Raw genomic sequence first — 56,840 nt, 5'->3', positions numbered from 1 at the left:
CAGCAATTTCTATCGTTTCATGCCAAACTCGTACGGCCTGAACGGCACCTATGACCTGTTCAATGTCGAAAACGTGGTGGGCACAACCAATGCGGATTCGATCACCGGCGATACCGGTGCCAATGACCTGAATGATGGCGGGATCGGCGGAAATGATACACTGACCGGCCTGCAGGGTGATGATACCTACCGCCTCTACAACAGCGGTGCGATCCTCGTGGAGGCCGCAGGTCAGGGGTATGACCGGGTGCATTCGGCCGTCAGCTTTACCCTTGCGGGCGATGACAGCATCGAATTGCTGACCACCAACTCAGGGGCAGGTCTGGCCGCCATCAACCTCACCGGTAACGGCTTTGCCCAGCGGATCACCGGCAATGATGCCGCCAACACGCTGAGCGATGGCGGGGGTGCCGGCGTCGACACCTTGGAAGGCCGCAGCGGTGACGATATCTACCGCGTCAACCATGCCGGGGCGATCATTCTGGAAGCGGCGGGCCAGGGCAATGACCGCCTGCATTCCTCGGTCAGCTTCACCTTGGCCGGCGATGACAGCATCGAATGGCTGACCACCAATTCGGGGGCGGGTCTGGCTGCCATCAACCTCACCGGCAACGGTTTTGCCCAGCGGATCACCGGCAATGACGGTGCCAACACGCTGACCGATGGCGGTGGTGCCGGGGCAGATACGCTGGAAGGCCGCAGCGGTGACGATATCTACCGCGTCAACCATGCCGGGGCGATCATTCTGGAAGCAGCAGGCCAGGGCAATGACCGCCTGCATTCCTCGGTCAGCTTCACCCTTGCGGGCGATGACAGCATCGAATGGCTGACCACGTCCTCGGGCGCAGGGGTGACACCGCTGAACCTCACCGGCAATGGTTTCGCCCAGCGGATCACCGGAAATGACGGTGCCAACACGCTGAGCGATGGCGGCGGTGCCGGTGCCGACACCTTGGAAGGTCGCAGCGGTGACGATATCTACCGCATCAGCAACTTCTCCGCGATCATTCTGGAGAACGCTGGTCAGGGGTATGACCGGGTCCTGACCTCGGCCAGCTTCGCCCTCGCCGTGGATGACAACATCGAATACATGGCAACGACCTCAGGAGCCGGCGTGGCGGCCATCAACCTCAGAGGCAATGCTCTAGCTCAGATCATCAACGGCAATGCCGGAAACAACCGCCTGGATGGTCAGGGCGGGAACGACACGATCACCGGTGGCAATGGGGCGGATACTTTCGTCTTCAACTCCACCCTCGGGGCCACCAACGTGGACCGCATCCTCGACTTCAACGTGGCGGCGGATACGATCGAGCTGGAAAACACGTTCTTCGCCGGTCTGGCCAACGGAGCTCTGGCGGCAGCGGCCTTTACGGCCAACCTCACGGGGGCGGCCACGGATGCGCTGGACCGGATCATCTATGAAACCGACACCGGCAATCTGTTCTTCGATGCCGATGGCACCGGCGCGGGGGCGGCCATCCGCTTTGCCCAGCTGAATGCCGGGCTCGGGGTGACCAACGCCGACTTCTTCGTGGTGTGATCCGTCCACCCGAACACAGATTCTGAACGGGCGCCGGATTGTCTCCGGCGCCCGTTTTGCGGCAGTGTGTCGCGGGGCATCGGCATTGGTTCTTCAGCCGGGCGGTCAGCCCGCCGCCATCAGCGCCTGATGCACCTCGATCGCCTCGTCGAGATCCTCGAAATAATAGAGCTGGCCTTTTTCCAGGATCAGCCCGGCATCGCAGAATTCGCGCACCTGGCCCATTTCATGGGTGACCAGGATCGCGCCCGAATCCTTCATGCGTTCGCGGAACACCGCGCGGCTTTTGCGGCGGAAGGTGGCATCGCCCACCGCGGTCACCTCATCCACCAGATAGGTGTCGAACTTGATCCCCATCGAGGCGCCAAAGGCCAGACGCGACCGCATCCCTGACGAATAGCTGCGGATCGGCATGTGGTAATGTTTGCCCAGTTCGGCAAAATCCTCGACAAAAGCGCTCAGGCTGGCGGTGTCCACGCCGTAAACCCGCGCGATGAAGCGGATGTTCTGCGCGCCGGTCAGATCGCGGTGCAACGAGCCGCCAAAGCCCACCGGCCAACTGATCGTGCCATCCGACACGATACGCCCGCGGTCGGGCTGCATCGTGCCCGATACCATTTGCAGCAGCGTCGATTTGCCCGCGCCGTTGCGCCCCAGCAGGGCCAGCGCCTTGCCCGAAGGCAGGGTCAGAGACAGATTGTCGACCACCACCTTTCGGCTGTCGCCCACCCGGAAGCTTTTCGACAGGTTCTCGAAGCGGATCACGCCGCGGCCTCCCCGTTCAGCGCCGGTCGCGGATGCTGTAATAGACCAGGGTCATGATCGCCCAGGCCATGCCAAGGAACAGGGCAATCAGCCCTGCCAGCACGAAGCGCTGCGGAAATTCTGCCGTCTGCGGCAAGGTCGGGTTGATATAGGGCGCCAGATAGAGGGTCTGACGCGAGGCCTTGGCGCGCGCCACATCCACCCCGGCCAGCGCGGCGCGATAGGTTTCTTCGGCAAACTGCATGTCGACCGTCAGGCTTTCGAACTCGGCGATCAGCGTCGGATAGTTTTCACCGGCGATGCCGACATCATCCGAAGTGGCGAAGGTCTGGCGTTCGGCGGCGATGCGGTCGCGGATCACCTCAATGCGGCGGGCCGATTGCACGCGGCGCGGGTCGCCCTCATTGGTGGTGCCCAGCACGATGTCATATTCGATCAGCGCCTCGGCCAGCTGCTGTTGCAGATTGTTCAGCACGCCCATGCGGCCCTGGATATCCGCCGCCGGATCGACGATCTGCGTGCGGGTGCGGAACCGGCTCAGCGCCTCGCGCGCGGCCTTCAGCCGGGCCACCGCCGCATCCAGATCCTCATTGGCATAACGCATCACGTCTTCGCGCGCCTGGGTGTTCAGATCGTTGATCATGCGCTGGCTGGAGGCCACGATCTCGCCCGCGATGCGCTGCGCATCCTCGGCCTCGAAGGCCAGCACGCGCAATTCGATCAGATGCGAGCTTTGGTCATAGGAAATGCGCACCATGCGTTTCCAGTACCATTGCAGATCCTCGATCGAGGCATCCGGCCAGAGCGAGAACAGCGGATCGCCCGGCCAGTGTTCGGCATAAAGATCGGTCAGGCCGATGCGTTCGTCGATCGAGGCGACGATTTCCTGGCTCTGGATGAATTCATAGAGGATATCCGTCTCGGACGAGCCGGTGCTGCCCGCGAATTGCGCAAGCCCGCCCAGCAATTCCGCCGAAGCAGAGCCACCCTCTTCGCGCCGCACGGTAAAGCCCACGGTCGAGGCATATTGATCGGCGCTGACCGTCCAGAGGTAAACCATCGCCAGGATCACCGGCACCAGCACCATGAGCGCGAAACTGATCATCAGCCCGTGATGGCGCGGATGCATCTCGGCGGTCACGGCCAGCGGGCGGATCTCCACCACGGGGGGCGGCGCGCGTTCGGCCCGCTTGCGTCGCTTGCTGCCGGTCTCTTCCTCGGGTTCGGGGTCGGCGGGCGGGGCTGTTTTCGGATCGGCCAGCGCCTCTTCCAAAGCAGCGGCCTCGCGGGCCGCCTGTGCGGCGCGGGCGCGCGGACCTGCGGGTTTGCCGGGGCCGCGTTTGCCTGCACCGGCCAGACGGCGCAGGCCGCTGGCCTCGCCGCTTTCGCCCGGATGGCGGGCGGCGGTTTTCAGCGCAGCCCGGGGGCCTGCGGCAGCCAGGGCGCGCGGACGGGGCTCTTGCGGCATGTCGCCAGCTCCGCCCTGTGCCACAGCATCAGGGCCGGCCTCGGCATCCGGCGTGAGGTTCTCATTTTCCTTCAAAGCCTTGCCTCGGCATGAACCGGTTTGATCTCTGCCCTTTCCTTCTACATAATAGCAGCCGGAAACGCCAGTGCGGTGATATGGCCCCAATGTCAGCCCAGGATACAATGCCCCCCGAGGCCCTGCTGCCCCCCGCCTTTGGCACGGCTGCCGAAGCGCCTGCCGTGCCACCGCCGGTCGGGGCCGCACCCAAGCGCGTGCAGACCCGGCCCTTTGCCACCGGTCGCACCATCATCGCCTTGATCCTGCGGGAAATGTCGACGCGCTATGGCCGCTCGCCGGGCGGTTATCTCTGGGCGCTGCTGGAGCCTCTGGGCGCGGTGGCGCTGATGGCGCTGGCCTTTTCGCTGCTGATGCGCCACCCCGCACTCGGCACCAGCTTCCTGCTGTTCTATGCCACCGGGCACCTGCCCTTCACACTCTATCAAAGTGTGATGAATGTGGTGGCGCGCAGTCTCAATTATTCGCGGCCGCTGCTGATGTATCCGGCGGTGACCTGGCTCGATGCGGTGATTGCGCGGTTTCTGCTCAATACCCTCACCGGCATGATGGTCAGTTATATCCTGCTGACCGCGATCATCAGCCTGACCGATACCGGGGCGGTGTTGCAGATCGGGCCGATCCTGATGGCGGCGCTGATGGCGGCGGCGCTGGGACTGGGCGTGGGCTGCCTGAACTGCGTGCTGAACGGGCTGTTTCCCACCTGGGAGATGATCTGGTCCATCGCCACACGACCGCTGTTTCTCGCCTCGGGCGTGCTGATCCTCTATGAGGATATGCCCCGCGTCCTGCAGGACATCCTGTGGTACAACCCGCTGCTGCATGTCACCGGCGAGATGCGGCGCGGCTTCTATCCGATGTACAGCGCCGATTATGTCAGCCCAGTCTATGTCTTCCTGATCGCGCTGACCTGTATCGCGGCGGGGCTGGTGTTTCTGAGCCGGTATCACCGCACCATTCTGAACGACGGCTGAGGCCGGGGACAGGCAGGCGGGTTTGCCCCGCTCTGGCCATGGCAGCGTCATATCGCTGCCGCCTCGCTCCGGCAGACAGGCGGGAACGGGGCAGACACAGCAGGCCTGTCAACACGGGCCTGTCAACACGGGGGGGCGGATGCAGATCGAACAGACAGCCTTGCCGGGGGTGGTGATCCTGACCCCGGCGCGGTTTGGCGATGCGCGCGGCTTCTTCAGCGAAAGCTGGAGCCGCAAACGGCTGGCCGAGGCCGGGATCGACCTTGATTTCGTGCAGGACAATCATTCGGTTTCGGCCCGGGCCGGCACGGTGCGCGGGCTGCATTTCCAGTCGCCGCCACATGCGCAGGCCAAGCTGGTGCGCTGCGGGCGCGGCGTGCTGTGGGATGTGGCAGTGGATATCCGCCGCGGCTCGCCCAGCTTCGGGCAGTGGGTGGGGGTGGAACTGTCGGCCGAAAACGGACGGCAATTGCTGATCCCCGCCGGCTTCCTGCATGGGTTCGTGACGCGGGTGGATGACACCGAAATCGTCTATAAATGCACCGATTACTACGCGCCCGATTGCGATGGCGCGCTGCGCTGGGATGACCCGCAGATCGGCATTGATTGGGGGCTGGAACCCGGCCACGCGATCCTGTCCGACAAGGATGCTAGGGCGCCGCTGCTGGCCGCCTTCGAGACCCCTTTCACCTGGGAGGCCGCATGAAGATTCTGGTGACGGGTGGTGCGGGTTTCATCGGCTCGGCGGTGGTGCGGCTGGCGGTGGCGCGCGGCCATGCGGTGGTCAATCTGGATTGCCTGACCTATGCCGCCTGTCTGGAGAATGTGAAAAGCGTCTCTGACAATGCCCTTTATGCGTTTGAACAGGCCGATATCCGCGACCGCGCCAGCCTGGACCGGATCTTTGCGCAACACGCCCCCGATGCGGTGATGCATCTGGCCGCCGAAAGCCATGTCGACCGGTCGATCGACGGGCCTGCGGCCTTCATCGACACCAATGTCGCCGGCACCTTCAACCTGCTGGAGGCGGCCCGGGCCTGGTGGAGCGCGCAGGGCAAACCCGCCGACTTCCGCTTTCACCACATTTCCACCGACGAGGTGTTCGGCAGTCTGGGGGCCAGCGGACTGTTCACCGAAGACACGCCCTATGATCCGCGCAGTCCCTATTCCGCCTCGAAAGCTGCCTCCGACCATCTGGTGCGCGCCTGGGGCGAGACCTATGGCCTGCCGGTGGTGCTGACCAATTGTTCCAACAATTACGGCCCCTATCACTTTCCCGAAAAGCTGATCCCGGTGGTGATCCTGAATGCGCTGGCGGGCAAGCCGATCCCGGTCTACGGCGCGGGCGAGAATGTGCGCGACTGGCTCTATGTCGAGGATCATGCCGAGGCGCTGCTTCTGGTGCTGACGCGCGGCGCGGTGGGGCGCAGCTACAATATCGGCGGCGGCAATGAACGGCGCAACATCGACCTCGTGCGCAGCATCTGCGCGATCCTCGATGCCAAACGCCCCAAGGCCACGCCCTATGCCGATCAGATCCGCTTTGTGACCGACCGGCCCGGCCATGACGCCCGTTATGCCATCGACGCCCGCCGCATCCGCGACGAGCTGGGCTGGCGCGCCTCGGTCAGCGTGGAAGAGGGGCTGAACCGCACGGTGCAATGGTATCTCGACAATGCCGACTGGTGGCAGCCCCTGCAGGCGCGCGCCGGGGTGGGCGACAGGCTGGGAACGCGGGCATGAGCCTTCTGGTATTCGGCCAAAGCGGACAGGTGGCGCGGGAACTGGCCGCCCTGGCGCCCGAGGCCGCTTTTCTGGGCCGCGACCGCGCCGATCTGACCGACCCCGCCGCCTGTGTCGCCGCCCTGCGGGCCAGCGGTGCCCGCGCGGTGATCAATGCCGCCGCCTATACGGCGGTGGACCGCGCCGAAAGCGAGCCCGACATCGCCGGGCTGGTGAATGGCCAGACCCCCGGCGCACTGGCCCGGGCCTGCGCCGATCTGGGCATCCCCTTTGTGCATATCTCCACCGATTATGTCTTTGACGGATCGGGCAGCACGCCCTGGCGGCCCGGCGATCCGGTGGCCCCGCTGGGGGTTTACGGTCGCAGCAAGGCGGCGGGCGAGGCGGCGGTGCGGGCGGCGGGCGGGCAGCATGTGATCCTGCGCACCTCCTGGGTGTTTTCGGCCCATGGCACGAATTTCGTGAAGACCATGCTGCGGCTCGGGGCCGAACGGTCGCATCTGCGCGTGGTGGCCGATCAGACCGGCGGGCCGACCCCGGCCACAGAGATCGCCGCTGCCCTGCTCCGGATCACCGAAGCGCTGCGCGCAGGCGCGGCGGGCGGCACCTATCATTATGCCGGGGCACCGGCGACCAGCTGGGCCTGTTTCGCGCGCGAAACATTCCGGCAGGCCGGGCTTTCGGTGACGGTCGAGGATATCGCCTCGGAGGCCTATCCGACCCCGGCGCGCCGCCCGCTGAATTCACGGCTGGATATGGCCAGCACAGAGACGGATTTCGGCCTGACCGCCCCCGATTGGCGGCAGGGGCTGGCCCGGGTTCTGGCTGCATTGAAAGGGATCTGACATGACGGCACGCAAGGGCATCATCCTCGCCGGCGGCTCTGGCACGCGGCTTTATCCGATCACCATCGGCATCTCCAAACAGCTGCTGCCGATCTATGACAAGCCGATGATCTATTATCCGCTGTCCGTGCTGATGCTGACCGGCATCCGCGAGATTGCCATCATCACCACGCCGCAGGATCAGGATCAGTTTCAGCGCAGTCTGGGCGATGGCAGCCAATGGGGGGTGCAGCTGCACTATATCGTGCAGCCCACACCCGACGGTCTGGCGCAGGCCTATCTGCTGGCAGAAGCGTTCCTCGATGGGGCGCCCTCGGCCATGGTGTTGGGCGACAATATCTTTTTCGGCCATGGCCTGCCGGAGCAACTGGCGCGGGCGGATGCGAAAACCAGTGGCGGCACCGTGTTCGGGTATCGGGTGGCCGATCCCGAACGCTATGGCGTGGTGGCCTTCGATGCGGAGGGTAATGTCAGCGCCATCATCGAAAAGCCGGCCCGCCCGCCCTCGCCCTATGCGGTGACCGGGCTCTATTTCCTTGATGGCAGCGCGCCGGAACGCGCGCGCGCCGTCACCCCGTCAGAGCGGGGTGAGCTGGAGATCACCTCGCTTCTGGAGATGTATCTGGCCGACGGGCTGCTGTCGGTCGAGCAGATGGGCCGGGGCTATGCCTGGCTGGATACCGGCACCCATGCCAGCCTGCTGGATGCCGGAAACTTCGTGCGCACCCTGACCGAGCGGCAGGGGCAGCAGGTGGGCAGCCCGGAAGAGATCGCCTTTGCCAAGGGCTGGATCAGTGCCGATCAGCTGCGGGCGCGGGCGGCAGGTTTTGCCAAGAATGCCTATGGCAGCTATCTGCTGTCGCTGCTCGATCCCGCACGGCGCTGATCAGGGCCAGCCTGCCGCAAGATCCGGGGTGCCGCCTACCGCCAGATCGGCGAGGATTGCCGCCTCGCGGTCAAAACAGGCCTGCACATGGGCGCGCACCGCCTTGGCCAGCGCGAGGATCTGCGGCGCGGTCAGCGGCACCATGCGGCCATCGGCGGTCTTCCAGCCCAGCACCAGATCCGGGTCGATCACCGCCGACAGGGCGGCGCCCAGAATGCGGCTTTGCGACAGATCGTCCGTGGCGATGGCCAGCCCCTCCTGCACCAGCCCCGCAGCAATTGCCCGGTCGCGCCGGGCCGTCACCGCGGCCCGCAGCGCCGCGCGGGCCTGTTCGGCGCGGGCGGCGGGCAGCACAAGCTGGCTCAGATCCACCGCGCTCATGCCCCAGCCTCCACGCCCGGCAGCGGCACCGGCCCATCGGCCAGCAACAGCAGCGGGGCCGGGTGCAGGCAGGCCTGCGGCGCATCCGCGCCATGCGGCAGGATCAGCGTCAGATGCAGCCTACCCGCCGCGCGGCAGACATCCGAGGCCAGCGCATCGCAGGCCACCGCCGCACGCGGCAGCACCGCCCCTTCGGGGATCGCGGAAAAATCCAGCACCACATCATTGACGGTCAACACATCGCCCGCACGATGCAGGGTCAGGCGCGCATCGCTGCGCATCGGGGTCAGTCGGATCTGCATGAGGCCTCCTCGGGTAGGGGCGCGCGGCTGCGGCCCCTGCCCGGCACTGTTCCGAACCGGCATGAAAACCGCCTGAACCCGGCGCGCGCGGCCTTAAGATCCGGGTTACGCCCCCAGCGCGCCGCGCCCGCGCAGCCAGCCCAGAAACGCCCGATCGGGTGCGGTCAGCCGTGGCCGGCCCGAGGCCACCCAGAACGCCCGCCACTCCGCCTCCAGCGCATAGACATCGGCCCCTGGCACCAGCGCGCGCGCAGCGTCCAGCACATCGGGGTCGAACGGCGGCAGCAGGCCGCTTGCGCTGTCATCCTCGATCAGGCCCTGGCGGCTGACCCGGATCACATCGCCCGGCTCTTCGCTCAGCGTGTAATCGGGCAGCTGCGCCTCCTCGATCATCTTGCGGATCGCGGCGCGGAACACCCGCACCGGCGCGGTGGAACCCGATTTCTTGTGCAGCACCGCAAGGCTGACCCGCCATTCCGGCTGACGGCCGCAATGTTTGCGCGCCAGCTCATAGACCCGCCGCTCCAGCGGTTTGCGCAGCCCGAAATAATCGCGGCTCAGCGTCAGCACCGACCGGCCCAGCACGGCGCGAAACAACCAGTCCGACAGCGTGACCGTGACCGAGATCATCCGACCGCCCCGGGTGCGGCGCAGGATCTCCCAGCTTTCGATCAGCCCGAACCCCGAGGTGACCTCGACGCCATTGGTGGCCAGATTGGTGGTGATGCGGGTGCCCGCCAGCCGCTCGAACGCCTCGCGCAGCCGCAGGTAACTGTCGCCGCCGGTATCGCGCTGGGTGGCGATCAGCAGGTCATGCGCCTTGAGCTGGAGCGTGCGGCCGATCTCGCGCCCGGCATTCAGCGCCGCCATCAGCTGGCTGATGCAGAAGATCAGGATGTCCTTGTCATGGATCGTCGCACGACCACGCACCGAAGGCGTGACCTCGATGCTGACGCCGTTATGTTCGTAACTCAGGATGCGGCGGTCGGGTTTAGTGGACAGCGAAAAGATCGGATGTTCCATCGTGCCCAGATCATCCTTGGGGCTGGCCGCAAAGACATCGCAGATGAACAGATCGCAGATCGCAGGCGGTTCAACCGGCCTACGCGCCATGAGGGGGCCACGCCCCCCGGCTGTCAATTGTCCTGCCATATTGCCTGCCTCGGCCTTCGCTGCCCCCGTTTTCTATCGGGGTTTCAGTGACACCCACCCTAGAGTTATCCACAGTCCGCGTCCAGCATCGGCTTTGTCGGATCAGAGTCACCTGCTCGGGGGATCAGAGTCGCCTCAGCGTGGTTTCAGAGTCGCAACGCCCCAAGACTTGGGTATTTTCTTGTTTTATATCAGATCATTACAGAAAGGCTTCTGTCTCTGTAACACTTAAGATAACATCCCATAACTGAAAAAAATCTGCGCAGCCCCCGCCGATCCCCAGGCACAAGCCGCGAAATTGCCGAGACAGGCAGAGCCAAGCCTCAGAATCAGTTATAAAATTCCTGCCGTGTGCGGTCTTTTCTTCCATATGCCGTGTTTTTGCGTATACTGACGAAAACGCAGCATATGAGGCCGCGAGCATGAAAGCAGATCCGCTGGGCAGCCTGCCCCCCTATTTCGCCATCGACCCCGATCTCGCACTGGCCGGGCTGGGTCGCCCGACCACCACCGAGGGCTTCGGCAGCATCGCCAAGGCCTGCGAGGCGGGGCGGCAGGATCTGGCCGGGCGTGGCCTCGATGCCAGCGGCAGCCGCAGCCTGCGGCTGTTCTCCACCTGGGAAATCACCCGCTACCTGATCCCGGTGGCCCAGGCCCATTTTCGCCGGGTGCTGAAGCTGAACCCCGATCTGCCGCAGGGGCTTTCGGAAACCGAGGGCGGCGCCAAATGGTTCACCCTCGACGAGGTGCTGCGGCTGCGCGCGCATTTCGGCGCCGAAGGCTCCAAGGCCAAACCCTATCTGCCCTACCGGCCCAAGGGCCTGCCCGCCAAGATGCTCGCGGTGGCGAATTTCAAGGGCGGCGTCGGCAAGACCTCCACCTGCGCGCATCTGGCGATGTCGGCAGCGCTGGATGGCTACCGCGTGCTGGTGATCGACCTCGACAGCCAGGGCTCGATGACCTCGATCTTCGGCGGGCGCGTGGCCGATGAATGGCAAACGGTCTTCCCGCTGCTGGCCCGCCATTACGCCAGCCATCTGCGCATCGAGAACCAGCGTCGTCTGGACCGGGGCGATTCACCGATCCCGCTGGATGACACGCTGAGCGAGGCGCTGCCGATCAAAGCGCAGGATCTGGTGCAGAAAACCCATTGGCCGAATATCGACCTGATCGGGGCGCAGCTGAACCTCTATTGGGCCGAGTTCCAGATTCCGGTCTGGCGCATGCAGGGGCGCGGCTGGAAGTTGTGGGATGCGCTGACCGAGACGCTGGCCGCTGATGGCATCCTCGATCAATATGATCTGATCTTCCTCGATACGCCGCCCGCCCTTGGCTATCTGACCATCAACGGGCTGGCCGCCGCCGATATCCTGCTGGTACCGATGGGCGCCTCGTTTCTGGAGTTCGATTCCACCGGGCGGTTCTTCGACATGCTGCATTCCACCTTCCGCTCGATCGAGGAGGGCGAGAACATGGCTGCGCGGGCGCTGGGGCGGCCGGAGCTGAGTTTCGAATGGGATGCGGTGCGTGCCATCGTCACCCGCTTTGACGGATCGCAGCAGGCCGAACTGGCTGCGCTGATGCAGGGCTGGCTGGGGCAGACCCTGTCGCCACACCGGCAGGATTTCACCGCGCTGATCGGGCAGGCGGGCGAACAGGTGCGCGGCATCTATGAGGCCGATTACCGCGACTTCAACCGCGAGACCTATGCCCGCGGTCGGGAAACCTTCGATGAGACCTGGGCAGCGGTGAAAGCGCTGATCCTGGGAAGCTGGCGGCGCGAAGAGCTGGCTGTGGCACAAGAGGCCGCACAGTGACGTATTCGGCCCCCGCTGTTTCGCGTGCGAAACCGGATCGGGCGCTGCCTTCGCCCCGTTTTAACCCCGCCGCCGTCCTTCTGACGGCCCCCTGAGCGGAGACTGCCATGGCCAAACGCAAACGTCTTTCCCCCCTTGGTGCCGAGCCGGACGAGGTGCCGGTGCTGGAGACCAAGGCCTTTTTCCCCAGCTATCCCTCCGGCTATGCCGGGGGGCATACCCGGTCGGCACCGATTGCCGATATGGCGGGTGCGGCGGCAGCCACGGCCGCCATGCAGGAAATGGCCGAAACCCTGCGGGCGGCGCGCGAAGGCGGACGGCTGGTGATCGCGCTGCCGCTGGATCAGGTCGAGGCCGGGCATCTGGTGCGCGACCGGCTGGCCGCCGATCCCGAGGAGATGACGGCGCTGATCGAAAGCCTGCGCCTGCGCGGCCAGCAGACGCCGATCGAGGTGGTGGCGCTGGACGGCGGGCGTTATGGCCTGATCTCGGGCTGGCGGCGGCTGCGGGCGCTGAGCATCCTGCGCGACGAGGCCGGGGATACGGCGCAGTTCGCCACGGTCCTGGCGCTGCTGCGCAAACCGGATCAGGCCTCGGAAGCTTATCTGGCGATGGTCGAAGAAAACGAGATCCGGGTCGGGCTGTCGTTCTATGAACGCGCGCGCATCGTGGCCAAGGCGGTAGAAATCGGTGTCTATGCCAGCGAAAAGGACGCGCTGCGCGATCTGTTCCGCAGTGCCTCGCGGGCGAAGCGGTCCAAGATCGGCTCGTTCCTGGGCATCGTGCAGGCACTGGACGGGGTGCTGCGCTTTCCCGAAGCGATGAGCGAGCGGTTCGGCTTGCAGCTTGCCAAGGCGTTGGAGGCCGATCCGCAGCTGGGCCCGCGTCTGCGCGCGGCGCTGGCGGCAGAGCCTGCGGCGGATGCAGCGACCGAGTTGGCGCGGCTGAGCGGGGACGCGGCCAAAAAAGCGGCTCTAACCGCCGTCACAGAGACTATTCTGGTGGAGGAGCCCCTGCCCGGTTTGCGGCTGTCGACCCATGCTTCGGGGCGACTGGTGCTGGAGGGCGTCAAGGCCGATGCGGCGCTGCGCGCCCGGCTGCTGGACTGGCTGAAAACGCAGGAATGGTGACGCATCGGCTGTGTTTCGCGTGCGAAACACAGCCGGCATCCGGGCCGGTTCAGCCCTCGGTCAACAGGGCCTGAAGGGCGGCCACCCGGCTGGCCAGTGCGGCGGCATCGCCCCGGCTTTCAGCATTCAGGCGCACCACGGGTTCGGTGTTGGAACTGCGCAGATTGAACCGCCAATCGGCAAAGGCAAAGCTCAGCCCATCGGTCTCATCTACAGATGTGGCCAGCGGCTCATAGGCCGCGCGCACCCTTGCAATGGCGGCCTGCGGATCGTGCGGGTGAAAGTTGATCTCGCCCGAGGATGGAAAGGCCGCCTGCCGCGCCGCCACCAGATCGGCCAGTGCCGCGCGCTTGCGGCTCATCAACTCGATTACCAGCAGGAAGGGGATCATGCCGCTGTCACAGTGACAGAAATCGCGGAAGTAGTGATGCGCCGACATCTCGCCGCCATAGACAGCACCTTCATCGCGCATCACCTGTTTGATGAAGGCATGGCCGGTGCGCGCCTGCACCGCGATGCCGCCCGCCCGGGCCACGACATCCTGAGTATTCCAGATCACACGCGGGTCATGCACGATGCGCGCGCCCGGCTCCTTGGCCAGAAACACCTCTGCCAGCAGGCCGACGATATATTCGCCGTCGATGAAGCGGCCTTCGGCATCGAAAAAGAAACAGCGATCAAAATCGCCATCCCAGGCGAGGCCAAGATCGGCCCCGGCGGCGCGCACTGCCTCGGCGGTGACGGGGCGGTTTTCGGGCAGAAGCGGGTTGGGGATTCCATTGGGGAAGCTGCCATCCGGCGTGTGATGCAGGCGGATGATCTCCAGCGGCGCGCCCTGGGCGGCGAGCGCCGCAGCGATGGCGTCAAAGCTGGGGCCTGCCGCGCCATTGCCGGCATTGACCACGATTTTCAGCGACAAAAGCGCAGGCACAGAGACGAAAGACATCACCGTTTGCACATAGGCGGCGCGGGCCTCGACGGCGACATCGCGGCGGGCACCGCCGGGGCGGGCCGGGCCAAAATCATCCGCCTCGGCCAGCGCGCGGATGCGGGCCAGGCCGGTTGCGGCATCCAGCGGCGCCGATCCGGCGCGCACCATCTTCATGCCGTTGTAATCCATCGGATTGTGCGAGGCCGTGACCTCGATTCCGCCATCGGCGGCGAAATGCGTGGTGGCGTGATACATTTCTTCGGTGCCGCAAAGCCCGAGGTCCAGCACTTCGGCCCCTTCGGCGATCAGGGCGGCCATCACCGCTTCGGCCAGCGCGTCAGACGAGGCGCGGCAATCGCGGCCCACCACCACCAGGCGCGCGTCCAGCGCCCGGGCAAAGCCCCGGCCGATGCGGTGGGCAATGCCCTCGTCAAGATCAAGGCCCAGCCGGCCGCGGATGTCATAGGCTTTGAAGCAGGTCAGCGGCATGTGAGGGTTCCTTTACGGGGGCTAGCTGAGCAACCGGCGGAATTCGGCAACCAAGGCCGTGGTCAGGCGGTCCAGTTCCGTCTCTGTTGCGGCGGGATCCTGAAACAGCGTGGCAAGACGGGCCTGGACTGCCGCATAAGCGGCGGCCTCGGGGGCCGTCACCCGGCGGCGGGGATCGAAGGCCGTGGCTTTCGGCGGCGGCGCATAGAAGTTCAGCCAGCCCGCAGGTCCCACCAGCCGATGCACGGCATGGGTCTTGCCTGCCACATAGAGCGGCACCGCCCCCACTGCGAAAGCGTCATAGATCTTTTCCGACAGGTAATCTGCCTGATGGGTGTTCTCGAACCCCGCCACATAACGGCAGCGCAGATCGAGCAGGGCAAGCTTGTCGGCGTGCCAGTCGGGCAGTTCCTGCCGGGGCGGCCCGTCCGACCAGCCCTTGCCCGCCCGCAGCACCCGGCCCGCCGTGCAGAGATGGGTGAAGCGGCTGCGAAACACGCTCAACCCCCAGACATCCTGCGCCGGGAAGGCGGGGTTGTGGCGGTCATGGCTGCGCTTTTCGCCTATGAACCCCGCATCGAGCGGCACATCGCGGAAATGCGCCAGCCATTCGGCGGCGCTGCGCCCGGCGTTGCGGTCAAACAGCGGCCGGTAATGGGCGATGTACCGCGGATCGGTGAGCAGGAAATACGGGATGCGCTGCGCCCGGTAGATCGCCGAGGTATGATGGTTCAGCACCGCATAGGGCAGCACGCCTTCCGGCGTGGCAAAGCCCTGATACCGGCTGAACGGATCGGGGGCCCAGCAACTGTCCCAGAACGGCTCTTCTGACAGCAGCACCACCCGCAGCGCCGGGCGCGCCGCCAGCAGGCGCAGCAGGCGCGTGCCATAAAGCTCCAGATCCTTGTGATGGCTGATCAGCAGGATCTGCGCCTCTGACGGCGTGTCGACCAGTTCCACCGGCCCCGCCAGCCGCGCCCGGATCGGCGCATAGGCAAGCGGCTGGCGGTTGTGGAATGCCCCGAAGGGCAGGATGCGGATCATGCGGTGCCGGTGCCCGTCTGCGCCGGTGCTGTCTGCGTCGGGGCGGGCCGCGGGGCCGGGGCTGCGGGCAGCGCCACGCCGAGGCTGGTCAGCCGGGTTGCCAGCCGTTCCATCTGGCGTTTCGCGCGCGAAACACCGGCGGCATCGCCGGTCAGGGCGGCCAGCTTGCCTTCGGCCAGATGCCGCCGCCAGGTTTCCAGCGCCACGTCGCCGGCAAAGCGGCGCACCATATGGCCCAGTTGCGCCTCGAACACACAGGGCGCATCAACCAGATGCAGATTGCCCTCGGGCGCATAGGCGGACCAATCGGGGGTCAGATCTTCCAGCGTGATGTCGGAGCGGCGGGCCGCCAGCGCGGCATTGCTGGCGGTGAAACGGGCCTGCACCTCTTGCGCCAGTGCCAGACCAGGCTGGATCCGCTCGGTGCCGGGCATGGAGTCCAGATGGAAATCGGGCAGGGGGGCCACGTCGGCGGCCTGCAGGCTGCGGTTCACCACATTGGCCAGCGCGATGGCGCGCCAGTCCAGCCCGGTGTTCTCGCGGGCGGCGGCGGGCAGGGTGCTGGTGTCGATGCCCAGCTCGGCCTGCAGGAAGCGGGTCATGTCGGGCGTGCGGCGGAACGGCACCAGGCGGATGTTGCGTGCGCCGAACACCGCTTCCCAATTGGTCAGAAAGCGGTCGTAGCCAAAGAAGTAGTTTTCGGGGCTGATGCCCGGCCGGGTCATTTCCACGCGCGACATCTGCCGCCCGATGCGGGCCAGTTGCGAGGCATTGGACATCATCAGATCCAGCTGTGGCCGCAGATGCAGATAGACAGTAATCTCGCTGAAATGCGGGGTCAGCAGGTCTTTCAGCCGCCGTGCCATCGGGCGGGTGATGACCTTGCTGAAGATATGCTCGTTCGACATCACCCAGACACGGGCACCGGGATGGGCGGCCACCTCCTGCGCCAGCGCGGTTTCCAGCCCGGCGCGGAAGGCTGCGTGATCTTCGGGCCCATGGATACCGAAGCCGGCAAAACTGCCATCGGGCTTGTCGGTGTCGCGGGCATAGGCCATCAGCTTGCGGTGGTTTTCGGCCCCCGGTGCTTGGGCATAGATCACCCCCTGTGCCTGCAAGGCCGTGCGGTTCTGCGCGAACCAGCGTTGCAGCGTGGTGGTGCCGGTTTTTGGGGTGCCGATATGCAGGGCGAGTTTCATGCGGGGGTCTCCGTCTGGTCATCGGGGGCGAAGCCCCGGGCAAGCGCTTTCAGGGCGCTGAATTCCGCGATCTGGCGCAGCCCGTCGAGCCGCGCAGCCTGGGTCTTGTCGTCATCTTGCAATGTGGTGACGCTGGCCTGCAGCGTGCTGAGCCGGTTGCCCAGATCGCTGATCTGGCGGCGCAGGTGATCGCTGTTCCAGGCCGAGACCACGGCGGCAATCTCGCCCCGGCGCAGCGCCTCGGCCATGCCGCCGATCGAGGTGGTCAGGAACCGCTGCCGCGCCCCGGCCCAGAGATCGGCGGGGCAGCTGGCCAGAACCTCGGCGGCGCGATTGGCATAGGGCCAGCGCGCCTCGGGGTGCAGCCGGGTCACATGCCAAGCCATGTTGTTGATCAGCCAGTCGAGGGCTGCGCCCTGTAAGCCGGCATCGCCTGCGGGCAGGCGGCTGCGGATCGTCTCGTAATGGGTGAAAAAGGCGCCCAGCTCCTGCCCGGTCGAGGCCATGGTCTGACCGGGGCGGTTGATCCGGTGCTGGCACAGGATGCGGTCCAGAAAGGCGATGGAGCCCGCCTTCTGGCAGACCTCCCAATGGAAGGGATTGTCTTCAAAGAAGAAATTGCCTTCAGGGAATTTCAGCCGATGTTCCTGCAGAAAGCTGCGCCGGTAGAATTTGCGCCAGGGCACGGCAATCAGCGCCAGCGCAAACCGCTGCCGCGCGGTGGCATCCTGCGCCGCGGCCAGCCCCGACCAGCGCCGGGCATCGGCGGGCGGGCGCGATTGACCGGCCTGTTCGTCATATTCCATGTAATTGCCGAGCAGGATATCGGCACCCGAGCTTTCAAAGGCGCGGCGGCAGGCCAGAAACCCGTCGGGTTCCAGCCAGTCATCGCCATCGACGAAAAACACCGCCTCGCCCTCAGCCGCGCTCATGCCGATATTGCCGGGAATCCCCACGCCGCCGATGGTATTGGCCCCGAGCAGGATCGGGCGCAGCGTCACCTCGGGGCCGAAGCCGCCGGCCGCCAGCAGCGCCTCCACCCGTTCGGCGGTGCCGTCGGTCGAGCCATCATCCACCACGATGATCTCGTCGCCGGGACGGGTGCAGGGGCGCAGGCTGTCCAGGCAGCGGGTGATATAGCTGTCGATATTATAGGTGGTGACAATGAAGGAATGTCTCATGCCGGACGCTCCGTCAGCAGGCGGGTGATGCGGGCCGCGACATCGGGCCTGCGCAGCGCGATCAGCGTGAACAGCGGCTCGGGCAGGTGATCCAGCAGGAACTGCCGACTGCGCGCGGTGAAGGCGGCGCGCAGATCCGGCTCCAGCGTGTCGGTGATCCAGCCGAACAGCCGGGTGTAGAATTCGATGAAGGGTTCGGCATAGTCGGGCAGATGGCGGTTGCGCAGCAATTCGTGCTGCAAGGCCTCCAGCGCGCGGAACACCTCGAACCGCTCGCGCCCGCTGCGGTTGGTCAGGCGCTGACCCGCATCGACGACAAAATGTTCGCAGCAAATCAGGCTGGAGATCAGCATGCGCCGCGCCTTGAAAAAGCTCATCCAATGCAGCTCGACATCGTTATGCACCGGAATTTCGGTGCAGCGGATGCCATTGTCGCGCAGAAAGGCGGTGCGATAGATCTTGTTCCATGGATAGGCGGCGATGCGGCACATCTGGGTCGCGGCGGCGGTTCCCAGCGGGGCCGGGGCCTCGGTGGCCCCGGCGGCATCCCAATAGCGTTCATCGCCGGCCAGCGGACCATAACCGCCCGCCGCGCGCACCCGGCTGTCGACATGGCGGAACAGGCAGAAATCATAATCGCGCAGATCCGGCGGCAGCTGGTCCAGGTGCTGCACCAGATCGGTGATCTCGGCGGTGAACAGATCATCGGAATCGAAGAACAGCACATGGCTGCCCTGCACTCGGTCCAGCGCGATGTTGCGGGCATGGCCCGCGCCGCGCTGGCTGTCGCTGCGCAGCCAGATCAGCCGCGGATCGGCGGCAACCGCGGCGGGCAGGCCCGGCATCTGCGGCCCGCAGGGCGGATCGGAGGCATCGTCGGAAATCAGGATCTCGTGGAAACAGGCCATCCCCTGCACCTGCACCAGCAGGCGGCACAGCCCTTCGGGGTCGTTCCAGACCGGGATGACAAGCGAGAGGGTCATACGATGAAGATCCGCAGATCCTGCAGGGTGATCTTGCTGGTTTCCGGGCGGAAGAACAGCACCAGTTCGCGCCAGGGTGCCTCGGGGGGCAGGCCCGGTTCGGCATCCAGCATCAGCGCATCCAGATGGGTGCTGGTTTCGGCATAGGCGACCACGGTCTTGCGGAAGAAGGTATCGGTGAAGCCGCCCTCGCGCCCCGAGCGCAGGCAGAGCCGGAAGGTGGTGGCAGCGGGGCTGTGCGATTTGCACACCACGCCCAGCACCTGCCGCCCGCGCAGGTCGGCCTCGCTCAGATTGATATGCAGCGCCATCCAGCGGCCGGGGCGGGCCACGGTGAATTCGGCCTCCACCATCATGCCGGGGGTGCTGTGGCAGCGCAGCTGGGTGCTGCTCTCGGGATCGAGCGAGAAGAACAGGCCGGGCAGCAGTGGGCTGTCCGAGGCGACAGGTCCGGAAAAGCTCAGCCCGCGCAGCAGGGCCAGAAGGTGATTGGCCCCGGCATCGGGGCCCAGGTCGAGATTATGGGTCATTGCGGTCCTTTCCCTGCTGTATGGCCGGGAGATGTCTGTCGGTTACGGGGGGCCTGATGCGGACATGGCACAGGATCTGATGGCATATCTGACGGCAGGGGCCGTCAGGCTTCAGGCGGTTTGGGGCGGATCGCACGATGGGCGCTGCGCAGGGGCCGCGTCACCCGCCAGGAGCGCGAGGCGAGCATCCGGTCGCGCTCTTCGGTCAGCATGGCCAGTTGGGCCGAGCTGGCCGCCAGATCCTGCACCAATGCGGCTTCGCGCGCCTGCAGTTGGGCCAGTGCGGCGGTTCCGCTGGCCAGCGCCTCCAGCAGGCCAGCGCTGTCGCCGGTCAGCTGGCGGATGGTGTCCTGCGCGGCGATCAGATCCTGATCCTGCCGGTGCAGCGCCTGCAGGCTCGCAGTGCTGCGCGCCAGATCCGCTTCCAGACGGGCGCGGCGTTCGGCTTCGGCCCGGGCCTCGGCCAGAGCGCGCGACACGGCCTTTTCCGACTGCATCAGCGCCTCGCGCAGCCGGTCGCCCTCTTGCGCCAGGCTGCGCAGGTCGGCGGTATCCGGGGCTGTGGTGGTCAGATGGCGGTCGGCCTCGGCCTGAAGCTGTTCGATCTGGGCGCGCAGCAGGGGCAGCTCGCTATCCTGTGCGGCCAGCCGCTGCCGCTGCTGCGCGATCTCGGTCTGCGTCGCGGTCTGGGCCTTTACCGCCTCGCTGGTGCGGGCCTTTTCGGCCTTGGCGGCGGCCTGTGCCGCAGCCTGCGTGGCCGCCTGCACCTTGGTCAGTTCGGCGCGGGCGGCATCGCGTTCGGCGGTCAGGCTGGTTGCGCGGGCTTTTTCGGCCTGCGTGGCCGCCTGCGCCTTGGTCAGCTCGGCGCGGGCCGTATCGCGTTCGGCAGTCAGGGCGGCGGCGCGGGTCTTTTCGGCTTGGGTGGCCGTCTGGGCCTTGGCCAGCTCGGCACGGGCCGCATCACGTTCGGCAGTCAGGTGCAGGCTGCGCTGCGTCTCGGCTGCCAGCTGCGCGCCGATGGCGGCAAATTCGGTGGTCAGCCGGGCGGTTTCGGCGGTGAAGCCCTGCTTATGCACGACCTCGGCCAGCAGGCTTTGCACATTGCCGTCTAGGTGCTGCAACTGCGCCTGATGCAGCGCCAGAATCTCGTCCTGATCCTGCAGGGTCTGCGCGGCGCGGTCCAGCGCCTCGGGGGCAAGATCGGCGGGCAGCGGTGCCAGGCTGGAGGCCTGAAGTTCGGTCAGCACCTGGCGCAGTCGGCCGCCCAGCCGGGGCACGGCCAGATCGGCCAGCAGCCGGGGCAGCGGATCGGGGCCGGGGGCGGGCGCTGCGGGCAGGGCGGCGGTCAGCCCCAGCTGCGTGCGCAGCCCGTCCAGATCGGCGGGGCTACCCTCGGTCAGCAGGTCGGCACAGACCAGCAGCAGCCCGCGCCGGTTGCGGCGATACAGCGCGAGCAGATCCGAGGCCATGGTCTCCCAATCCGCCAGCGCCGCTGCCGGGGCCTGCCCGGCCTGCAAGGCCTGTGCCAGCGCCTCGCGCGCACTTTGCCACAGCAGCACCGCGCGCTGCCCCCGGGCCAGTGCGGCGGCAATCACCGCCGGATCATAGGCCAGAATGGCCAGCCGCCCCTCTGCCGCTGCGGCAAGGGGGGCCGCAGTTTCCGGCGGCGTGCCGGGCGCGCAGAACAGCGCGACCGTCGGCACGGCGTCCACATCGGAAGAAGGTTTGCTGCTATCGCTCATTCTGTGCCTCTGCTTGTCGAAAGTCATCCGGTGGTGCCGCATGGACCGCCGGGTGCCCCGTATCGTGCTTTTCGCCTGTTCCGCCTGTGACTACAACCGGGGCGACCTGTGTTCTGCCCAAAGTTTCACCGCTGTTTCGCACGCGAAACAAGGGAAATCCGGGGGATCTGCAGGGCCGGTCCGTCACCCCTTGGCCCCCTGACCGCGCGCATAGACATCCTCATAGCGGATGATGTCATCCTCGCCGAGGTAACTGCCGGTCTGCACCTCGATCAGCACCATCGGCAGTTTGCCCGGATTTTCCATGCGGTGCACTGCGCCGAGCGGGATATAGACCGACTGGTTTTCTGTCACCAGCCGGACCTCCTGATCGATCGTCACCCGGGCGGTGCCCTCGACCACGACCCAATGTTCGGCGCGGTGATGATGACTTTGCAGGCTGAGCGCCGCGCCCGGATGCACCACGATGCGTTTCACCTGAAAGCGCGAGCCTATGGCGAGGCTTTCAAACCAGCCCCAGGGCCGGTAATCGCGGGGAAAGCTTTCGGCCTGCAACGCGCCTTGCGCCTTCAGGCTGGCCACGGCCAGTTTCACATCCTGCGCCCGGTCCTTGTCGGCGATCAGCACAGCATCGGGCATGGCAATGGCCACAATGTTTTTCAGCCCGATGCCCACCAGTTGCACCGTGTCGGCCTCGGCGCGCAACAGGCTGTTTTCACAGTCGATCGCTGTCGCGGGGCCATGGGTCACCACGCCCGTCGCATCCGGCCCCGCCTCGCGCCAGACCGCCTCCCAGCCACCCAGATCGGACCATTGCCCATCATAGGGCAGCACGGTCAGATTGGCCGCCTTTTCCATCACGGCGTAATCGATGGAAATATCGGCCAGCCGGGCCCAGGGTTCTGGGGCCAGCCGGGTGAAGGCCAGATCCGGCTGGGCGGCAGCGGTGGCGGCCTGCACCAGCTCCAGCATGGCGGGGTCATGGGCGGCAAAGGCCGCGATCAGCGTGGTGGTGGTGAACAGGAAGATGCCCGCATTCCACAGATGCAGCCCATCCGCCAGCATCGCCTGTGCCGTGGCAGCATCGGGTTTTTCGACAAAGCGGCGCAGCGGCTGCGGCTCCGGCGCGAAATCGGGGCTGGGCCGGCTCAGCTCCAGCCAGCCATAGCCGGTTTCGGCGCGGTCCGGGCGGATGCCGAAGGTGACGATCTGCCCGGCACGGGCGGCGGCGGCGGCGGCCTGCACGGCGGCGCGGAAGCGCGGCGCATCGGGCACCACATGGTCGGAGGGGGCTACCAGCATCAGCGCGCCGGGGGCCTGTGCCTCCAGCGCCAAAGCGGCGGCCAGAATGGCGGGTGCGGTATTGCGCGCCTGCGGTTCGATCAGCACGGCGCTGGGGGCAATTTCGACGGCGGCCAGCTGTTCCAGCACGATGAAGCGGAAATCGCTGCCCGTCACCACCAGGGGTGCCGCAAAATCCGCGCCGGACAGCCGCCGGGCCGAGGCCTGAAACAGGCTTTCATCGCCGGTCAGCTGCGCGAATTGCTTGGGGTAGCTTTTGCGCGACAGCGGCCAGAGCCGGGTGCCGGAGCCACCACAGAGCAGAACGGGATGGATCATCTGGGTCATGCTGGTGCCTCCGCATGCCTGGCCTCAGCGCCGGGCAGTGTCCTGATGGGTCAGGAACCAGTCATAAGTCGCGGCCAGCCCTTGCTGCAACGGAATCTGTGCCTGCCAGCCCAGCCGGGCCAGCCGCGACACATCCAGCAGCTTGCGCGCAGTGCCATCGGGGCGGGAGGTGTCAAAGCGGATCTGGCCGGTGAAGCCGGTGATGGCGGCGATCATCCGCGCCAGATCGGCAATCGCCAGATCGGTGCCGGTGCCGACATTGAGATGGCTGCGCATCGGTTCGGTTTCGCGGGCATAGGCGGCCTGTGGCAGATCCAGCACGAACAGGCTGGCCTCGGCCATGTCATCGACATGCAGGAATTCCCGCATTGGTTGCCCGCTGCCCCAGATGGTGACCTCGGCGGCACCGCTCTGCACCGCCTCGTGGAAGCGGCGCAGCAGTGCGGGCAGCACATGGCTGGTTTCGGGGTGGAAATTGTCGCCCGGGCCATAGAGATTCGTCGGCATGACCGAGCGGTAATCGCGGCCATATTGCCGGTTGTAGCTTTCGCACAGCTTGATGCCCGCGATCTTGGCCACGGCATAGGGTTCGTTGGTCGGCTCCAGCGGGCCGGTCATCAGGGCCGTCTCGGCCATCGGCTGCGCCGCCGCGCGCGGATAGATGCAGGAGGAGCCGAGATTGAGTAGCCGCTGCACCCCCGCCAGATGGGCCTGATGGATCACGTTGCAGGCAATCATCAGGTTGTCGTGGATGAACTCGGCCGGGCAGGTGGCATTGGCATGGATGCCGCCCACCTTTGCGGCGGCCAGGATCACCACATCCGGGCGGGTTTGCGCCAGAACGGCGCGCAGCGCCGCCGCATCGGTCAGATCCAGCTCGGCCCGGGTCCGCGTCACGATATGGATCGCCGCCCCCGCCGCCTGCCGGGCCTCCAGCTTGCGCAAGAGGGCGCTGCCGACCATGCCACGATGCCCGGCGAGAAAGATGGTCTGCGGCGCGTCAGTCATGTCCATATCCCAGCGCCGAATTCAGGGCGGGCCCACCTGCGGCCACAAATTGTTCTTGTGCGGCCGCATTCCAGACGCTGCGCCAATCCGAGAGGCTGCCCGAAAAGGTGCGGGTGGGGGTGGCGATGGCCCGATCTGCGATCCCCAGAGCATCCGCCACGGCGATACCGCAAAACTCCAGCAGTCGGCGGCAGCTTTCGGCCCGCAGCGCCGGATCAGGGGCTTCGACCAGATCTTCAAAGCGGAACACCCCGACCCCGGGATGGTCTTTCCAGCCAATCTGCCGTGCCGCCCCGTCCATGAAGGGTTTGCACGCGGTCTCCAGAAAGCCGCAGAACCGCTCGGGGCTCAGAGGCGGGCGCGGCGTGGCCGGAGACTGCGCCTGCTGCCGCTGTTCGGCAAAGCGCATCGACGACAGCAGGCAGGCGCGCAGATCCCGGATCAGGAACAGGTGCCGCAATGCCGGAACAGCCGCCAGATGCTGGATTGCCTCGGCGGTGTGGTCGAGATGGGCATAGGTATAGCCCGCCCCGATCAGGCTATGCGTTTCGGCAAGGGTGCTGCTGCTGCGGAACGCCTGTGGGTCACGGATGATCTCTTCCAGCGATCCGGCGCGGGTCCAATCCCAATAATGCTGGTTGCGCAGATGATAGCCGGTGGACCGCAGCCCGGCCTGGTCCAGCAGAGCCCCGGTGAAATAGGTGCCGGATTTCGGGATGGAATTGATGATGCAGACAGTTTCAGCAGACATCACTGCGCCCCTGAATCGGCAACCTGTTTCGACAGTCGGATGGGCAGAGGATTTTGGAGGATCATCCCTGAACCTGCAAGTCGTGCTGTCGTCGCGGTGAGGCGCATGTGCCCGGATCTGGTCATTGAGCCTCTCGTGCCGTCCGTTCCTGTCGCGCCAGCATCAGATCTGCCGCCACCATTTCGGCGCACATCTCGCGGGCGGTGATCTGTGGCGACCAGCCGAGTTTGGCGCGGGCCTTGGCGGGGTTGCCCAGGAGGGTGTTCACCTCGGCAGGGCGGAAATAGCGCGGATCGATGCGCAGCACCACATCGCTTGCCCGGATGCCGGGGGCGAGATCGCCAGTCACGCTCTCGGCCACCGCGACTTCCTCCACGCCATTGCCCTCAAAGCGCAGGGTGACGCCCAGATCCGTCGCAGCCCAGGTCACGAAGTCGCGCACGGAATGCTGCACGCCGGTGGCGATGACAAAATCTTCGGGCGCATCCTGTTGCAGCATCAGCCACTGCATGCGCACATAATCTTTCGCATGGCCCCAGTCGCGCAGACTGTCGAGATTGCCCATATAAAGGCAGGGCTCCAGCCCCTGGGCGATGCGGGCCAGACCGCGTGTGATCTTGCGGGTCACGAAGGTCTCGCCTCGGCGCGGGCTTTCATGATTGAACAGGATGCCATTGCAGGCATAGAGCCCATAGGCCTCGCGGTAATTCACCGTGATCCAATGCGCATAGAGCTTGGCCACCCCATAGGGCGAGCGCGGGTGAAACGGGGTGGTTTCCGTCTGCGGCACTTCGGCCACCTGGCCATAAAGCTCCGAGGTGGAGGCCTGGTAAAAGCGCGTCTCGCCCTCGCGTTTCAGAAAGCGGATCGCCTCCAGCAGGTGCAGAGTGCCAAGCGCGTCGACCTGCGCGGTGTAATCGGGGGCCTCGAAGCTGACCCCGACATGGCTTTGCGCGCCCAGATTATACACTTCATGCGGCTCTGTTTCCGCCAGAATCCGGGTCAGGCCCGAGGCATCGGTCAGATCGCCGTAATGCAGCCGGAAGCGGCCATCGCCCAGATGCGGATCCTGATAGAGATGATCCACCCGCTGGGTGTTGAACGACGAGGCACGGCGTTTGATGCCATGCACCTCATAGCCCTTTTCCAGCAGAAGTTCCGCCAGATAAGAGCCATCCTGCCCGGTGATGCCGGTGATGAGGGCGCGCCGCGTCATGCGGCGCGACCCCGGGCCTGCGTTGCGCTCATTGCGCGGCCCCGACCGTCGTCTCGGTGGTGCGGGGGCGGGCCTTGCGCTGTGCCTCGGCATGGGCGTGCACCCGCTGGAAATGCCCGCGCAGGGCATCGCCTTCGGGCAGGGCCGCCAGTGCCCGCGCCACGGCCGCCGCCAGCGCCGGATCCGTATCCAGCCGGTTCAGCCCGGAAACCGGATCAAGCAACAGCGCCGAGGCGCAGGAGCGCAGCAACAGCACCCCCGCCTCTGCCGCCGGACTGGCCGCCAGCCGTTCCAGCGGATCGCCGCTCTCGGCCAGTTTGGGCGCCGCCGGTGCGGCGAGCCGGGCTTCAAGCTTCTGGGCATGGGCGTGCAGGGTCTTGTAGTTTTTCTGCAGCTGTTCGAGCTCTGCCGACACGGCAGCGGGCGGGGCCGCCGGCGCAGGGGCAGGTTTTGCCGCAGGCGGTGTCGGCGGATAGCGCAGCTTTGACCAGGCCTCATCAGGGCGCGTAAGATCCAGCGGTTCACGCGCGAACCGTCGGTCTACCCCCCCGAAGAGGCCATCATAATCCACCCGTTCGAATTCGTTCAGATGCCCGCCCTTGGTGGCGTTGAAGATCTGGCGTCCCGCACATTCGTACACGAGCCGTGCCATTTTGTAGTTCATCAGCACACGGTCGAGTTTCGGGTCTTTCCAGGTCTTGCCCTTGCCGAAATAATCCTTGTGGAAGTGGTTCGGATCATCCGTGTCAGAGGTCAGGACATCGCCTTTGCGGGCATGGGAGGCCGGAATGATATAGTTGAAGTCCATCCCGATCAGGTAAACTTCGGTGAAGCCCATGAAATAGGCGAGCTGAAGGTTCACATAGGTGACGGACTGCCCGCAATAAGCGACCTTCGAGATATCCGTGGAGAACCGCGGAATGGCATAGTTCGGGCTGAACTTGTCATAAAAACCGCGATTGAGCGGGAAGAAATAGGTTCCCGGCCGTTTCGGATGCAGCGATTGATAGATCGTCGGGAAAAACTTGAAGGGCGTCTCATAAGCGACGATCTCTTCGTGGTTCTCCTTGATGACCGAACTGTCCTCGACCACGAAGAATGTGGGTGCAAAGCCGGTTTCCCGCGTCTTGTAGTAGAAAGAGTTCACGGCAAAGGTGTACTCGTTCTTCAGCAGCGAAAGATCATGTTCGTTGAGTGACGGACCGTTGCCAATGATAAAGCAGCGTTTACCTTTGTAACGGTTGTAGAAAAACTGCAATTGCCGCGTGTCGTCGACGGCGATCTCGCGCTTGACCGCAGGGGCCCAGGCATTGGCAAATTTCCCGGTCAGCTCTTCCGAGTCATTATAGGGTTTCACGCCATCACATTCTGGCGGGAAGACCGGCTCGGTCTTTTCCACTTTCACGAGTTTGATGCGCGTGGCCAGATGGCCCGGCAGGCCATTCACCGTGACATGCGCATTCTCGTGATACAGATCGGGATCGCCGATATGCGGCAGGCGCAGGTCGCGCAGCTCTGCCACCTTTTCGGGCCCGGAATGGCAGCAGTTCTTGTGGATATAATCCGTCACCGACAGGCCGGGCGAATATTCGCAGCGGTAATGTTCGGCCATGTGATTATAGATGTCACGGAAATAGGCACGTTCGGATTCCACGATCGGATGATACTGGTGGAAATAGGCTTGTGAATCCATCCGCACTCGGTGGGGGGGCAGCAGGGCGAACATCGTCACGTCCAGTGCGCGATCCTCGCAGCCATAGCCGACATACTGCTCAAAGCCGCCGATGGAGAGGAAGCTTTCGCGGTTCACGACCAGCATCCCGCCCGCAAGGGTCGTCGGGTTCTTGATGCTGGCTTCGGTCACCGGAAAGGCGTCGAAGCGGCCCGTGTTGCGGAATACTTCGGTCTGGGCCTCGCTGGCATAGAACAGGCTACGATTGGGAGAGATGATGTCGAAATCATTTTGACAATCGAGGATGCAATCCAGGAAATTTGCACCCGGAATGACATCCGTATCAAGGAAGCCCACGACTTTGGCCATGGTGAAGTGTTTTGCGGCAACGTTATAGAGCCAGCCGCGGTTGTAGGCATTCGGGTTGTACAGGAATTCGTAGCGGCAGTCTGCAAAGACGCCATCGGCATCGAACTTGCGGGTCTTGTCCTGTTCCACCAACAGGATGTCGAAGGCATCAGGATAGGTATTCTGCAGATAGCCGACCAGATGCCGCATGTTCTCGCGGCGGCTGTCATCGCCGTCATCCCCGAAGCGGAAGCCGATGACGAGGCTGGCAAGCGGTCCGGTGCCAACCCCCATCTTCTTGCGCAGATCGTCCACGTTCCTGGCAGACAGCGGGGATTGCTGTTCCATCTTGATCGAGCTCAGTGCCGCAGGATCTGCCACCCCGGCCAAAGGCCAGGGGGTTGGTGTTTTCGGCGGCCAGATGGATCGGCGATTCACGAAATAGTCCCGCTTGCGCAGGCCAAGCTCTTCCAGAACGCGCAGATAGATCCAGTCACTGCCCTCTTTGGTAAGATGCAGGTTGTCACAGGTGAACTTCCGCACTTGGGTTTCATTCCACTGGTGCAGATTGATGGTCCGGGGCAGGCCTTCGCACAGGATGCGCGAATAGTCTTCGATCATGTAGATATTTTCGGGGCGCGGCTTGGGATAGTCGCCTTCCCAGCCACGGGCGAACGTGTTGGAGCTGATGAAGATCAGGTTCGGAATGGCCTGAAGCTTGGGCAGCAGAGCATTCTGCAACATCTCTTTGCTATAGAGATTGATTGTGGCTTCGCCTTCATATGTCTCTGCAAAAGGTGTCGAAAAATGCTCGGCAACGGCCTTTTTGCCAAAGATGGCTTCCAGAAGGGGGCGCTTTTTGTTGACGATCTTCTTTTTGCTGAAATCACGCGAGGCCAGCAGGCTCTGCACCTCCTGCTCCGGTGTAACTTCCACCGGGTCAAGAAGGCCTTCCATCATGCTGGACTGGCCGCGGGGAGAATGATCGACGATCCCGCCATGCAGGATGACATGGTCGAACTTGTCTGCGCCCAGAGTATCGAGCACATGCAGGAGATCGGGGATGGTTGTCCATTTATAGGGACAACGCAGGGAGGTGAGCTGTATGCCGGGCGTTTTTGCAAGGCGCTCTGCATACAGCTGATGCGTGGAACCCGCGGGCTTGTGAACGCCCCGGCTATCCGTGAGGAGCAGGACTTTTTGCGTCATCTTTAGAAATCCCGTTGGTCTTGGTCTGCGATCAGAAAAAACCGGCAAGCCGGTCAATGGCGGTGTGGCTGGCGCGGATCACGCCGTCGATGGTGTTGGAGCCGTTATGGGTGCCGAAGATGCAGCGTTCCATCTGGCGCAGCGGGCTGTCCATCGGCAGCGGTTCCACCTCGAACACATCCAGGGCGGCGGAATGGACATGGCCCGATTGCAGCGCGGCGATCAGCGCCGCCTCGTCGATCAGCGGGCCGCGGGCCACGTTGACGATGCGGATACCGGGTTTGCAGCGCGCCAGAACCTCGGCGTTCAGCATGTGGAAATTGTGTTTGTTCAGCGCGCAGGTGAACACCAGAACATCCAGATCTTCCACCGCCTCGGGCCAGGCGGCGCGTTCCAGACCAGGAATGCCCGCATCGCCCTGCACGCCCGGATCATAGGCCACGACCTTCAGCCCCAGCGCCTGCATGCGCGTGACGGTGTTGCGGCCGATATCGCCAAGCCCGACCACGCCGCAGCGACGGCCCACAAGGCTGATGCCCGCCGGTTTGACCCAGCCGCCCGCGCGCACGCTGCGGTCGATCAGGAACAGCTCGCGCGCGAGGCCGATCACAAAGGCGGTGGCCACATCGGCCACTTCGGCCCCGAACATCATCGGGGTATTGATGATCGGAATGCCCAGATCCTTGCAAGCCGCGAAATCGACATTGTCGACGCCGATGCCCCATTTCACCGCTGCGGTCAGCCGACCGGTCTGGCCTGCGGCAAACACCGCGCGGGTGGCCGGGTCATCACCGATGATCCAGCCATCATAGCCGGGCAGCAGTGCCTTCAGCTCGTCTTCGCTCAGAGTCTGGGTAACCTTGGCGGGGTGCAGCTTCAGCCCGCGTTCGGCAGCATAGTCCATGAACAGGCCAATCTGGCCCAGCATCGGCGGGCAGGTAACAAGAACGTCTTTCATTTATTCGGCGGCCTCTTTGCGGGGGCTGCGCAGCGATGCCACGGCTTCGGCCAGCGCCCAGTCTTCCGGGGTGTCGATATCCACGGCTTCCATCTTGTCCATCACATGCAGCAGGGGCTTCTTGCCGATGCGCGCTTTCGTGGTGGCAAAGCTGGGGGCCGAGAAGATGTAGAGGTTGGAGTTTTCTTCGAACCACGGCTCCAGATCCTGGGTCTGGATCAGGTTGTCGGGGTCGTGGTTCACCGGGCTCGCATCCTCGCGGTAGAACCGGGTCTGGATCTTGTTCACCGTGAACAGCGAATCCGCCGTGCCTGCCGCCAGACCGGCGCTGTAGCGCGCGAGGGCGGCATGGATCGTCTCGGCGCTGAGCATCGGATTGGTGGTATGGGTCATCAGATAGGTGTCGGCCGGCACCGCCGCGATATCATCGGCGAGGATCAGGTTCATCGACACGGTATCGCCGCAGAGTTCGGGTTTGCGGTCGCGGATGCGCACGCGCCCGCCCTCGACAAGGCCGTTCTCCGCCAGAATATGACGGGCATCGGTATTGATCACCACTTCGTCGATCTCGTCGATGGCCAGAAGCGCATCCAGGATCCAGCGGAACAGCGGTTTGCCGTGCAAGGGCCGGAAGTTCTTGCCCTTAACCCTCTGGCTGTTGGCTTTCATGGGGAGGAGTGCGACGCAGCGGCCCGAGCCAGTCATCTTGTGCGGCCTTTTCATTGACATGTGGGTAGAAGAACCGCTCTTTCGCTTTCAGCGACAGGCGGCGGTGTTCGTGATTGCCCTTGTAAGAGCCGATATACTGGTTCCAGCGATAGCGCAGCATGTCGAGCCGGGTGGTCGAGCGCACGCCATTGCGCGCGGCGGCGCGCCAGTCGCCGGTGACACTGGTGGCCAGGCAGCGCAGCAGATCCAGCGGCGTGAGCTGCACTTCGGGCATGATCGTGCGCAGCGCCAGCGCTTCGCGTTCAAAGCGGCGGCGCACCGAGGCCCAGCTTTCCTGATGGTGGTGGAACACCGGCGCTTCGGCGATATAGGCGATCTTCATGCCACGTCCGACCAGACGTTTGGCCAGATCCATATCCTCGAGCCCGGTGAGCGTTTCATCGAAAGGATGATCGTCCCAGACATTGCGCAGCAGTGCCGAATTGGCATTGTTGCAGAAGAAGCCGGTCTGTGGCACCGCCGAATGGTCGGGGAAGTATTTGGCGAAGATCCGGTGTTCGCTGTAATTGCTGTCATCATCGCCGATCTGACGGCCATAGCTGTAGGCGGCCCGGCCTTCGATCAGCGGGCGGCACATGTTTTGCAGCCAATGCACATTGACCGGCACACAATGGCCGGAAATGAACACCAGGATATTGCCGGTGCTAGCGGCGCAGCCGCGGTTCAGCGACCGTCCGAACGAAAACTCGGCCTTGGTGATATGGGTGATCCGGCAGCCATGCCGGCGGGCAATCTCGAGCGTGCCATCGGTCGAGCCGGAGTCGATCAGAACGGTTTCCACCTCCAGACCGGGGGTCTGCTGGCGGCCGATCATCACCAGCAGGTCGTCGAGATGCTGGGCTTCGTTCAAAGTGCGGATCACAATACTTGCGCGCATGATTTGTTCTCCACGTTAGGGCGGTACAAATTGATTCCCGGAACATCCAGGAGATCCCGGAACATCCAGGAGACACGTAACAACAGATTATGAATACGCCCTCCGAATAGACCTGTGGCAGGAACTTGTCCATAAATTACGACCTTCACCGCAATTTTGGGCGGGTTTCCGCAGGAAACGCGGCGCCAGAGGCGGAATGGCTGAAAATTGGGCAGAGTTGTGTTCTGAACCGCTTGGGCCGCAGGCAGGGGCCCAAGATGTCAGTTTACGTCGAAAACCTGTCGGTAATCCGCTTTTTGGAAGACCTGACAGGCACCACCCAGGGTTGCGTCAAGGACGCGGCGCCCGGTTTCTTCATAGACCCGGCGGGCTTCGGCATAAGAGGCCTCGGAGCGGGCGAGATCCGGATTGTCCCAAGACTGGTTGCCGAAGTAATCGGCACTGAAATGATTCGGGTCCGGACCGTCGAGGAATCGCGTCTCATGCGGTGCGCCCTGATAGGTGAACCGGTGGTCCATGCCGATGATCACCACCTCGGTGAACCCCATATACCAGGCGATCTGCAGCGCGGCATGGGTGACGGTGCCGCCTTCGCGCACGCCGACCGTCAGATCGCGCGAAAACACCACCGGCGGATTCAGCACCGGCACATGATAGGTGAAGGCATCCTCTGGCAGATGGGCCGCCGCCCGCGCGCCGATGAACTTGATCGCGGTCAGCGCCGCCAGCTCTGCCCGGGCCTGTTTGACCACCCGCGCATTCACCGCCACCAGATAACGCGGTGCAAAACCGAAGCGCTCCATCCCGAGATGGATCTTGTTCAGGCCAATCACCAACTCATGGCGCAGGAAGCTCAGATCCATCTGATTGAGCGAGGGGCCGTTGCAGACGATCACGGCCCTTTCGCCGCGATGCAGATCCTGAAAGCGGGTCAGTTGAGGCATGGTATGGCGATCACTCTATAAAGGGGCACAGAGACGGAAACACATAGACGCGCGGCCCCCGCGACCGGATGGGGCCAGGGCATGCGCAAGTGATATGGGGGCTGTGCCTGTTGTCGCCAAGAGTGTGCTGTTGCCTCTTCCCAGCGCCATTATCCACGCAGAAGCAGGGCCGCGTTATTATGCGCTTCCAGAACACGGAACCCATGCGCAAGCAGATAGGGCATCGCGGTTTTGCCCTTCGCGGTCCAGGCCTTGTCCGCATCAAGCCAAGTGTCATCGAAACAGATCACCCCGTCAGGGGCGAGCTTTTCAACCAGGCTGACGGCACAGTCGAGATGCATCTTGTGGCATTGGGCATCCTCAATGCGGCTGCCGAGGAAACTTTCATATCGGCTTTGGCGCAGTTCACTGTGCTTGCCATGGTCAAAATCATAGGCATCCAAGAACACATAATCGATTTGGCTCTGCCACGCGGCAAGAAAATCCTCGCCCTTGGCCGTGGCGGCGCGGAAGGGCAGACCCAGTCGCCGGAACATGCGGCGGGCGACAGCGGAATTCCGCGGGTCCATATCGACGGTGATGAATTCCATGCCGTGCTCGGCGCAATAGCGGGCCAGTTTTTCCGTAGAGCCCTGTCCGGGCACACGCTCGCGTGTGGTGCCGATCTCGATCATCACGCGGGGCCGGTCTGCGGCGGGCACCGGGGGGTGAGCGGCCAGGTGCGACAGAAGCAGGGCATGGCCATGTTCAGACACCGCAGCAGGCGCATGATTGCCGATGGCGGCTTGCAGCGCCTGACGCTGCGGGGCACCCATTTGCAACGGGCCACTCAGGGCATCGCCTGACAGCAAGGTCAGCGCCATATCCGGTTTGCGCAGCCGCAGATACAGATCGGCGGCCAGCAGGCGCAGCGGGCGCGCATCGGCAGGAATGGTATCTGTCGCTTCGGCCAACAGACCCAGAGCATGAATGTTTTCGCCCTTTGCGGCAAAATGGGCAGCACAGCTCAGGAACAGCAATGCGCTGTCCTGCGGCGGCAGCTGCCGGGAGGTCTGATCCAGTGCTTCGTAAAATCCTTCCGGCCTGTCGAGACAGGTTTCTACAAGTCTGACCAGATCGCTGACATCCAGAAGCTGTGCGGCAGGGATCAACAAGGGGGAGGGCTGTGCTGTATCCCGGGTGACCCGCGCGAGCAGGGGCAGAAAACTACTGAGCCGGGCGCGTGAGTTGCCGGACGCATGGGATGGCAGCGCCCGGCGCGGGGCGGTAGGCGGCATGGCATCCGTCTGGGCGGAAGGGTGTGCCGTTGCTGGCAACTTGTCGGGCGCATAGCCAAGCCGATCACACAGGGTCAGGTATGCGGGGCTGTCCAGGGGCTCTTCGGTCGCGGGGGTGCCATCGCCATAGACAAGCAGCAGTCCCGGGACGGCTTCAGGCGAGCGTTGGGGAGCAAGAGCGGTGGCCAGTTCGATCCGGGCGGCCAGATCATCCGGCAGCGTGAGGTGCAGATGCTGTGCGATCCAGTGCAGGCTGCGCTCAGGGGCATCGGCGATATCTTCGGCCGTGATGATCGGCAGGGCAGCATGATCGGCCAGAAAGGCCAGATAGCGCATTGCGTAATTTTCCAGACTTGTCGGCTGGAAATGCAGCTGCCCGCGTGCCTGCGCCCGCAGGTAGGACAGCAGCGGATGGCAGACCATGACCAGACCGCAGACTGGAGGGGCTTCAGCCCCGGCCAGAGAGGATTCGAGCAGTCGGTGCAGGTCTGGTCCTGCGGGTGCGGCGTCGTAGCGGGACTGGCTGTAGCACCGCATGATCAGATGGAGACCCTGCCGCTCATGCCCGGCGTGGAGGGCGTGTAGCGCGGCGCTGACAGCGTCTTCCTGCATGGCCCGGCTGTCCGTCTGCATCTGCGATGCGGCAGGCTGTGCCAGCACCTGGCCAAAGATATCGCTGGGCTGTGGTGCCATTCCGGCGCCGGCGAAGGTATGAAACGGGTCCAGGCCCGGCAGCAGCCGAAGATTGGGCACCAAGCCGAGCAGTGCCGCAAATTCCGCCTCCCCTGTGCAGGCAAAGCCATGCACAAGACGCAGCGGGGCGGCGGGTGAGCCGTTCTGTGCCTCTAGCAGCGATTCGCATCGGGCCAGCAGGCTGGGCAGGGGCGCCGCCTGATGTGCGGCAAGCATATCGGCCTGAAGTTCCATATGGCGCGTGCGGCCAGACAGCAGGGTCAGCGCCTCTTCGATGCTTTGGGCGAGAGCTGCGGCAGTCTGCGGCGCGATCTGGGCATATGTCTGCGGCAGATCGGACAGAATCGGATTTTGAGCGGCCCTGCTCTTGGAGGCCGCATCTTTCGACTTGCGCTTTGTCTTGCTCATTGCCGAGTCTTTCTCAACGGGCTCATCTCTGTGCGCCGCTGCGCCGCGAGGAGGTGCTGGCTATGCAGGCAGAGGATCATGCCTTGATTTTCCTCGCCTTTTTTCCGGGCAGAGCTTTGCTGGGCTGTTGCCTCAGCGCGGTCTCAGCGGCACTTGCCTCTGCAAGCGCGAAGTTCTGCAATTGCCGGGCGGCTTCGTGCAGGCGGGGGGTCAGTTGCCGCAGCAGGTCATCCTGTTCCTGCTTGATGGCTTGCACGGCCTCATAGCGCTGCCGCAGCTCCTGAAGCTCGCTTTGAGCGGTCGTCTGAAGTCGCAACGCCAGGCCAAGCTCATTGCGGGTACTGCGCAGATCAAACGCATTCCGGCTCAGATCCTCATTGGCCTGCGAGAGCTGGTTGCGCAGCGTGGCGATGGTCTTGTCCAGCTCGGCAATGCGGGTGCTGCGGCTGGTTGCCAGCTTTTCCGCTTCGGCCAGGGAGGTGGTCTTGCTGGCCAGTGCGGCTTTTGTCTCGGTCAGGGTTCTGTCAAGGGCGGCACTGCGGTCTGTGGCGGCTTTGAGTTTGGCCTCGGCGTCGGTCAACGCGGTGGCTTTGGCCGCCAGCGCGGCTTTTGTCTCGGCAAGGGTCTTGTCGAGGGTCGCAGCACGTTCGGTTGCGGCCTTGAGCTTGGTCTCGGCCTCGGCCAGCGCGGTGGCCTTGGTCGCCAGCGCGATTTTCGCCTCGGCCAGCGCCGTGTCGAGGCTGGTGGCGCGGTCGGTCGTGCCGCTGATCCGGGCCTCGGCCTCGCTCAGGCTGGCGTCCTTGGCGGCGAGGGCCGATTGTGCCTCGGCAAGGCTCTGTTCCAGCGCCGCAAGCCGGGTGGCGGCGCTGGCGGCTGCGGCATGGGCGCGCGCCTCGGCCTCGGTCAGCGCGGTTTCGGCCTGCTGCGCCCGGCTTTCCAGCGCCTGCAGGGCGGTGCGGGCCTCGGTCAGCGCGGCGGTCTGGGCGCGGGCATGGGCATCGGCACGCAGATGCAGCACCGGCCAGTCCGGGTCGGTCTGATCGCGGCGGTCCAGCGCGAACCCTTCGGCGACTAGCCAGCTTTCCAGCGCGGCGCGTCCGGCGGCCCCGTCATGGAACGGCTCTTCGCCGCAGCGCAGTTCCAGCCGGTCGATCTGCGCCAGCGCCCCGGCGGCCTTCCAGCCGGTCAGGATCTCCTGCTCGGCGCCCGCTGCTTCAAGGATCACATGCAGCGGTTGGTCGAGCGGGCCGAGCCGGGCCAGCAGCGTCGCGGGCGACAGCACCTCGACCACCGGCTGGGCGCGGGCGCGCAACCCCGGAAACAGGCCGCGCAGAGCCGCATTCGGGCGGCGCAGGCTGCTCAGATCGGGGAAATTCATCACCTCCAGCGTGGCCTCGCCATCTGCGCCAGCCACCGCCAGCGGCAGCACCTCGATCCGGGGTTCGTCGCGGGTCTGGCGGATCAGCGCGGCGGCCAGTTCGGGATCCGGCTCTACCAGCACGATGCGTGACAGGCCGGAGCTTTGCTGTGCCGCCAGCCGCTCTCCGCTGCCGGCCCCGATATGAACAAGGGTGCCGGAGGCGGTGAGGGCAGGATCAGGCAGGGGCATCAGGGTCTCTCTGGGCGTCAGGCAGGCGGGCGGTATTGGCCAGACCTGCGGAAAAGGCTTTGCGCGAACATAGGCGGCGGGGCGGGGGTTGTCACAGGGTTTTTGCCGGGGGCGGGTGGCCCGGGGCCGCAACCGGCGGTGTTGCGCCAGCAGGCCGACCAGCGCGCGCTGTCTTCACGGGCAGGGTAACCAATCCCGCCCTAGACTGGCCCCCTTTCCCTCCGCGAGGTCTTTTGGATGCCCGATGATGTCTCGGCAGTGCTGAACCTGCCTTATATCCAGCCTTCACAGGCACAGAAACACGTCACGCATAACGAGGCGCTGCGGCTGCTGGATGTGCTGGTGCAGCTGGTGGTCACGGATCGCAGCCTGACCGTGCCGCCCGCAGCCCCCGGGGCAGGGGCGCGGTATATCGTGGCCGCCGAGGCGGGCGGGCCCTGGGCCGGGCAAGAGGGCGCGATTGCCCTGCACGAGGCCGGGGGCTGGCAGTTCTTTGCGCCGCAGCCGGGCTGGTCGGCGCATGTTCTGGCCGAGGCGGTGACGGTGGTGTTTGACGGCGTGCACTGGCGCGCCCCGGTTGAAGAGCCGCAACTGTTCTCTGAACTGGGCATCAATACCAGCGCCGATGCGACCAACCGTGTGGCGGTGGCGGCGGCGGCCACGCTGTTCAGCCATGTGGGCGACGGGCATCAGATGAAGATCAACAAGGCCGGTCCGGGTGCGACGGCCAGCCTGCTGTTCCAGAGCGGCTGGTCCGGCCGGGCCGAACTGGGGCTGGTGGGCAGCAATGACTTTTCGGTCAAGGTCAGTGCCGATGGCGGCAGCTTTGCCGAGGCCCTGCGCGCCGAGGCCGAGACGGGCCGGGTGCTGGCGCCGCAGGGGCTGCTGGTGGCACAGGGATCGGCGGGGGCACCGGGCCTCGGCTTTGCCGGCGATGCCGATACCGGCCTCTGCCGTCCGGCGGCGGATCAGATCGGCTTTGCCACTGGCGGCATCCAGCGCGCGCTGCTGAGCGCCAGTGCCCTGTCGCTGTCGGTACCGCTGGCGGGCACGGCGGTGACGCAGGGCACCACCGACACCACGGCGGGGCGGCTGCTGAAAACCGGGGATTTCGGGCTGGGCGTACCGATCCCGCTGGGCAGCGCAGACAATCTCGATACGCTGGGCAGCGGGCTGTTCCTATTTCAATTCCACAGCCAGCAATACATCGGGCAACAATTACCCGGTTTCCTCGGCGGGGGCGCTGCTCAATCTGCGGCGCTCGCTGACCAACTGGACACAGATCTTCTGCACCTATGTCGGCGCGGGCCATGGTCAGATGTTCTTTCGTTCGCAGGGGGCGGCAGGCTGGTCGCGCTGGAACGAGATGTCCCATTCGGGCCGTTTGTTGGGCACGGTGAGCCAGAGCGCGGGCCTGCCCACCGGCGCGGTGATGGAGCGCGGCAGCAATGCCAATGGCGAGTATGTGCGCTTTGCCGATGGCACGCAGATCTGCACCCAGACCCAGTCCGGGGCGACCTCGGGGCCGACCAGCTGGGTCTATCCCGCGGCCTTCGCGGCGGTGCCGCGGCTGTCGGGGGTGGCGCTGGCCAATGTGCTGTCCTGTCTGGTGCTGGATGCCGCCCCGGGTGTCAAGCGCGAGCTTCACCCTGCGCGACAAGGCCGATGCGCTGCGCGCCGATGTGGCGCGGCTGACCGCCATCGGGCGCTGGGTCTGATCACCAGCGCAACAGCCTGCCCCCGGCCAGCGCCCCGAGACCGGCCGACAGGCCGATGCCGCAGCCATACCAGGTGATGTAGAACAGCGGGTGATCCTCGGTGCAATGCAGCGCATAGGCGGCGGTGGCGATGCCGCCACAGGCCAACCCGGCCAGCGCCCCCGACAGATGCGGCGTGGTGCTGGCACCGCGCCGCAGGGCAAAGAGGCTGATCGCCAGCGGCAGGGCCGACAGTGTCACGATCGCGGCCAGGCATTGCGGCAATGTCTGGCCGATCAGTGCGCCGCCCCAATCGGCCCGGGGTGTGACGGCCAGCGCCCAGAGCCACAGGGCGGCGGCCAGCAGCGGCGCCAGCACCCCCCCGGGCCAGATCAGGCCAGAGGCCGGGGGCGCACCCGGTCGGGCCCGGCGCAGCGCCGCCGCCCCGGCAGGCAGCGCCAGCAGCAGCGGCAGCAGCGATTTCGCCAAGAGCAGCGGCTGCACCAGGATTGCCGCCAGATCGGGCCGCAGCCCGAGCGCCCAGAGCATCGGCACCGCCGCCAGCGCCAGCCCCGCCAGCGCCAGCCCCGGAATGGCCCGGCTGTTCAGTGGGGTGGCGGCAGCGGCGGCGGCCAGTCTCTGGATCAGGTCTTCGGTGCTCATGGCTCTCCCCTGCGGCCCAGTTCGGCCAGACGTTTCAGCGCGCGGTGCAGCACCACGCGCACGGCCCCGTCCGACAGGTTCAGCCGCGCGCCGACCTCGGCCACGGGTTCTTCGCGCAGCGAAATCGCGCGCACCACATCGGCGGCGCGCGGATCCAGCTGAGAGATCAGCGCCTCGGCATCGCGCAGCGCCAGCGGGTCGGGGCCTGCGGGCCCTTCCAGCACCTCGGCAAAATCCTCGATCGGCAGATGCAGCGCCCGGCCCCGGCGGCGGAAGGCATCCACCACCTTGTAGCGGGTGATCGCATAGATCCAGGGTCGGATCGGCTGATCCGGGGCCCAGGTGTGGCGCTTGTGATGAAGGGCGAGCAGAACCTCCTGCACGATATCCTCATGGCTGTCAGGGGGCAGCGCCTGGCCGCGCGCCCGGATGATCCGGCGCAGAACCGGCGTGACCGCATGCAGGAACCGGGCATAGGCCTGCCCGTCCCCCGCAATGGCCGCCCGCATCAGCCCGGCCCAGTCGGTGTCGCTGTTCTGCATCTTGCCTTTCACTTCGCCGCCGCGGGCCCCGTGTTACAGCAGGATGGCGCGCATGCGTAAAAATTGTCTGCGCCGGGCCTGCCCATCATGCGAAAGTGGTTTCCGGGCTGTCATGGTCTTGGGAAGATGCGGGGCGTATCCTTATGGCGCTGCGGATGTCATGCTGTGGGCCTTGCCTGATTTCATCCCGTTGCGCCTGCGCGACGTGAGACCTGTATTGTGGAGGTGCTGATGGCACAGATCATTTCATTGCCGACCCCTTATGCCGATGGCCCGGAAATGCGGTTGAATTCCACGACCGCAGGGGCACAACACAGCCCCGATATCATGGTGCTGGCAGATGGCCGCCAGATCATCACCTGGTACTCCTCATCACAGTCCGGACGATATGGTGTCCTGCAGGACCGGGACGGGACTGTCCTCGCAAGTGAATTCCTTGCCAGCAAGGGCAGCGGGCTGATCGTGCCGGGCGGCGACGGATACGCGCGGTTCCGCGTGTCCTCCTGGGAGCTGGAAGTGCAGTTCTTTCAGGCAGATGGCAGCGTGGACGGAGAGCCGGTGAAAATCCAGATCGGCCCGTTTCCACCGCCGGACTTCCTGTCTATCGTGGCCCCCACGGTGTCGCCGCTTGCCGATGGCGGCTTTCTGGTCACCTGGATGGTGTGGGAAGACCATATGGGGCCGCGCAATACCTTTGGCATGCTGGTGGATGCCGATGGCAGCCAACGTTCCGATATCTTTGCGGGCAGTGTCGCGCAGACGGATATGACAGCCCTTGCTGACGGCCAGATCCTGGAAACCTGGACCGACCGGAGTGCCGGGGGTGGGGTGTTCATGCGGTTGCGGGATGCCGACGGGGACCCGCTTGGCGAGGCTGCCTTGGTCGGGGACTATATCTTTGATGATCCATCCGTGGCCTTTCCCGATGTCACGGTTTTGCCGGATGGAGGGTTTGTTCTTGCCTGGCGGAGCAGTTATTTCAATCCGGTGACGCATATACAGGCCTTTGACGCGCAGGGGGTGGCCGAAGGGGCCACATTCGATGCCCGCAGTCCGGCGATAACGGTCCTGCAGGGCGGCGGTTTTGTCGTCGCGTCGACCGCCGCATCCGGTGCGCAGATTTCCGCCCAGATATACGATTCAGACAGCAATGCAGTCGGTGACCCGCTGACATTGCCCGGGCGCTCTTTGACGGCGCTGGAGGATGGCGGATTTGTCGTGGTCTGGACGGCCCCCGATGGGTCCCTGTCCGGCGTTTTTGCGCAGGTCTTTTCGGGTGAAGGTACCGCCTTGGGGGCCGCTTTTCGGGTCAACAGCCACAGCCAGGGCAATCAGAACGCATTTGTGGTCACCGCGCTTGAGGGAGGGGCCTTCGAAGTGGCCTGGGTGTCCGATGGGCAGGATGGCTCGGGCACCGGCATTTACGCACAGGTGTTCGGCCGCAACGATATTCCGGCGGGGTCGGTCGAGATTGCCGGAGACGCTGTGCTGGGGCAGATTCTGGAAGCGGATGTCTCCTCCATCACGGATGGTGACGGGATTTCAGCGGGATCCTGGCAGTTTCAATGGTATCACGACGGTGTTGCGATCGCAGGGCAGACCAGCGCCACCTATGCCCTCGCGTTGGAGGATCTGTTCACCCAGATCTCTGTGCGGGCCCGGTATACCGACGGGCACGGGACCGTCGAGCTTCTGCACAGCGATGCCGTGGCGCCTGTGGCGGGGGGGCCCGTCGTGGCGACGCGGCTGGGTGATGGCACCACGGGTGAAGACGGTTCGGGGGCGGTTGTCCTGATGCGGTTGGCGACACGCCCGGTCAGTGACGTCATGCTGAGTTTTTCTGTGTCGGATCCGTCGGAAGCTGTCGTGGAAACCGCAAATCTGGTTTTTGATGCCGAAAACTGGGACCAGTGGCAAGAGGTGCATATCCGGGGTCTTGATGATTACCGCGATGATGGGGCCGTGGTCTTTGATCTTCTGACTGCGGTGGTCTCTTCGGATCCCGCCTATGACGGGTTGGTCGTTGCCCCGGTCGGGCTCAGCAATCTGGACGATGGGCAGGACAGTCCCGTCATCTGGACGGGAGGCCCGGGGGCTGATCTGCGGCGCGGCCTCAATGGCAGCGACCGGCTGTATGGGGCCGGTGGAAATGACACGCTGACAGGCGGTATCGGGGCAGATTCGCTGTATGGCGGCGATGGCGATGACCTGCTCAGGGGGCAGGACGGGCAGGACCGGCTTTACGGTGGCACCGATGATGATGACCTTTATGGGGGCGGTTCGGGGGACCGGCTCTATGGCAATGGCGGGGATGACACCCTGAGAGGGCAGGCCGGAGACGATGCACTCTATGGCGGCGTCGATGATGATCGGCTGCTGGGGGAAGACGGGGCTGATGAGCTGTTCGGCGGGGCAGGCCAGGATCGCCTGTCCGGTGGGGACGGACAGGACAGGCTGCGGGGCGGGGCCAATGCGGATCTGGTCTCTGGTGGCAAGGGGCAGGACAGCCTCTATGGCGATGATGGCAATGACACGCTGAACGGGCAGACCGGTGGCGATACCCTGTATGGCGGCCTTGGCGAGGACCGGCTGACGGGGGATGCGGGCCATGATGAGCTGTTCGGCGGGGCAGACAGGGACCGTCTGTCCGGCGGGACCGAGGATGACAGTCTCTATGGCGGATTGCAGGCGGATACGCTGCTCGGCGGGGCTGGAAACGATGCGCTCTGGGGGGGCGGCGGTCGGGACGAATTCCATTTCGGCAGGACGTCGGGACGAGACGTGCTGCATGATTTCGTCATCGGCAGTGATGTCGTCGTCATTTCCGGGCTGGCGCGTGGATTTGAGGGGCTGACCATCCTGGACCAGGGATCGCGCGCCGTTGTGCTGGTCGGTACGGGAGGCACCCGTCTGACATTCGAGAATGTCGATGCGCAAGAGCTTGGCGTTGCGGATTTCCTGTTTATCTGACCCGGGCACGAGGGGCGGATGAACACCAGTTCGTGACCGTCTGTAACGCGTGTAATGCCGGGGGGCTGGGCGGCGAATGGATCTTCGGAGGCCCGGACATGAGGTCCGGCCCATATCCCGGAGGACGATCCATGAAGATGACCACTGCCCTTAGCCTGACGGCTTCGCTGGCCACCGCCCTGACCCTGGCCGCAGGCCAGGCGGCCGCCGAGGGCGAGATGGAAAAATGCTATGGTGTGGCCATGGCGGGCCAGAATGACTGCGCGGCGGGCCCCGGAACCAGCTGCGCGGGCACCGCGACCAAGGATTATCAGGGCAATGCCTGGAAGCTGGTGCCGGCGGGCACCTGCACCACCATGCAGACCCCGCATGGCATGGGCAGCCTGGAGCCGGTCAAGATGTGAGACCGCAGGCCGGGGGACAGCGGATCCCCCGGCCACATTCCCCCCTCTTTCCCCGATCACCCCACCCTTCTCCGATCAGAGGTGCTGCCATGCTGCCTGCCCCTGCTTCCACCTTGCCCCCGCTGCCCGGCCTTGGCTTCAAACCCGAACATTTTGCAGCCATCCGCGGCCTGCGCCCGGCGCTGGGGTTCTTTGAGGTGCATGCCGAGAATTACATGGGGGCGGGCGGGCCGCCCCATGCCATGCTGGCGGCGCTGCGTGCCGATTACGGCCTGTCGCTGCATGGGGTGGGCCTGTCGATCGGCGGCCTGCCGGTTGCGGGCGCGCGCGGGCTGGACCCGGCGCATCTGGCCCGGCTGCGCGCACTGGTGGACCGCTATCAGCCCGAGAGCTTTTCGGAACATCTGGCCTGGTCCAGCCATGGCGCGGCCTATCTGAACGATCTGCTGCCGCTGCCCTATACGCCCGAAACCCTGACGCTGGTCTGTGACCATATCGATCAGGTGCAAGAGGCGCTGGGGATGCGGATGCTGCTGGAGAACCCCTCCACCTATCTGCTGTTCGCGCAATCCAGCATTCCCGAAACGGCGTTTCTGGCCGAGATCGCCCGGCGCACCGGCTGTGGTCTCTTGCTGGATGTGAACAATGTCTTTGTGTCCTGCACCAATCACCGGCAGGATCCGCGCGCCTATCTGGATGATTTCCCGCTGCACGCCGTGGGCGAGATCCATCTGGGCGGCCATGCGGCCGAGGCGCTGCCTTCGGGGCCGCTGCTGATTGATGCGCATGACAGGCCGGTCGCCGATCCGGTCTGGGCGCTTTATGCAGAGGTGATCGCGCAGATCGGCGCGCAGCCGACGCTGATCGAATGGGACAATGATCTGCCCGACTTCCCGCAGCTTCTGGCCGAGGCGGCCCGGGCAGGGGGGATTCTGGCGGCGGCAGGTCTGGCGGCGGCGGATCTGGCCGCCCGAGGGGGGCCGCGTCATGCCGCTGCCTGCTGAGCCACCTGCCGGTCACGCCGGGTTTCTGGCGGCGTTTCAGGCCGGGCTGGTCCAGGGCGGACTGCCGCCCGGGATATGCGCCTCGGCCCCGGAGGAGGCGGCGCTGCGCTTTGCCGTCTATCGCAATACGGTGACGCAGAGCCTGTCGCGGGCACTGGCCAGCCGTTTTGCGGTGATCGCGCAATTGCTGGGGGACGAATTCTTTGCCGCGCTGGCACCGCTGTTCAGCACCGCCCATCCGCCACAGAGCCCGATCCTGCATCAATGGGGTGCCGAGTTTCCGGCGTTTCTGGCCGGGTTTGCGCCGCTGGCGGGTCTCCCCTATCTGGCCGATGTCGCCCGGCTCGAACTGGCGCGCGGGCAGGCCTATCATGCCGCTGATGGGGCAGCCCTGGGCCCGGCGGATCTGGCGCAGCTGGCGGCGCGCGCCGATGTGGCCCGCGTGGCGCTGCACCCTTCGGTCACGCTGTTGCGCAGCGCCCATGCCATCGTGTCGATCTGGGCCCGGCATCAGCCGGGCGGTGGCGCGGATCCGGTGGATCCTGCGGTGCCGGAAGTGGCGCTGATCCTGCGCACGGCGGCGCAGGAGGTGCCGGTCTGGCGGCTGGCACCGGGCGATGCGGCCTTTGTCGCGGCGCTGCTGGCCGGGGCACCGCTGATGCAGGCGGGGGCTGCGGCGCAGCGCGACCAGCCCGGCCATGATCCGGGCGCGATCCTGCTGCGGCTGGCGCGGGCGGGGGTGCTGGTGGCACCTCCCTCTGACCCCCTTCCCCTTTCTGGAGACACACCATGATCCGCCCCCTGCTGATCCGGTTCAACCGGCTCTGTGCCGCCCTGCCCTGGGATCTGCCCGCCCTGCTGCTGCGGCTGTTTCCGGCGGCGGTGTTCTTCGCCTCGGCCCGTACCAAGGTGGAGGGGCTGCGCATCACCGAGGCCACCTATGTGCTGTTTGAATACGAATATGCGCTGCCGCTGATCCCGCCGCACTGGGCGGCGGTGCTGGCCACGCTGGCCGAACATGTGCTGCCGGTGCTGCTGGTGCTGGGGCTGGCCACGCGCGGCGCGGCGCTGGCGCTCTTGGTGATGACGCTGGTGATCCAGACCTTTGTCTACCCGGAGGCCTGGGTGACCCATGGGCTCTGGGCGGCCTGCTGTCTGGGGCTGATCGCTGCCGGGCCGGGGCGGCTGTCGCTGGACCATCTGCTGGGGCTGGAGCCGGCCCCGGACGGCAGACCGCCCCTTGTGGCGGCAGGGCGTGGTCTGTAACCCTTTGTAAAGGGTTGCAGGGCAGGATCGGGCCACGGTCCCGGAGGCCCGCCCATGTGCGGAGGAGTGATGCGGCTTTATACCTGGCTCAACCGGCTGTTTCCGCGCAGCTTTACCGCCAAGATGTTTCTGCTGGCCTTTCTGGGCATCCATCTGCCGCTGATCGTGCTGATCGGCAAGGTGCTGATCGGGGCGGGGCCGCTGTCGGCGCATCTGGATGTGCTGCTGCTGTTGCTCGCCGCGACCTTGCTGGGCACCGTGGCCACGCTGCTCGCGTTGCGGGCGGTGATGCAGCCGCTCTACCGGATCGAAACCACGCTGCGCCTGTTCGAGGCCGAGGGGGCGGCACCGCTGCTGCCCGGCGAGTTTCAGGATGAGGTGGGGCGGCTGATGGCGCGCACCAACCGGCTGATGCTGGCGGTGGGGCAGCGGCTCGATGCCAGCACCCGGGCGGCCGAGACGGATCCGCTGACGGGTTTGCTGAACCGGCGCGGGCTGGCGCGGCAGGTGAGGGGGCCGGTGCGGGGCGGGCTGCTTTATCTGGATATCGACCATTTCAAGGCGGTGAATGACGATCTGGGCCATGCCATGGGCGACCGGGTGCTGCATGATGTGGCCGAGGCGATCCGGGCGGCGCTGCGGCAGGGTGATCTGTCGGCGCGGCATGGCGGCGAGGAATTCGTGATCCTGCTGCCGGGGGCCGGGCCGGAGGTGGCGCAGAGCGTGGCCGAACGGCTGCGCCAGGGTGTGCATCGGCAGGTGCAGGCCGGGGCGCAGCCGGTGAGCGTGTCGATCGGGGTTGCCGCCAGTGCCGAAGAACGGCCGCTGGCCACGCTGCTGGCCATGGCCGAAGCCGCCTGCCGTCAGGCCAAGGCCGAGGGGCGCAACCGGGTTGTCGCGCAAAGCCGGATCCCCCCGCCCGAGGGCCGGGACAGGTCGGACTTCGACCGGGTGGAGGCCGACGGGCCGGAGCGTCCTCAGATCCGGGCGGCCCAGACCCGGTAACGGCTTTGGCCGGTGATCTCGCGGATCAGGCCGCGCGCCTGCATCAGATCCAGATTGCGCTGCACGGCGGCGCGGCTCGCGCCGCTGTCGGCCATGGCCAGCGGCACGGACAGGGCAGGCCAGCTGATCAGCGCGGCCTGCATCGCCTGCGGCGTGCGGCCCTGAAGATCGGCCAGCGCTGCCGCCGCCCGGTCTTGCCAGGCGCTCAGCCGGGTCAGATGCGCCAGCGCGCTGTGGCAGGCGGCCTCGGCCCCGCGCAGCCAGCCCGCCAGCCGGGCCTCGGCGCTGCCATGGGCGCGCAGACCCGCTGATCCCGCCAGCGCCAGTGGCAGGAACAGCGCCCCCGCCTCGGGCGGCAGGCAGCTTGCGCCATGGCGCGCGGCCAGAATGGCGGCCTCGATATCGCCGGTCGGGCCGGGGCGCAGCAGCCGGGCGGCATGGAACAGCAGGCAGGCCTGCACCAGCGGATGCAGCCCGCCCATCGGTGCCATTACCTCGGCCAAGGCGGCGGCGCTGCCGCTCTCTCCCGCCGCGCGGCCCAGAAAGGCGGCAAGCCCGGCCTGCCAGCCCCCGGCATCTGGCGGCGGCCCACCCATCAGCCGCCGCGCGGCCCAGCCGGCCCGGGCCAGCGCCTGCGCATCCTGCTGCGCCCCGGTCAGCCGCAGGCCGAGCCACAGCGCCAGGCGATCTGCGGCGATGCGCTCGCCCGCCCACCAGCCCAGATCCGCCACCTCCAGCAGGGCCAGCCGCTGCGGCCAGCCCGCGGGCGCGCCGCGCATCCGTTCGCCCAAGATGCCGAAGCGCAGCGCCAGCGCGGCCAGATCAGCGCTTTGGGCCGCCTGCGCCCGCTGCCATTCGGCGGGATCGAACAGCGGGATCGGTGGCGCGGCGGCCACAGGAAAGGCGGGGGTGTCGTCTTCGGCCTCGGGTCCGGGCAGGAACCACAGATCCGCCCCGGCGCTGTCATCATCGCCGGGCCAGCCGTCATCATCGGGCTCAGGGCCAGTGTCAAACCGGGGGAAGGGAGAGGGGGGCAGGGCCATCCCGCCACTATGCCGGGGAAGCCCGCCGGACCCAAGCGCAATTGCCGGGGTGCGCGGCGGGCGCGCGGTTTACAGCAGCAGATCGTCGGCCAGAACGCTGGGCGCCCCGGTCAGCGTGATGCGGAAATCGGCTTGACGGTCGCCATCCAGATCCGCCACCAGCTGCACAAAGCCCTTGCCGCTCAGCAGGCGCAGTTCGCCGCCCGCGCCGGTAAAGGCCCCGCGCCCCAGGAACTCCAGCGCCTGATGGCCCGCCAGACCGGCATCGGCATCCAGGGCCGAAAGGTCGATCACATCGCCCTGGGCCGCGCGAAAATCGGTGATCGTATCGCCCCGCGCCGCCGCCGCATTGGCAAAGACGAAGGTATCGCCGCCCGCGCCGCCGGTCAGGCGATCCGCCCCGGCCCCGCCCGACAGCGTATCGGCCCCCGCGCCGCCGGTCAGCACATCCGCCCCGGCGCCGCCACTCAGCCGGTCATTGCCCGCGCCGCCCAGCAGGCTGTCCGCCCCGGCATCGCCCGACAGGGTATCGGCCCCGGCCCCGCCGCTCAGCCGGTCGGCCCCGGCGCCGCCTTGCAGCAGATCCGCGCCGCCCCGGCCATTCAGCGTGTCATTGCCGCCCAGACCGCGCAGCGTATCGCCAAAGGCGGTGCCCAGATGGGTATCGGCCCCGGTGGAGCCTTTCACCAGATGGCCCTCGGCCCAGAGGTGATCGAGGAGCGGCTGCGCATCGACGCTGTTGCCATCCGGCCCGCCGCCCATCAGCCCGGCCACGATTGCATGCACATCCCCCGCCACGCCCGGTGCATTGTCGATGCCGAGCCCGTCAATGGTGATGGCGGTCTGCACGCCATGGATCAGCCCGCCCTTCAGCGCCAGATCCTCCGCCGTCGCATCCCAGGCCTTGCCCAGCGTGGCCAGACGGATGGTGTCGATCGTGCCGCTGACCGTGTGGTTGGAGAAGGTATAGAGGAAATCCTCGCCATCCAGCACTACCACGCGGGTCTGGGCCTCGGCCCCGGCCACCGGCGTGTCCAGATGCAGGATCTGGGTGGTTTCGCGGCTGCCGGTCGGTTCCAGGAACCAGGGCATCTGATAGGGAACGAAATCCGCGAAATAGCTGGCCAGGGCGGCGGTGAAATTGACGCCCTTGCCAGTGGCCGGATCGGCGGTCAGGGTGATGCGGAGGGTCATGGTCTGTCCTTTCCAGAGCTGCGATCAGAAGCGGATCGACAGCGATGCCTGCATGTTGAGTCCGGGCGCGGGCTGGGTTTCGAGATGGGGTGTATAGGTGTCGTTCAGCACATTGTTCACCGACAGCGCGAGCAGGGCGCTGTCGCCCAGCGGCCGGGTCAGGAACAGATCCAGCGTGGTCCAGCTGCCCGCGCTCAGATCACCTGCGGTCTTGGCGGCAACGGTGGTCAGGCGGGCACCGATCTCGTCATCCGCGCCGCGCCGCAGCCCGGCGGTCAGCACCAGCCGGTCGGGGGCCACGCGCGACAGCTCTGCTCCGGTATCGAGGTCGATGCCGCGCAGATGCTGGGCCGAGACCGTGGCGAACAGCCCGTCGCGTTCGTAATCGGCCTCCAGCTCCAGCCCTTCGATGCGCACGCGGTTGATGTTCTGGTATTGGTAATAGCCGGTGAAGACCGAGCCGACCCAGACCATGCCGATGTAATCGGACACGGTGTTGCGGAACAGCGTGGCGCGGGCGGTCAGCTGATCGCCCTCGGCCAGCAGGCTGTCGCCGCTGTAGCTCAGGCCCAACTCGGCCGAGGTGGCGCGTTCGCCCTTCAGGTTCGGGTTCGGGCGCACCGCGAAATCGGCGGGTTCGGGATGGCTGCCATCGACCAGAGATTCACTCAGCGCGGGCGGGCGATACCCCTGGGCCAGCGCCAGATGCAGGGTGAGCGTGTCGCTGAGCGGCTGATCCAGCGCGAGGCGCGGTGACAGGCTGGTGCCGCTGTTGCCACCGGCCGCGCTGCGCAGGCTGTAGCCTTCGGCGGCCAGACCAAAGCTCAGCGTGCTGTCGCCCAGCTCGATGCGGTCGGTGGCGCTCAGCCCCCAGACCCGGCGCTGGCCCGAGGGGGTGAGGCTGGCCTGCGCGCTGTCGCGGGTGGTCACCTTGTCCTCGAAGGCCTCCAGCCCCAGCGTCAGCTCATGCGCGGTCGCGCCCAGATCGAACAGCGCGTGGTTCTGCACCCGCAGGCCGGTGGTTTCGGTGCGATAGGCGCGGCTCTCGCCGGTGGGGGTCAGGCTGGTATCGAGGCTGGTCTGATCCAGCTCCATGCCGCTGCGATAGAGCGTGGTCTGCAGCGCCAGCAGATCGCTGTCGGGATCATAGACATGATCGAGCACCAGCATGCCGCTGCGTAGATCGGTGTCGCGTGGCACCGAGGTCTGCCGCCCGGTGATATAGCTGCGGTCAAGCAGGCTGCCGCTCAGGGTCAGGCTGTGATCGGCATCGGGACGCCAGCCGAATTTGAGCAGGCCCGACTGGCTGCGCTGCCCGGCGGGCACCAGATTGCCATCACCGTCGCGGTAATCGCCGGTCTCGCTGCGGGTGGCGGCAAAGGTCAGATCGGCATCCGCGCCAAGCTGGCTGGCCCAGGCGGCATGCAGGGTAGGGCTTCTGGACAGGCGGCCATAGCGCAGCCGCAGCTCGCCGCCCTGGGTTTCGCCTGCCGGGATCAGATCTTCGGCGCTGACACTGCGCAGCGCCACCGCCCCGGCAATCGCCCCGGTGGCCGCCCCCGGTCCGCGCGTCACCGTGGCCGAGCGCAGCATTTCGGGATCCAGCGCAAAGCTGCCATTCGCGCCATGACCGGCGCGGGCGAAGTTCTGCCGCGCGCCATCAAGGGTGACGGCGACACGGCCATGATCCTGCAATCCGCGGATGTTCACCGCCGTTTCGGCCTCGGCGGCGGATCCGCCCTGGGTCGTCACCCCCGCCATGTCGCGCAGCAGGCTGTCGAGCCCGCGCGGCTGCGCCCCGGTTTCGGTGGTGCTGGTGGCGGTGGGATTGGTGGCGGTGGGGGCCTCGTCCCGGGCATTGCGCAGGATGATCGCCTCCATCACCACCTCCTGGACCGGCTCTTGCTGGACTGGCTCTTCTGCCCGGGCCATCGGCGCCAGCAGCGGCGACAGGATCAGGACGGGCAGGATCAGCGCCGGAAGCAGGCTCCGGTCAGCGGGCGCAGGGGGCGATGTGCGGGGCATGGCATCCATCCGGTCTCGGGCAGACCCTGACGGGCAGGGGCCTGCGAAAGGGCAGGGGCGGGGCACCCGTGAGGGCACCCCGCCCGCAGGCAGGGGTCAGACGAGGAACAGGCCGTCCGACAGATCGGCCTCGGTCAGGCCCAGCAGGGTGATCGCCACGCGGCCATGCGCCAGCGTCACGCCTTCATCGGTTTCGGTGATGGCGAAATCCGCCAGCCCGGCCACGCCCATGCCGCTGACATCCAGACGGTCGGTGCTGGTGTCGAAATCGGTGACGGTGTCGCGCCCGGCCGAGGCGCCGAACACGAAGACATCTGCGCCCGCGCCGCCGGTCAGCCGATCAGCCCCGCCCGCGCCGGTCAGCCGGTCATTGCCGGCCCCGCCCGACAGGATATCGGCCCCGGCGCCACCGCCCAGACGGTCATCGCCGCTGCCGCCGTGCAGCGTGTCGCTGCCGCTGCCGCCCAGCACGACATCCCGGCCGCGCCCGCCCAGCAGCAGGTCATTGCCGCCATTGCCCTGCAGATTGTCATTGCCGGCATTGCCGAGCAGCACATCGTCCAGCCCGTAGCCCGCCATGGTATCGGCCCCGGCAGAGCCGGTGAATTCTACCGCATTGTCCTTGATCAGGTCATAGAGCAGCCCGGCATCCAGCGTGCGCGCCGCGCTATAGGCCGCATAGACCTTGTTGGTGGCGGTGTCATTGCCCGCGCCGGGGGCGGCGGTCAGATCGAAACCCTCGATCACCAGCCCTTCGGCAAAACCGCGGATCAGCCCGGCCTCTCCGGTGCCCTGCGTGCCGGTGGTGGTGCCCTCGACCCAAGCGCCGAAGGTCACACGGTCCAGCGTGCCGCTGATGCCATGGCCATAGCTCGCGCCGTGGTGGATCATGTCATAGGCCAGATCCTCGCCTTCCAGCAGCACGGCGGCGTCGGCGGGGGCCTCGGCCCCTTCGGCGGTCAGCCGGGCCAGAACCTGATCGCCATTCATGTAATAGGTGCCGCCAAAGGCGCGGTCAGGTGTGCCGCCGTAAAAGCTGGTGGCAGCGCTGGCGAAGCCTGCGAAATAATCGGTGATATAGGTGGCGAAGTTCACGCCCGAAGTGGCGCTCGCGTCGATGGTCAGCGTCATGTCTCTGTCCCGTCCGTCAGGGGTGAAACATGCTGACTGGCGGGAGAGCGGGCTGCATGTGGATGCGGTGGGGATAATTAAGCTTAGTTAATTTGTCAACAAATTACCCGCACCCCTCTGCGCCCGGTCAACCCACCATCTGTGGCAGCACGAACAGGCCCTGCGCCGGGGTGGTGTTCAGCCGCATCGCACAGCCATAGGCCTGCGACAGCGCCGCCTCGGTCAGCACGGCGGCGGGCGGGCCTGCGCCCAGCAATGCACCATGGCCCAGCAGCACGACCTCATCGGCAAAGCCCGCCGTCAGGTTCAGATCATGCATCACCGCCACCACACCGCCGCCCGCATCGGCAAAGGCCTGGGCGCGGCGCATGACCAGCACCTGATGGCCGATGTCGAGACTGGCCACCGGCTCGTCCAGGAGCAGCCAGCGCGGGCCTTGCGGCCCGACCGGCTGCCAGACCTGCGCCCGCGCCCGCGCCAGATGCACCCGCGCCTGTTCGCCACCCGACAGGCTGGTCACGATGCGCTGGCCGAACCCGGCCAGACCGACCTCGGCCAGCGCCGCCTCGATCAGCCCCGGCTGCGCGGCGCAATCGCCCGCCTCCTGCCCCATGCGCAGCAGATCGGCCACGCGGAACGGAAAGGCCAGCGCCAGGCTTTGCGGCAGCACCGCGCGCAGCCGGGCCAGCCGGGCCGGGGCCATGCCGCGCAGCGCCAGCCCGTTCAGCCGGACCTCGCCCATGTCGGTCTCGCCGGTCAGGGCGCGCAGCAGCGTGGTCTTGCCCGCGCCATTCGGCCCGACGATGGCGGTGATCCGGCCGGGGGCGGCGGTGAACTCCAGATCGCGGATCAGGCTGCGCGCGCCATGGCGCAGATGCAGGTTGCGGGCCTCGAGCATGTCACACCTCGCCTGCGCGGGCGCGGCGCAGCAGGATCCACAGGAACACCGGCGCCCCCAAACAGGCGGTGATGATGCCGATCGGCAGTTCGGCGGGCGGGGTGATGGCGCGGGCGATGACATCGGCCCCGATCAGCAGCGCCGCCCCCAGCAGAGCGGCGCGCGGCAGCAGGGTCCGGTGATCCGGCCCGCCCGCCAGCCGCAGCAGATGCGGCACCACGATGCCGACAAAGCCGATGCCGCCCGCGATGGCGACCGCAGCGCCGATGGCCGCCGCAACCGACAGCACCGTCCAGCGTTTCAGCCGCTCCACCTCGATGCCCATGTGCTGCGCCGGGGCTTCGCCCAGCGACAGCGCGTTCAGGCCGCGCCCCAGCCGGGGCGACAAGAGCAGCACCGGCAGGATCAACGGGGCAGCGACGGCCAGCCGCTGCCAGCCGATGCCGGAGAGCGAGCCCATGTTCCAGAAGGTCAGGTCGCGCAGCTGCTGGTCATCCGCGATCTGGATCAGCAGCCCGGTCAGCGCCCCGGCCAAGGCGGCCAGCGCGATACCGGCCAGCAGCATGGTGGCGACCGAGGTCTGCCCGCCTGCGCGAGACAGGTGCCACAGGATCAGCGTGGCCCCCCAGCCGCCCAGAAAGGCCGCGACCGGCAGCAGATGGGCGCCGACCGTGGCCAGCAGGCCCAGAGGCAGCAGCCCGCCCAGCACGATGGCGGTCACCGCGCCCAGCCCGGCCCCGGCGCCCACGCCGATCAGCCCCGGATCGGCCAGCGGATTGCGGAACAGCCCCTGCATCAGCGCGCCCGAGACCGCCAGCGCCGCCCCGACCAGCGCCCCCGCCACCAGACGCGGCAGGCGGATGCCGGTCAGCACCACCCAGTCGCGCGCGGCCACACCCTCGCCCGACAGGGCCGCCCCCAGCATCCGCAGCGGGGACACGCCCGAGGATCCGGTGGTCAGCGCCAGCAGCGCCATGGAGGCCAGCAGCAGCCAGAGCAGCGGCAGAACCGGCAGCGGCCACAGCCGGGCGGGAAGGGGTGGGGCCGGAAAGGATTGGCCCGTCATGGCTCAGCCCCCGTAGAGCGCGTCATGCAGCGCCTGCGCCGCCTCGGGGGTGCGCGGGCCAAAGCCCAGCAGCTTCAGCCCCTCCATGCGGATCAGCGTGCCGGTGGTGGCGGCGGGCGTGCCGGACAGCGCGGGCATCGCCCAGAGATCGGCCTCGGCGGTGGCGTGATCGCCGCCCCGGTCCATCATCAGGATCGCATCGGGGGCGGCGGCCAGCACCGCCTCTTCGGTGACGGGTTTGTAGCCGTCAAAGCCGGTCAGCGCATTGTCGGCCCCGGCCAGCGCCAGAATGGCCTCGGCGGCGGTGTTCTGGCCTGCGGCCATGATGCGCCCACCCTGCAAGGACAGGATGAACATCACCCTCTTGCGCGGGGCCGGAATCGCGGCGGCGCGGGCCTCGGCCGCTTGCAGCGCGGCACTGACCCCGGCGGCCAGCGCTGCCCCTTCGGCGGGGCGCGCCAGCGCCTCGGCCACGGTGGTGATCCGCCCGGCGACGCCTGCGGCATCATAGGCCCCCGGCACCTCGATATAGGCAAGGCCGGTCGCCTTGAGCTGTTCCACCACTTCGGGCGGGCCGGCATCCGGGTCGGCCAGGATCAGATCGGGGTCCAGCGACAGCACGCCTTCGGCAGAGAGGGCGCGCAGATAACCGACATCGGGCAGCGCCTGCACCGCCGCCGGATAGGTGGAGGTGCTGTCGCGGCCGACCAGCCGGTCCGCCGCGCCGAGGGCGGCGGCGATTTCGGTCACCGTGCCCCCCAGGGCGACCACCCGCTGCGGCTCGGCCCCGGCCGGGGCGGACAGCAGCAGCAGAAGGGCGAGAGCCGCGCGGATCATGCGGGCACCACCTCGGTTTGCGGCGGGGTCTGCGGCGCGGGGGCCCCACTGGCCAGACCGCGCGCCATGGCATTCCACTGATCTACCCCTTCGGCGCTTTCTTCGCTGGCGCGTTTGGGGAACATCTGCAGGATCAGCTCGCCCGCCGCATCAAAGGCCTCGATCGAGACGGCCGGGCCGCGGCGCGTCGGTTTTTCCACCAGCCAGACCTCGGCGATGTGATCCGCGCGCAGATGCAGGTTGAAGCGCGGATCCAGCACATTGATCCAGGGGCCCATCGGCACGATGCGCTGCACCGGGCCGGAATGGATCTGGATGCAGCCGCGATTGCCGACAAAGATCATGATCGGAAAGCCGCCCGCCGCCGAAGCCTCCAGCGCCCGCGTTACCGCATCGCGCGCCAGCGCCTGCGCATGGGGCGCCCCCGCCAGCCGGTAGGCGCCGAGCCGGTTCATCTTGTGCTGTTTGATGATGCGCACGAATTGATGGGTATCGGTCATCGCGGCCCAGTCGGCCAGCAGCGCCTCGCGCCGGGCGGGATCGGCGCGCGGGCCTTCCGGGGCCGGGGCCGGGGTGGTGAAAACGGTGTCGGCCTGATCGGGCAGGCGCAGCGCCGCGACCAGCGCCGCAAAGGCTGCCACATCGCTTTCCGGTTTCAGGAACACCTTGTGGACTGCCTCGCCATGCGCATCGAACACCTGCAGGCTGCGCTTCACCGCGCCCTCCTCGCCGGGTTCCTCCACCGCAAAGGCCGTGGCCCAATGCGCCGGAAAGATGCGCAGGTCGATCTCGTCACCCAGCACGATGGCGGCACTGCCGCCGCCGCCAAAGCCGGTATAGGTGCCGCGCCGTTCATGCACGGCGCTTTCATTGCGGGTCAGCGCCATCACATCGCCAAGCGCCTCGATCATCGGCACCAGCCGCGTGGGGGCCGGGTCGATGCAGGTGGCGCCATGGCCGACATGGGCGGCCACGAGGGCGGCTTCGGTCAGACCATTGGCCTGTGCGAAGTCACGGGCGCGGGCCTTGGCGGTTTCGGCGCGCAGGGCGCGGATCTCGGTCGGGGTCAGGGTCATGTGTCTTCCAGCCAATGCAGGGGCAAATGCGATGCGAATGGGCCTGACTGGCGGGGGGCCTTGCGGGCCCATGGCTGGCGGCATGTGCCCGCCGGGGGCGGGCACTGCTGTTCTGATAGGCGCGGCCACGGGGGCGATGCAAGAGGTGCGCGCATCTGTTGATGAAAAAACTCAGGAAAAAGTGCCGCCCTCCGTTCGGCAAAGCCCGTCACAGCCCGGCAAAGAAGGAAGACCTGAACCCGCCGCCCGTTTGCGCCGGGCAGAACATTCTTTGCCGGGTCGGTGCCGCGTGGCATCGTGGAGGCCCTATTTCCCAATTTTTCATGACGCATATGAGGGTATCCGATGACCTACAAACTCATCTTCACCGCCAGTAACGGCACGCTGGGCTACGAGCTTTACACCACCGACGGCAGCGGCCTTGCGGCCGAGTTGGTGGGCGATCTGTTCCCGGGGGCCTCGAACGGGCTGGGCAGCATCGAGACGGCCCTGCTGGGCGAGACGGTGTTCTTTCTGGGCAATGACGGCGTGGCAGGGTTCGAGCTGTTCACCACCGATGGCACCGCCGATGGCACGGTGCGGGTGGCCGATATCAACTTTGGCCCCAACTCCTCGGCCCCCTATGCCCTGACAACCGTGGGCGACACGGTGTATTTCGCCGCCCATGACAGCATCAATGGCTATGAGCTGTGGCGCAGCGATGGCACCGAGGCGGGCACGGTGTTGGTGAAGGACATCCTGCCGGGGGCCAACAGCTCCAACCTGAACAGCCTGACCGCGCTGAACGGCAATCTGATCTTCTCGGCCAGTGATGGCATCAATGGCACCGAGCTGTGGATCTCGGATGGCAGCGAATTCGGCACCTTCATGCTGAAGGACATCAATCCGGGCGGCGGCTCGGGCAATGTGACCACCAACAAGACGGCGGTGCTGGGCGATCAGCTGTTCTTTTCGGCCAATGATGGCAGCAGCGGGCAGGAGCTGTGGGTGACCGATGGCACCGCCGACGGCACCCTGCTGCTGAAGGACATCAACCCGGGCGCGGGCACGTCAAACCCGAACAACTTTTTCGCCCATGACGGCGTGATGTATTTCACTGCCTTCACGGCGGGCAGCGGCTTTGAGCTCTGGCGCTCCGATGGCACGGCCAATGGCACCCAGGTGCTGAAGGACATCAACCCCGGCGCAGGCAGCTCGTCTGTCAACGGCTTCACCAGCGCGGGCAGCAAGCTGTTCTTCACCGCCAATGACGGCAGCAGTGGTACCGAGCTCTGGGTGACAAATGGCAGCGGCGGCGGCACCAAGCGGGTGCTGGACATCCTTGGCGGCGCGGGATCGTCAATGTCCGGTGGGCAGGGGCAGATCGCCGCCTTGGGCGATACCGGCCGGGTGATCCTTGCCGCCAATAACGGCACGCTGGGGCAAGAGCTGTGGATCTCGGATGGCAGCACCGCAGGCACCAGACTGCTCAAGGACATCAACCCCGGTCTGACCGGGGCCTCGATCAGCAG

The 56,840-nt window shown here is 66.3% G+C and carries 50 protein-coding genes (2 of these 50 running past the window's edge); 17 read left to right on the top strand and 33 right to left on the bottom strand.

Going from position 1 to position 56,840, the window contains the following annotated elements; genetic code table 11:
• Window positions 1-1,543: the 3' end of a S8 family serine peptidase gene (locus KM031_RS22050; protein WP_215507070.1), read on the top strand. It extends 2,360 nt beyond the left edge of the window; the window shows 1,543 of its 3,903 coding nt (coding positions 2,361-3,903); the start codon falls outside the window, past its left edge; it ends in the stop codon at window positions 1,541-1,543.
• A 105-nt stretch (window positions 1,544-1,648) separates the two neighbouring features.
• On the opposite strand, the gene KM031_RS22045 is transcribed toward KM031_RS22050, so the two are convergent.
• Entirely contained in the window at window positions 1,649-2,308 is a 660-nt protein-coding gene (locus KM031_RS22045) for an ABC transporter ATP-binding protein (protein ID WP_215507068.1), read from the bottom strand.
• Window positions 2,309-2,324: 16 nt separating this feature from the next.
• The gene (locus KM031_RS22040; protein ID WP_246567299.1) at window positions 2,325-3,776 is read right to left on the bottom strand and encodes a KpsE/RkpR family capsule polysaccharide export protein; all 1,452 of its coding nucleotides are present in this window, start codon (window positions 3,774-3,776) and stop codon (window positions 2,325-2,327) included.
• A 182-nt stretch (window positions 3,777-3,958) separates the two neighbouring features.
• Between KM031_RS22040 and KM031_RS22035 the strand changes: the two genes are divergently transcribed.
• The 5 genes from KM031_RS22035 (at window position 3,959) to rfbA (ending at window position 8,299) form a co-directional block, all read left to right on the top strand.
• Entirely contained in the window at window positions 3,959-4,825 is an 867-nt protein-coding gene (locus KM031_RS22035; RefSeq protein ID WP_215507066.1) for an ABC transporter permease, read from the top strand.
• Between the two features lie 139 nt (window positions 4,826-4,964).
• Entirely contained in the window at window positions 4,965-5,531 is a 567-nt protein-coding gene (gene rfbC, locus KM031_RS22030) for a dTDP-4-dehydrorhamnose 3,5-epimerase (RefSeq protein WP_215507065.1), read from the top strand.
• Complete coding sequence (gene rfbB, locus KM031_RS22025; RefSeq protein WP_215507063.1) at window positions 5,528-6,568, top strand: dTDP-glucose 4,6-dehydratase; 1,041 nt, start codon at window positions 5,528-5,530, stop codon at window positions 6,566-6,568. Before rfbC ends, rfbB begins: the two co-directional genes overlap by 4 nt.
• Window positions 6,565-7,413, top strand: coding sequence for a dTDP-4-dehydrorhamnose reductase (gene rfbD / locus KM031_RS22020; RefSeq protein WP_215507060.1), 849 nt, complete (start codon window positions 6,565-6,567; stop codon window positions 7,411-7,413). The genes rfbB and rfbD overlap by 4 nt, the downstream gene beginning before the upstream one ends.
• A gap of 1 nt (window position 7,414) precedes the next feature.
• Complete coding sequence (gene rfbA / locus KM031_RS22015) at window positions 7,415-8,299, top strand: glucose-1-phosphate thymidylyltransferase RfbA (protein WP_215507058.1); 885 nt, start codon at window positions 7,415-7,417, stop codon at window positions 8,297-8,299.
• Here the strand turns inward: rfbA and KM031_RS22010 are convergent, their stop codons facing one another.
• The 3 genes from KM031_RS22010 to KM031_RS22000 all read right to left on the bottom strand — a co-directional run bounded on the left by KM031_RS22010 (window position 8,300) and on the right by KM031_RS22000 (window position 10,095).
• Window positions 8,300-8,680 (bottom strand): DUF4376 domain-containing protein, encoded by a 381-nt coding sequence (locus KM031_RS22010; RefSeq protein WP_215507056.1) that lies wholly within the window; start codon window positions 8,678-8,680, stop codon window positions 8,300-8,302.
• Complete coding sequence (locus tag KM031_RS22005; RefSeq protein ID WP_215507054.1) at window positions 8,677-8,982, bottom strand: hypothetical protein; 306 nt, start codon at window positions 8,980-8,982, stop codon at window positions 8,677-8,679. The genes KM031_RS22010 and KM031_RS22005 overlap by 4 nt, the downstream gene beginning before the upstream one ends.
• Before the next feature lie 105 nt (window positions 8,983-9,087).
• Entirely contained in the window at window positions 9,088-10,095 is a 1,008-nt protein-coding gene (locus KM031_RS22000) for a replication initiator protein A (protein WP_215507052.1), read from the bottom strand.
• Between the two features lie 461 nt (window positions 10,096-10,556).
• Here KM031_RS22000 and KM031_RS21995 point away from each other — a divergent pair, with 461 nt between their 5' ends.
• The gene (locus KM031_RS21995) at window positions 10,557-11,951 is read left to right on the top strand and encodes an AAA family ATPase (RefSeq protein WP_215507050.1); all 1,395 of its coding nucleotides are present in this window, start codon (window positions 10,557-10,559) and stop codon (window positions 11,949-11,951) included.
• A 107-nt stretch (window positions 11,952-12,058) separates the two neighbouring features.
• Complete coding sequence (locus KM031_RS21990) at window positions 12,059-13,081, top strand: ParB/RepB/Spo0J family partition protein (protein ID WP_215507048.1); 1,023 nt, start codon at window positions 12,059-12,061, stop codon at window positions 13,079-13,081.
• A gap of 49 nt (window positions 13,082-13,130) precedes the next feature.
• Here KM031_RS21990 and KM031_RS21985 read toward each other — a convergent pair whose 3' ends face one another.
• The 12 genes from KM031_RS21985 to KM031_RS21930 form a co-directional block, all read right to left on the bottom strand.
• Window positions 13,131-14,501 (bottom strand): phosphohexomutase domain-containing protein, encoded by a 1,371-nt coding sequence (locus KM031_RS21985; protein ID WP_215507046.1) that lies wholly within the window; start codon window positions 14,499-14,501, stop codon window positions 13,131-13,133.
• Between the two features lie 21 nt (window positions 14,502-14,522).
• The gene (locus KM031_RS21980; RefSeq protein WP_215507044.1) at window positions 14,523-15,545 is read right to left on the bottom strand and encodes a hypothetical protein; all 1,023 of its coding nucleotides are present in this window, start codon (window positions 15,543-15,545) and stop codon (window positions 14,523-14,525) included.
• Window positions 15,542-16,744, bottom strand: a complete 1,203-nt coding sequence (locus KM031_RS21975) for a hypothetical protein (protein WP_215507042.1) — start codon at window positions 16,742-16,744, stop codon at window positions 15,542-15,544. Before KM031_RS21975 ends, KM031_RS21980 begins: the two co-directional genes overlap by 4 nt.
• Entirely contained in the window at window positions 16,741-17,925 is a 1,185-nt protein-coding gene (locus KM031_RS21970) for a glycosyltransferase family 2 protein (RefSeq protein ID WP_215507040.1), read from the bottom strand. The genes KM031_RS21975 and KM031_RS21970 overlap by 4 nt, the downstream gene beginning before the upstream one ends.
• Complete coding sequence (locus KM031_RS21965; RefSeq protein ID WP_215507038.1) at window positions 17,922-18,908, bottom strand: glycosyltransferase family 2 protein; 987 nt, start codon at window positions 18,906-18,908, stop codon at window positions 17,922-17,924. The genes KM031_RS21970 and KM031_RS21965 overlap by 4 nt, the downstream gene beginning before the upstream one ends.
• Complete coding sequence (locus KM031_RS21960; protein ID WP_215507037.1) at window positions 18,905-19,438, bottom strand: hypothetical protein; 534 nt, start codon at window positions 19,436-19,438, stop codon at window positions 18,905-18,907. Before KM031_RS21960 ends, KM031_RS21965 begins: the two co-directional genes overlap by 4 nt.
• Window positions 19,439-19,542: 104 nt before the next feature.
• Window positions 19,543-21,180: a coiled-coil domain-containing protein gene (locus KM031_RS21955; protein ID WP_215507036.1), complete on the bottom strand. Its 1,638-nt coding sequence runs from the start codon at window positions 21,178-21,180 to the stop codon at window positions 19,543-19,545.
• 183 nt (window positions 21,181-21,363) lie between these two features.
• Window positions 21,364-22,809 (bottom strand): mannose-1-phosphate guanylyltransferase/mannose-6-phosphate isomerase, encoded by a 1,446-nt coding sequence (locus tag KM031_RS21950; protein ID WP_246567297.1) that lies wholly within the window; start codon window positions 22,807-22,809, stop codon window positions 21,364-21,366.
• Between the two features lie 24 nt (window positions 22,810-22,833).
• Complete coding sequence (locus KM031_RS21945) at window positions 22,834-23,817, bottom strand: GDP-L-fucose synthase family protein (protein WP_215507034.1); 984 nt, start codon at window positions 23,815-23,817, stop codon at window positions 22,834-22,836.
• Window positions 23,810-24,568, bottom strand: a complete 759-nt coding sequence (locus KM031_RS21940; protein ID WP_215507032.1) for a sulfotransferase domain-containing protein — start codon at window positions 24,566-24,568, stop codon at window positions 23,810-23,812. Before KM031_RS21940 ends, KM031_RS21945 begins: the two co-directional genes overlap by 8 nt.
• A 121-nt stretch (window positions 24,569-24,689) precedes the next feature.
• Window positions 24,690-25,784, bottom strand: coding sequence for a GDP-mannose 4,6-dehydratase (gene gmd, locus KM031_RS21935; protein ID WP_215507031.1), 1,095 nt, complete (start codon window positions 25,782-25,784; stop codon window positions 24,690-24,692).
• A gap of 28 nt (window positions 25,785-25,812) precedes the next feature.
• Window positions 25,813-28,545: a 6-hydroxymethylpterin diphosphokinase MptE-like protein gene (locus tag KM031_RS21930; protein WP_215507029.1), complete on the bottom strand. Its 2,733-nt coding sequence runs from the start codon at window positions 28,543-28,545 to the stop codon at window positions 25,813-25,815.
• Between the two features lie 66 nt (window positions 28,546-28,611).
• Here KM031_RS21930 and KM031_RS21925 point away from each other — a divergent pair, with 66 nt between their 5' ends.
• A complete protein-coding gene (locus tag KM031_RS21925; protein WP_215507026.1) occupies window positions 28,612-29,019 on the top strand; it encodes a hypothetical protein in 408 nt (135 codons plus the stop codon).
• Between the two features lie 25 nt (window positions 29,020-29,044).
• On the opposite strand, the gene KM031_RS21920 is transcribed toward KM031_RS21925, so the two are convergent.
• From KM031_RS21920 to KM031_RS21895, 6 genes are all read right to left on the bottom strand, one after another.
• Window positions 29,045-29,971 carry an NAD(P)-dependent oxidoreductase gene (locus KM031_RS21920; RefSeq protein WP_215507024.1) on the bottom strand — a complete coding sequence of 309 codons (927 nt, stop codon included), beginning with the start codon at window positions 29,969-29,971 and terminating at the stop codon, window positions 29,045-29,047.
• Entirely contained in the window at window positions 29,972-30,640 is a 669-nt protein-coding gene (locus KM031_RS21915; RefSeq protein ID WP_215507022.1) for an acylneuraminate cytidylyltransferase family protein, read from the bottom strand.
• Window positions 30,615-31,577 carry a glycosyltransferase family 2 protein gene (locus KM031_RS21910; RefSeq protein ID WP_215507021.1) on the bottom strand — a complete coding sequence of 321 codons (963 nt, stop codon included), beginning with the start codon at window positions 31,575-31,577 and terminating at the stop codon, window positions 30,615-30,617. The genes KM031_RS21915 and KM031_RS21910 overlap by 26 nt, the downstream gene beginning before the upstream one ends.
• A gap of 260 nt (window positions 31,578-31,837) precedes the next feature.
• Complete coding sequence (locus KM031_RS21905) at window positions 31,838-32,521, bottom strand: 6-hydroxymethylpterin diphosphokinase MptE-like protein (protein WP_215507019.1); 684 nt, start codon at window positions 32,519-32,521, stop codon at window positions 31,838-31,840.
• 149 nt (window positions 32,522-32,670) lie between these two features.
• Window positions 32,671-34,899 carry an O-methyltransferase gene (locus KM031_RS21900; RefSeq protein WP_215507017.1) on the bottom strand — a complete coding sequence of 743 codons (2,229 nt, stop codon included), beginning with the start codon at window positions 34,897-34,899 and terminating at the stop codon, window positions 32,671-32,673.
• 76 nt (window positions 34,900-34,975) lie between these two features.
• On the bottom strand, window positions 34,976-36,508 hold the full coding sequence (locus KM031_RS21895; RefSeq protein ID WP_215507015.1) for a hypothetical protein: 1,533 nt from the start codon (window positions 36,506-36,508) through the stop codon (window positions 34,976-34,978).
• Window positions 36,509-36,745: 237 nt separating this feature from the next.
• Between KM031_RS21895 and KM031_RS22735 the strand changes: the two genes are divergently transcribed.
• Complete coding sequence (locus KM031_RS22735; RefSeq protein ID WP_246567295.1) at window positions 36,746-38,203, top strand: DUF2793 domain-containing protein; 1,458 nt, start codon at window positions 36,746-36,748, stop codon at window positions 38,201-38,203.
• 23 nt (window positions 38,204-38,226) lie between these two features.
• Here the strand turns inward: KM031_RS22735 and KM031_RS21880 are convergent, their stop codons facing one another.
• Both KM031_RS21880 and KM031_RS21875 read right to left on the bottom strand, forming a co-directional pair.
• Window positions 38,227-38,868, bottom strand: a complete 642-nt coding sequence (locus KM031_RS21880) for an NrsF family protein (protein WP_215507013.1) — start codon at window positions 38,866-38,868, stop codon at window positions 38,227-38,229.
• On the bottom strand, window positions 38,865-39,410 hold the full coding sequence (locus tag KM031_RS21875; RefSeq protein ID WP_215507011.1) for a sigma-70 family RNA polymerase sigma factor: 546 nt from the start codon (window positions 39,408-39,410) through the stop codon (window positions 38,865-38,867). The genes KM031_RS21880 and KM031_RS21875 overlap by 4 nt, the downstream gene beginning before the upstream one ends.
• A gap of 231 nt (window positions 39,411-39,641) precedes the next feature.
• Here KM031_RS21875 and KM031_RS21870 point away from each other — a divergent pair, with 231 nt between their 5' ends.
• From KM031_RS21870 to KM031_RS21845, 6 genes are all read left to right on the top strand, one after another.
• The gene (locus tag KM031_RS21870) at window positions 39,642-42,380 is read left to right on the top strand and encodes a hypothetical protein (protein WP_215507008.1); all 2,739 of its coding nucleotides are present in this window, start codon (window positions 39,642-39,644) and stop codon (window positions 42,378-42,380) included.
• A 131-nt stretch (window positions 42,381-42,511) separates the two neighbouring features.
• Window positions 42,512-42,784, top strand: coding sequence for a BufA1 family periplasmic bufferin-type metallophore (locus tag KM031_RS21865; RefSeq protein WP_370879112.1), 273 nt, complete (start codon window positions 42,512-42,514; stop codon window positions 42,782-42,784).
• Between the two features lie 89 nt (window positions 42,785-42,873).
• Window positions 42,874-43,788 (top strand): MNIO family bufferin maturase, encoded by a 915-nt coding sequence (gene bufB / locus KM031_RS21860; protein ID WP_215507006.1) that lies wholly within the window; start codon window positions 42,874-42,876, stop codon window positions 43,786-43,788.
• The gene (locus KM031_RS22640) at window positions 43,772-44,581 is read left to right on the top strand and encodes an HvfC/BufC N-terminal domain-containing protein (RefSeq protein ID WP_215507004.1); all 810 of its coding nucleotides are present in this window, start codon (window positions 43,772-43,774) and stop codon (window positions 44,579-44,581) included. Before bufB ends, KM031_RS22640 begins: the two co-directional genes overlap by 17 nt.
• A complete protein-coding gene (locus KM031_RS21850; protein ID WP_215507002.1) occupies window positions 44,578-45,054 on the top strand; it encodes a DoxX family protein in 477 nt (158 codons plus the stop codon). The genes KM031_RS22640 and KM031_RS21850 overlap by 4 nt, the downstream gene beginning before the upstream one ends.
• 69 nt (window positions 45,055-45,123) lie before the next feature.
• A complete protein-coding gene (locus KM031_RS21845) occupies window positions 45,124-46,059 on the top strand; it encodes a GGDEF domain-containing protein (protein WP_215507000.1) in 936 nt (311 codons plus the stop codon).
• On the opposite strand, the gene KM031_RS21840 is transcribed toward KM031_RS21845, so the two are convergent.
• The 8 genes from KM031_RS21840 to KM031_RS21795 form a co-directional block, all read right to left on the bottom strand.
• On the bottom strand, window positions 46,032-47,102 hold the full coding sequence (locus tag KM031_RS21840; RefSeq protein WP_215506998.1) for a hypothetical protein: 1,071 nt from the start codon (window positions 47,100-47,102) through the stop codon (window positions 46,032-46,034). The two genes, KM031_RS21845 and KM031_RS21840, sit on opposite strands and share 28 nt — an antisense overlap.
• 69 nt (window positions 47,103-47,171) lie before the next feature.
• Entirely contained in the window at window positions 47,172-48,296 is a 1,125-nt protein-coding gene (locus KM031_RS22635) for a calcium-binding protein (RefSeq protein ID WP_215506996.1), read from the bottom strand.
• A gap of 24 nt (window positions 48,297-48,320) precedes the next feature.
• On the bottom strand, window positions 48,321-50,321 hold the full coding sequence (locus tag KM031_RS21820) for a TonB-dependent receptor domain-containing protein (protein ID WP_215506994.1): 2,001 nt from the start codon (window positions 50,319-50,321) through the stop codon (window positions 48,321-48,323).
• Between the two features lie 96 nt (window positions 50,322-50,417).
• Window positions 50,418-51,452, bottom strand: coding sequence for a calcium-binding protein (locus KM031_RS21815; protein WP_215506992.1), 1,035 nt, complete (start codon window positions 51,450-51,452; stop codon window positions 50,418-50,420).
• Between the two features lie 127 nt (window positions 51,453-51,579).
• Window positions 51,580-52,350: a heme ABC transporter ATP-binding protein gene (locus KM031_RS21810; protein ID WP_215506990.1), complete on the bottom strand. Its 771-nt coding sequence runs from the start codon at window positions 52,348-52,350 to the stop codon at window positions 51,580-51,582.
• A gap of 1 nt (window position 52,351) precedes the next feature.
• A complete protein-coding gene (locus KM031_RS21805) occupies window positions 52,352-53,416 on the bottom strand; it encodes a FecCD family ABC transporter permease (protein WP_215506988.1) in 1,065 nt (354 codons plus the stop codon).
• Between the two features lie 3 nt (window positions 53,417-53,419).
• Window positions 53,420-54,253 (bottom strand): heme/hemin ABC transporter substrate-binding protein, encoded by an 834-nt coding sequence (locus KM031_RS21800; RefSeq protein WP_215506986.1) that lies wholly within the window; start codon window positions 54,251-54,253, stop codon window positions 53,420-53,422.
• Complete coding sequence (locus KM031_RS21795) at window positions 54,250-55,329, bottom strand: hemin-degrading factor (protein ID WP_215506984.1); 1,080 nt, start codon at window positions 55,327-55,329, stop codon at window positions 54,250-54,252. The genes KM031_RS21800 and KM031_RS21795 overlap by 4 nt, the downstream gene beginning before the upstream one ends.
• Before the next feature lie 345 nt (window positions 55,330-55,674).
• On the opposite strand from KM031_RS21795, the gene KM031_RS21790 reads away from it, so the two are divergent.
• Window positions 55,675-56,840 carry the 5' portion of an ELWxxDGT repeat protein gene (locus KM031_RS21790; protein WP_215506982.1) on the top strand. It continues 991 nt past the right edge of the window, so 1,166 of the gene's 2,157 nt are visible here — the first part of the coding sequence; its start codon is at window positions 55,675-55,677; its stop codon lies beyond the right edge, outside the window.

This window comes from Gemmobacter fulvus (assembly GCF_018798885.1).
Taxonomy (GTDB): domain Bacteria; phylum Pseudomonadota; class Alphaproteobacteria; order Rhodobacterales; family Rhodobacteraceae; genus Gemmobacter; species Gemmobacter fulvus.
This window is presented reverse-complemented; position numbering and strand designations above follow the sequence as displayed.

Excerpts from the sequence above, each read along its gene's own strand:
- KM031_RS22040 (WP_246567299.1), bottom strand. The coding sequence starts at position 3,776 with ATGCCGCAAGAGCCCCGTCCGCGCGCCCTGGCTGCCGCAGGCCCCCGG.
- KM031_RS22035 (WP_215507066.1), top strand. The coding sequence starts at position 3,959 with ATGCCCCCCGAGGCCCTGCTGCCCCCCGCCTTTGGCACGGCTGCCGAA.
- rfbC (WP_215507065.1), top strand. The coding sequence starts at position 4,965 with ATGCAGATCGAACAGACAGCCTTGCCGGGGGTGGTGATCCTGACCCCG.
- rfbB (WP_215507063.1), top strand. The coding sequence starts at position 5,528 with ATGAAGATTCTGGTGACGGGTGGTGCGGGTTTCATCGGCTCGGCGGTG.
- rfbD (WP_215507060.1), top strand. The coding sequence starts at position 6,565 with ATGAGCCTTCTGGTATTCGGCCAAAGCGGACAGGTGGCGCGGGAACTG.
- rfbA (WP_215507058.1), top strand. The coding sequence starts at position 7,415 with ATGACGGCACGCAAGGGCATCATCCTCGCCGGCGGCTCTGGCACGCGG.
- KM031_RS22010 (WP_215507056.1), bottom strand. The coding sequence starts at position 8,680 with ATGAGCGCGGTGGATCTGAGCCAGCTTGTGCTGCCCGCCGCCCGCGCC.
- KM031_RS22005 (WP_215507054.1), bottom strand. The coding sequence starts at position 8,982 with ATGCAGATCCGACTGACCCCGATGCGCAGCGATGCGCGCCTGACCCTG.
- KM031_RS22000 (WP_215507052.1), bottom strand. The coding sequence starts at position 10,095 with ATGGCGCGTAGGCCGGTTGAACCGCCTGCGATCTGCGATCTGTTCATC.
- KM031_RS21995 (WP_215507050.1), top strand. The coding sequence starts at position 10,557 with ATGAAAGCAGATCCGCTGGGCAGCCTGCCCCCCTATTTCGCCATCGAC.
- KM031_RS21990 (WP_215507048.1), top strand. The coding sequence starts at position 12,059 with ATGGCCAAACGCAAACGTCTTTCCCCCCTTGGTGCCGAGCCGGACGAG.
- KM031_RS21985 (WP_215507046.1), bottom strand. The coding sequence starts at position 14,501 with ATGCCGCTGACCTGCTTCAAAGCCTATGACATCCGCGGCCGGCTGGGC.
- KM031_RS21980 (WP_215507044.1), bottom strand. The coding sequence starts at position 15,545 with ATGATCCGCATCCTGCCCTTCGGGGCATTCCACAACCGCCAGCCGCTT.
- KM031_RS21975 (WP_215507042.1), bottom strand. The coding sequence starts at position 16,744 with ATGAAACTCGCCCTGCATATCGGCACCCCAAAAACCGGCACCACCACG.
- KM031_RS21970 (WP_215507040.1), bottom strand. The coding sequence starts at position 17,925 with ATGAGACATTCCTTCATTGTCACCACCTATAATATCGACAGCTATATC.
- KM031_RS21965 (WP_215507038.1), bottom strand. The coding sequence starts at position 18,908 with ATGACCCTCTCGCTTGTCATCCCGGTCTGGAACGACCCCGAAGGGCTG.
- KM031_RS21960 (WP_215507037.1), bottom strand. The coding sequence starts at position 19,438 with ATGACCCATAATCTCGACCTGGGCCCCGATGCCGGGGCCAATCACCTT.
- KM031_RS21955 (WP_215507036.1), bottom strand. The coding sequence starts at position 21,180 with ATGAGCGATAGCAGCAAACCTTCTTCCGATGTGGACGCCGTGCCGACG.
- KM031_RS21950 (WP_246567297.1), bottom strand. The coding sequence starts at position 22,809 with ATGACCCAGATGATCCATCCCGTTCTGCTCTGTGGTGGCTCCGGCACC.
- KM031_RS21945 (WP_215507034.1), bottom strand. The coding sequence starts at position 23,817 with ATGACTGACGCGCCGCAGACCATCTTTCTCGCCGGGCATCGTGGCATG.
- KM031_RS21940 (WP_215507032.1), bottom strand. The coding sequence starts at position 24,568 with ATGTCTGCTGAAACTGTCTGCATCATCAATTCCATCCCGAAATCCGGC.
- gmd (WP_215507031.1), bottom strand. The coding sequence starts at position 25,784 with ATGACGCGGCGCGCCCTCATCACCGGCATCACCGGGCAGGATGGCTCT.
- KM031_RS21925 (WP_215507026.1), top strand. The coding sequence starts at position 28,612 with ATGCTCGGCAACGGCCTTTTTGCCAAAGATGGCTTCCAGAAGGGGGCG.
- KM031_RS21920 (WP_215507024.1), bottom strand. The coding sequence starts at position 29,971 with ATGAAAGACGTTCTTGTTACCTGCCCGCCGATGCTGGGCCAGATTGGC.
- KM031_RS21915 (WP_215507022.1), bottom strand. The coding sequence starts at position 30,640 with ATGAAAGCCAACAGCCAGAGGGTTAAGGGCAAGAACTTCCGGCCCTTG.
- KM031_RS21910 (WP_215507021.1), bottom strand. The coding sequence starts at position 31,577 with ATGCGCGCAAGTATTGTGATCCGCACTTTGAACGAAGCCCAGCATCTC.
- KM031_RS21905 (WP_215507019.1), bottom strand. The coding sequence starts at position 32,521 with ATGCCTCAACTGACCCGCTTTCAGGATCTGCATCGCGGCGAAAGGGCC.
- KM031_RS21900 (WP_215507017.1), bottom strand. The coding sequence starts at position 34,899 with ATGAGCAAGACAAAGCGCAAGTCGAAAGATGCGGCCTCCAAGAGCAGG.
- KM031_RS21895 (WP_215507015.1), bottom strand. The coding sequence starts at position 36,508 with ATGCCCCTGCCTGATCCTGCCCTCACCGCCTCCGGCACCCTTGTTCAT.
- KM031_RS22735 (WP_246567295.1), top strand. The coding sequence starts at position 36,746 with ATGCCCGATGATGTCTCGGCAGTGCTGAACCTGCCTTATATCCAGCCT.
- KM031_RS21880 (WP_215507013.1), bottom strand. The coding sequence starts at position 38,868 with ATGAGCACCGAAGACCTGATCCAGAGACTGGCCGCCGCCGCTGCCGCC.
- KM031_RS21875 (WP_215507011.1), bottom strand. The coding sequence starts at position 39,410 with ATGCAGAACAGCGACACCGACTGGGCCGGGCTGATGCGGGCGGCCATT.
- KM031_RS21870 (WP_215507008.1), top strand. The coding sequence starts at position 39,642 with ATGGCACAGATCATTTCATTGCCGACCCCTTATGCCGATGGCCCGGAA.
- KM031_RS21865 (WP_370879112.1), top strand. The coding sequence starts at position 42,512 with ATGAAGATGACCACTGCCCTTAGCCTGACGGCTTCGCTGGCCACCGCC.
- bufB (WP_215507006.1), top strand. The coding sequence starts at position 42,874 with ATGCTGCCTGCCCCTGCTTCCACCTTGCCCCCGCTGCCCGGCCTTGGC.
- KM031_RS22640 (WP_215507004.1), top strand. The coding sequence starts at position 43,772 with ATGCCGCTGCCTGCTGAGCCACCTGCCGGTCACGCCGGGTTTCTGGCG.
- KM031_RS21850 (WP_215507002.1), top strand. The coding sequence starts at position 44,578 with ATGATCCGCCCCCTGCTGATCCGGTTCAACCGGCTCTGTGCCGCCCTG.
- KM031_RS21845 (WP_215507000.1), top strand. The coding sequence starts at position 45,124 with ATGCGGCTTTATACCTGGCTCAACCGGCTGTTTCCGCGCAGCTTTACC.
- KM031_RS21840 (WP_215506998.1), bottom strand. The coding sequence starts at position 47,102 with ATGGCCCTGCCCCCCTCTCCCTTCCCCCGGTTTGACACTGGCCCTGAG.
- KM031_RS22635 (WP_215506996.1), bottom strand. The coding sequence starts at position 48,296 with ATGACCCTCCGCATCACCCTGACCGCCGATCCGGCCACTGGCAAGGGC.
- KM031_RS21820 (WP_215506994.1), bottom strand. The coding sequence starts at position 50,321 with ATGCCCCGCACATCGCCCCCTGCGCCCGCTGACCGGAGCCTGCTTCCG.
- KM031_RS21815 (WP_215506992.1), bottom strand. The coding sequence starts at position 51,452 with ATGACGCTGACCATCGACGCGAGCGCCACTTCGGGCGTGAACTTCGCC.
- KM031_RS21810 (WP_215506990.1), bottom strand. The coding sequence starts at position 52,350 with ATGCTCGAGGCCCGCAACCTGCATCTGCGCCATGGCGCGCGCAGCCTG.
- KM031_RS21805 (WP_215506988.1), bottom strand. The coding sequence starts at position 53,416 with ATGACGGGCCAATCCTTTCCGGCCCCACCCCTTCCCGCCCGGCTGTGG.
- KM031_RS21800 (WP_215506986.1), bottom strand. The coding sequence starts at position 54,253 with ATGATCCGCGCGGCTCTCGCCCTTCTGCTGCTGCTGTCCGCCCCGGCC.
- KM031_RS21795 (WP_215506984.1), bottom strand. The coding sequence starts at position 55,329 with ATGACCCTGACCCCGACCGAGATCCGCGCCCTGCGCGCCGAAACCGCC.